General features: G+C 56.0%; 39 protein-coding genes (1 of these 39 running past the window's edge). 31 read left to right on the forward strand and 8 right to left on the reverse strand.

What is annotated here, in order from left to right:
- The coding region (locus tag RBR60_RS01395; protein ID WP_320353873.1) for a phage integrase N-terminal SAM-like domain-containing protein at positions 1-206 on the reverse strand (206 nt) is incomplete at its 3' end.
- A gap of 64 nt (positions 207-270) precedes the next feature.
- Between RBR60_RS01395 and RBR60_RS01400 the strand changes: the two genes are divergently transcribed.
- From RBR60_RS01400 to RBR60_RS01410, 3 genes are all read left to right on the forward strand, one after another.
- Entirely contained in the window at positions 271-495 is a 225-nt protein-coding gene (locus RBR60_RS01400; RefSeq protein WP_320353874.1) for a hypothetical protein, read from the forward strand.
- 23 nt (positions 496-518) lie between these two features.
- On the forward strand, positions 519-1502 hold the full coding sequence (locus RBR60_RS01405; RefSeq protein WP_320353875.1) for a virulence RhuM family protein: 984 nt from the start codon (positions 519-521) through the stop codon (positions 1500-1502).
- A gap of 87 nt (positions 1503-1589) precedes the next feature.
- On the forward strand, positions 1590-2162 hold the full coding sequence (locus RBR60_RS01410) for a GNAT family N-acetyltransferase (RefSeq protein WP_320353876.1): 573 nt from the start codon (positions 1590-1592) through the stop codon (positions 2160-2162).
- A 156-nt stretch (positions 2163-2318) separates the two neighbouring features.
- Here the strand turns inward: RBR60_RS01410 and RBR60_RS01415 are convergent, their stop codons facing one another.
- Positions 2319-8681: a beta-ketoacyl synthase N-terminal-like domain-containing protein gene (locus RBR60_RS01415; protein ID WP_320353877.1), complete on the reverse strand. Its 6363-nt coding sequence runs from the start codon at positions 8679-8681 to the stop codon at positions 2319-2321.
- Between the two features lie 333 nt (positions 8682-9014).
- Between RBR60_RS01415 and RBR60_RS01420 the strand changes: the two genes are divergently transcribed.
- Positions 9015-9443, forward strand: coding sequence for a PD-(D/E)XK nuclease domain-containing protein (locus RBR60_RS01420; RefSeq protein WP_320353878.1), 429 nt, complete (start codon positions 9015-9017; stop codon positions 9441-9443).
- 31 nt (positions 9444-9474) lie between these two features.
- A complete protein-coding gene (locus tag RBR60_RS01425; protein WP_320353879.1) occupies positions 9475-10422 on the forward strand; it encodes a mechanosensitive ion channel family protein in 948 nt (315 codons plus the stop codon).
- Between the two features lie 15 nt (positions 10423-10437).
- Here the strand turns inward: RBR60_RS01425 and RBR60_RS01430 are convergent, their stop codons facing one another.
- The gene (locus tag RBR60_RS01430) at positions 10438-11391 is read right to left on the reverse strand and encodes a calcium/sodium antiporter (RefSeq protein ID WP_320353881.1); all 954 of its coding nucleotides are present in this window, start codon (positions 11389-11391) and stop codon (positions 10438-10440) included.
- Between the two features lie 237 nt (positions 11392-11628).
- Between RBR60_RS01430 and RBR60_RS01435 the strand changes: the two genes are divergently transcribed.
- From RBR60_RS01435 to RBR60_RS01445, 3 genes are all read left to right on the forward strand, one after another.
- Positions 11629-13260 carry a FumA C-terminus/TtdB family hydratase beta subunit gene (locus tag RBR60_RS01435; protein WP_320353882.1) on the forward strand — a complete coding sequence of 544 codons (1632 nt, stop codon included), beginning with the start codon at positions 11629-11631 and terminating at the stop codon, positions 13258-13260.
- An 85-nt stretch (positions 13261-13345) separates the two neighbouring features.
- On the forward strand, positions 13346-14122 hold the full coding sequence (gene djlA / locus RBR60_RS01440) for a co-chaperone DjlA (RefSeq protein WP_320353884.1): 777 nt from the start codon (positions 13346-13348) through the stop codon (positions 14120-14122).
- A 64-nt stretch (positions 14123-14186) separates the two neighbouring features.
- Complete coding sequence (locus RBR60_RS01445; RefSeq protein WP_320353886.1) at positions 14187-15749, forward strand: glycerol-3-phosphate dehydrogenase/oxidase; 1563 nt, start codon at positions 14187-14189, stop codon at positions 15747-15749.
- Here RBR60_RS01445 and RBR60_RS01450 read toward each other — a convergent pair.
- Both RBR60_RS01450 and RBR60_RS01455 read right to left on the reverse strand, forming a co-directional pair.
- Positions 15746-17419 carry a sugar phosphate nucleotidyltransferase gene (locus tag RBR60_RS01450; protein ID WP_320353888.1) on the reverse strand — a complete coding sequence of 558 codons (1674 nt, stop codon included), beginning with the start codon at positions 17417-17419 and terminating at the stop codon, positions 15746-15748. The genes RBR60_RS01445 and RBR60_RS01450 overlap by 4 nt on opposite strands.
- 85 nt (positions 17420-17504) lie before the next feature.
- Positions 17505-20144: a 1-acyl-sn-glycerol-3-phosphate acyltransferase gene (locus tag RBR60_RS01455; protein ID WP_320353890.1), complete on the reverse strand. Its 2640-nt coding sequence runs from the start codon at positions 20142-20144 to the stop codon at positions 17505-17507.
- A gap of 536 nt (positions 20145-20680) precedes the next feature.
- Between RBR60_RS01455 and RBR60_RS01460 the strand changes: the two genes are divergently transcribed.
- From RBR60_RS01460 to RBR60_RS01480, 5 genes are all read left to right on the forward strand, one after another.
- On the forward strand, positions 20681-20944 hold the full coding sequence (locus tag RBR60_RS01460; protein WP_320353891.1) for a hypothetical protein: 264 nt from the start codon (positions 20681-20683) through the stop codon (positions 20942-20944).
- An 88-nt stretch (positions 20945-21032) separates the two neighbouring features.
- Positions 21033-22151 (forward strand): response regulator, encoded by a 1119-nt coding sequence (locus RBR60_RS01465; protein WP_320353893.1) that lies wholly within the window; start codon positions 21033-21035, stop codon positions 22149-22151.
- Positions 22152-22295: 144 nt separating this feature from the next.
- Positions 22296-22763, forward strand: a complete 468-nt coding sequence (locus tag RBR60_RS01470) for a hypothetical protein (protein ID WP_320353895.1) — start codon at positions 22296-22298, stop codon at positions 22761-22763.
- A gap of 128 nt (positions 22764-22891) precedes the next feature.
- Positions 22892-25363, forward strand: coding sequence for a heavy metal translocating P-type ATPase (locus tag RBR60_RS01475; protein WP_320353897.1), 2472 nt, complete (start codon positions 22892-22894; stop codon positions 25361-25363).
- A gap of 60 nt (positions 25364-25423) precedes the next feature.
- Entirely contained in the window at positions 25424-26242 is an 819-nt protein-coding gene (locus RBR60_RS01480) for an N-acyl homoserine lactonase family protein (protein ID WP_320353899.1), read from the forward strand.
- Positions 26243-26244: 2 nt separating this feature from the next.
- Here the strand turns inward: RBR60_RS01480 and RBR60_RS01485 are convergent, their stop codons facing one another.
- Positions 26245-27651: an amidophosphoribosyltransferase gene (locus tag RBR60_RS01485; protein ID WP_320353900.1), complete on the reverse strand. Its 1407-nt coding sequence runs from the start codon at positions 27649-27651 to the stop codon at positions 26245-26247.
- Positions 27652-28074: 423 nt separating this feature from the next.
- On the opposite strand from RBR60_RS01485, the gene ilvD reads away from it, so the two are divergent.
- The 7 genes from ilvD (at position 28075) to RBR60_RS01520 (ending at position 37269) form a co-directional block, all read left to right on the forward strand.
- On the forward strand, positions 28075-29745 hold the full coding sequence (gene ilvD, locus RBR60_RS01490) for a dihydroxy-acid dehydratase (RefSeq protein WP_320353901.1): 1671 nt from the start codon (positions 28075-28077) through the stop codon (positions 29743-29745).
- 123 nt (positions 29746-29868) lie between these two features.
- Positions 29869-31563, forward strand: coding sequence for a biosynthetic-type acetolactate synthase large subunit (ilvB, locus tag RBR60_RS01495; RefSeq protein WP_320353902.1), 1695 nt, complete (start codon positions 29869-29871; stop codon positions 31561-31563).
- Positions 31564-31577: 14 nt separating this feature from the next.
- Positions 31578-32066, forward strand: coding sequence for an acetolactate synthase small subunit (gene ilvN / locus RBR60_RS01500; protein ID WP_320353903.1), 489 nt, complete (start codon positions 31578-31580; stop codon positions 32064-32066).
- A 305-nt stretch (positions 32067-32371) separates the two neighbouring features.
- The gene (cimA, locus tag RBR60_RS01505; protein ID WP_320353904.1) at positions 32372-33958 is read left to right on the forward strand and encodes a citramalate synthase; all 1587 of its coding nucleotides are present in this window, start codon (positions 32372-32374) and stop codon (positions 33956-33958) included.
- A 241-nt stretch (positions 33959-34199) separates the two neighbouring features.
- On the forward strand, positions 34200-35741 hold the full coding sequence (locus tag RBR60_RS01510; RefSeq protein WP_320353905.1) for a 2-isopropylmalate synthase: 1542 nt from the start codon (positions 34200-34202) through the stop codon (positions 35739-35741).
- 120 nt (positions 35742-35861) lie between these two features.
- On the forward strand, positions 35862-36749 hold the full coding sequence (locus RBR60_RS01515; protein ID WP_320353907.1) for a DMT family transporter: 888 nt from the start codon (positions 35862-35864) through the stop codon (positions 36747-36749).
- A gap of 49 nt (positions 36750-36798) precedes the next feature.
- Complete coding sequence (locus RBR60_RS01520; protein ID WP_320353909.1) at positions 36799-37269, forward strand: GNAT family N-acetyltransferase; 471 nt, start codon at positions 36799-36801, stop codon at positions 37267-37269.
- Positions 37270-37356: 87 nt separating this feature from the next.
- On the opposite strand, the gene RBR60_RS01525 is transcribed toward RBR60_RS01520, so the two are convergent.
- Both RBR60_RS01525 and RBR60_RS01530 read right to left on the reverse strand, forming a co-directional pair.
- Entirely contained in the window at positions 37357-44100 is a 6744-nt protein-coding gene (locus tag RBR60_RS01525) for an SDR family oxidoreductase (protein ID WP_320353911.1), read from the reverse strand.
- A gap of 69 nt (positions 44101-44169) precedes the next feature.
- Positions 44170-45816 (reverse strand): PfaD family polyunsaturated fatty acid/polyketide biosynthesis protein, encoded by a 1647-nt coding sequence (locus RBR60_RS01530; protein ID WP_320353912.1) that lies wholly within the window; start codon positions 45814-45816, stop codon positions 44170-44172.
- A 244-nt stretch (positions 45817-46060) separates the two neighbouring features.
- Here RBR60_RS01530 and RBR60_RS01535 point away from each other — a divergent pair, with 244 nt between their 5' ends.
- From RBR60_RS01535 to RBR60_RS01585, 11 genes are all read left to right on the forward strand, one after another.
- The gene (locus RBR60_RS01535) at positions 46061-46747 is read left to right on the forward strand and encodes a TetR/AcrR family transcriptional regulator (protein ID WP_320353915.1); all 687 of its coding nucleotides are present in this window, start codon (positions 46061-46063) and stop codon (positions 46745-46747) included.
- Positions 46725-48971: a molybdopterin-dependent oxidoreductase gene (locus RBR60_RS01540; protein WP_320353917.1), complete on the forward strand. Its 2247-nt coding sequence runs from the start codon at positions 46725-46727 to the stop codon at positions 48969-48971. Before RBR60_RS01535 ends, RBR60_RS01540 begins: the two co-directional genes overlap by 23 nt.
- Complete coding sequence (locus tag RBR60_RS01545) at positions 48968-49468, forward strand: PaaI family thioesterase (protein ID WP_320353919.1); 501 nt, start codon at positions 48968-48970, stop codon at positions 49466-49468. The genes RBR60_RS01540 and RBR60_RS01545 overlap by 4 nt, the downstream gene beginning before the upstream one ends.
- Positions 49469-49735: 267 nt before the next feature.
- Positions 49736-50422 (forward strand): transporter substrate-binding domain-containing protein, encoded by a 687-nt coding sequence (locus RBR60_RS01550; RefSeq protein WP_320354135.1) that lies wholly within the window; start codon positions 49736-49738, stop codon positions 50420-50422.
- Positions 50423-50724: 302 nt separating this feature from the next.
- Positions 50725-50928 (forward strand): hypothetical protein, encoded by a 204-nt coding sequence (locus tag RBR60_RS01555; protein ID WP_320353921.1) that lies wholly within the window; start codon positions 50725-50727, stop codon positions 50926-50928.
- Positions 50929-51893: 965 nt separating this feature from the next.
- Positions 51894-53180, forward strand: coding sequence for an adenosylmethionine--8-amino-7-oxononanoate transaminase (bioA, locus tag RBR60_RS01560; protein WP_320353922.1), 1287 nt, complete (start codon positions 51894-51896; stop codon positions 53178-53180).
- A gap of 142 nt (positions 53181-53322) precedes the next feature.
- Positions 53323-55401 carry a serine hydrolase domain-containing protein gene (locus RBR60_RS01565; RefSeq protein WP_320353923.1) on the forward strand — a complete coding sequence of 693 codons (2079 nt, stop codon included), beginning with the start codon at positions 53323-53325 and terminating at the stop codon, positions 55399-55401.
- A 196-nt stretch (positions 55402-55597) separates the two neighbouring features.
- The gene (gene fabG / locus RBR60_RS01570; protein WP_320353924.1) at positions 55598-56329 is read left to right on the forward strand and encodes a 3-oxoacyl-ACP reductase FabG; all 732 of its coding nucleotides are present in this window, start codon (positions 55598-55600) and stop codon (positions 56327-56329) included.
- Between the two features lie 74 nt (positions 56330-56403).
- Positions 56404-56586: a Trm112 family protein gene (locus tag RBR60_RS01575; protein WP_320353926.1), complete on the forward strand. Its 183-nt coding sequence runs from the start codon at positions 56404-56406 to the stop codon at positions 56584-56586.
- A complete protein-coding gene (locus RBR60_RS01580) occupies positions 56587-57474 on the forward strand; it encodes a YicC/YloC family endoribonuclease (protein ID WP_320353927.1) in 888 nt (295 codons plus the stop codon). It abuts the gene before it with no gap.
- Positions 57475-57494: 20 nt separating this feature from the next.
- Positions 57495-57671, forward strand: the 5' portion of a protein-coding gene (locus tag RBR60_RS01585) for a DUF370 domain-containing protein (RefSeq protein ID WP_320353928.1). It continues 123 nt past the right edge of the window; 177 of the gene's 300 nt are visible here — the first part of the coding sequence; the start codon lies at positions 57495-57497; the stop codon falls past the right edge of the window.

The raw sequence follows: 57671 nt of genomic DNA on the forward strand, positions 1-57671 counted from the left end.
CAGGAATGGGTTTCTACCAGATCCGCAAAATAGTCCTGCAGATTCCCATGACTGAGTCTGTCCGGACAACAGTCAAAATGACTGCTGATCCTGCGGACGGCTCTGGCATAGGCATCAATGGTTTTTTGGGCTTTGCCCTGAAGCTTCAGGGTTTTCAGATGCTGCTGGTAAAGCCTGTCGAATCGCTCCTGTTCCTGCTGGTTCATGGGGCACTCCTTCTCCAATGCGTTGTTGGGCTGCAACTGTGGGTTGCAATAGAAGGAGTGTACCTTGTTTAACTCTTTTCTGCCGCGAAGCGGCTGCGTTCAACAATACAGTGCAGCGGACGCTAACGCGCCGCTGACTTTAACTGTTATGCAGGACAAGGAGTTTGAAACTCTGTCCGATACCCAGAAAAAACAGATAATAACCAAGCTTCATAACCGCTGGAGCGATCCAGATTGTGAAATAGTCAAACGCATGAACAGTTTTCCGAAAAATCGCCTGAAATATTAAAGCCGATCCTGGAGGGATGATACATGGAACAGAATTCAGAAATTATCATTTATACGGCTTCAGACGGTACAACAAAACTCCAGGTGCAATTGGAAGATGAAACAGTCTGGCTGACACAGGATCAAATGGCAATGCTTTTCGGGAAAGCAAAGTCAACAATTAATGAACATATTAAAAACATTTATGCCGAAGGAGAGCTTGCAGAAAACCAGACCCTGAAGAAATTCGGAATTTCCGAATTTCAGCAGAAAACTCCGAATCATTACAATCTCGATGTCATAATTTCAGTGGGTTACAGGGTAAAATCAATACAGGGGACAAAGTTTCGGCAGTGGGCGACAAAGCGGATTCATGAATACATTGTAAAAGGCTTTACAATGGATGATGACCGGTTGAAACAGGAAGGCGCAAGGTCAAGATATTTTGAAGAACTTCTCCAAAGAATTCGGGATATCAGAAGCAGTGAAAGAAATTTTTACCAGAAAGTAACTGATATCTATGCAACCAGCATTGATTACAAAAATGATGCTACTCTGACCAAGGAATTTTTTGCAACCGTTCAAAATAAAATGCACTATGCCGTCCACGGCCAGACAGCAGCAGAAATGATAAGCCAGAGAGTTGACGCAGAAAAACCATTTCTAGGGCTGACCAATTTTCACGGCAAATATATAACCACAAGAGATATTTCAATCGCAAAGAATTATCTGTCAGAAGATGAACTCAAACAGCTCAATCTCATCGTCTCCATGTATCTTGATTTTGCTGAACTCCAGGCAACAAACGGCAGATTAATGAAAATGAACGACTGGATTCAAAAACTTGATGATTTTCTGCGAATCAGTGAGAAAGAACTTTTAACCAATGCCGGAAAAGTCAGCCATAAAAAAGCGGTCGAAAAAGCAAAAATTGAATATGGAAAATATAGAAAAGAAGAGGATAAAAAATATATCTCTGATTTTGACCGTGAGATAAAAAAATTGTTAAAAGATAAGAAAAACACATAACAAAAAAATCCAGCGGACGCAAAAAGCCGCGCCGCTGCTTTGGGCGTTAGGAATTCACAATTATGAGCAAACGTATCCTTGTAATCCTTGGCCACCCTGCAAAGGAAAGTTTCTGCGCCGCACTCGCGGATTCATACGTTGAGGGAGCCAAAACAGCCGGAAATGAGGTTTAACGCTGTGAATACCCGTTCTGTCAGATTGGCAGTCTCAAACGACATTGAAAGCTGGCTGATCCTTGCCAGGGAAGCAGAGCCTCTTTTTGGTCCCATGGCCGAGGTTCCCGAATTCAAAGACGCTTTGGCGGAGGCCATTGCAGGCAAACAGGCGTTTGTGTCTTTACGGGATTCAGACGAATTTCCCAGTCTCATTCTGGGTGGGATCGTTATCTCCAAAGAAGAAAATTCAATTGAATGGCTTGCCGTTTCCGCGTCTGCACGGGGTTTTGGAATCGGTGGGAAACTTCTGGAAACAGCGCTGAACCATCTGAACCCGGCAAGACCAGTTGCTGTACAGACATTTGACTCATCGGTTCCAGAGGGCCTGACGGCCCGTCATCTCTATCAGAAATTTGGTTTCGAAGAGCGTCAGCACATGGGGCCAAACCCGGCGGGTATTGATACCGTTCTCATGACCAAAGCTCCCTGTTCTCAGCCCGGTTAAGCGTACGCTCAAGCTGACGCTGCCGTCACCGTCAGCGATCTCCTATGCAACACGGTATAGGGCTCACGCCGTTTCAGGCACCATCTCTCATACGATATCGTGGCGGATCACCGCATGTCTGTACATCCTGCTGGCGTATGCCATGGTGCAGGCCCCTCATCCCTTCCCCATACCCACCCCAAAATTCTTCACCGTATAGATGCAAAGCCCGTCACAAAAAACAGCCCCGTCACAGAAAAGGCCCTCATCCGGGCTTTTTCCTTTTTCTGTGATGGCAATGACGCAGTGCATGGCCCGGTTGTGGGGCCGGATCTGGCCCCTGTAAGTCCAGGTGTGGGTCTGGGGAAGGAGCTGGAAGGAGAAGGGGGCTTCCCCAAACATCCGGCCTGCTGTCCATCTGAGGGTTGTGAGAAGGGCCTCTAAGCCCAGAGAGCCGGGGCAGACGGGATCATCTTTGAAGTGGGCGTAAAAATACCAGTCTTCCGGAGAAAGATGCATCAGGGCCACGGTTTTTCCAAGGCCCGCAGGCCCGCCTTTTTCCTCAAAGGAGAGGATGCGGTGCACCATGGAAAGGGCTTCTTCTGGATTTTCTTCGGGCCAGGGCAGGGGGCTTGGAAGGTTGAAATCGTGGAGAACTTCCTGAGGCAGTGGGGGCAGTTCGAGACCTTCCGGCGCTTTCATGCCCTTCTGGTCTTTTAATGCCTCTTCCGTGAAAAACCCGAAATGGGTTTCGCAGGAAAGAAGCAGCTCTCCCTCCTGCTTACAGGAGATGTCAAAGAAAAGCAGTTGCAGATCCCCGTTTTTCACAAAGCGGGTGAGCTTTGCACGGGTTTCAAGGAGTTTTCCCGGAAGGGCCGGGGCCTGAAACCGGAGTTTACCCCCGAGGTTCCGGAAATAAAGGCTCCGGTCGCTCTGAAGGGAGGCACCCATCCAGGCGGCCATGAGGCCGCAGGGTTGCAGGGCGGCTTCAAGAAGAAGGCTGTAGGGCAGCAGGTTTCCGGGCTGGCGGAAAGTCCAGTCTGTGCCTTCCCGCATCCAGAGGGCGGTGATATGGGCATTTTCCCTGACTTTTCCCGGCGTGAGATCCGCTTCTGTCACCTCATCCAGCATGAGGTAGGGCGGTCTTGGAAGACGGGCGAGAAAGCGGCCCTGGTCAAAGGGCCGATAGGCCGGGCCAAAGGCCTTTTCCGCACTGCCGTCCGCAAAGGCAAGGAGGCGCTCTTTGTCCCATGTGAGATGCGTGGCCATATTGTTGACCGGATCACTGATTGGATCGCCGGTCTGTCCGGTTTTTTCTTCTTTCCATAAGGCTTCAAGACTTTGCCGAGAGGCTCCCTCCAGCATGAGGCTCATGCCTTCAAAGCGGACAATGCACTTGTCATCGGCATACATGAGGGCGTCTGCCAGCACAAAGGGCTGGGGGGTGAAATCCATGCGGCGGATGTGGATTTCATAGCGCACCACACGGGTCTGGGGGGTGACGGGACCCCGGCATTTGAGGCGGCTTTCGGCTCCGGGAAGGGGCTGCCAGGAAATTCCCTCGCCCTGGGGAATCCAGCCTGCGGCCATGACATAGACCCGCAGGGTCTGCATGCAGCACTCGTACATCAGGGTGCCGGGCATGACCGGATCATCGGAAAAATGGCAGGTGAGAAACCAGTCGTCGGGCCGGATGTCCGCCTCACCCACGGCAAGGCCGCAGCCATAGTGGCCGCCTGAAGGCTCCATGGCGGTCATGCGGTGGACAAGGGCCAGTCTGCCGCCGGGAAGACGGAGCTTTTCCGGAATATTTTTTTCCCGAAAGGCCGGGCCGAAGGCCTTTTCCCCATGGCCTGCGCGCAAGGCCTCAAGGTTTGCCGGTGTGAGGGCGGAAGGAAGGGAGGAAAGGGGAAGGGCTCCTTCCCCGATGCCCGTCCGGGGGTTTTTTTCGGGAAAGCGCTCTTTGGGGATCACCCCGCCGGAGTGGATGATTTCCTCTTCTGTAAAGAATCCCGCACAGCCCTTTTCCATGGTGATGAGCTTTTCCGCTCCGATCCAGCCTGTGAAGCGGAAAAAGAAGATGAAGGTTTCGCCCTGACGGACAAAACGCTGGATTTCGATGTCATAGCGGATGGTTTCACCGGGAAGGGGCAGGTGACGGTGAAAGCTTGCCGTGGCATCCAAAAGACGGTAGGCCCGCTGGCCCTGCACCCGCAGGTCAATGCCCATGTAGGCGCAGAGGAAAAGATCCGCCTGTCCGGCTTCAATGGCAATGGCAAAGGGCGTGCGGCCGCCGTCAAGGTACCAGGCATCTTTTTCAACATGGTGCTCGGTGACGATTTTTCCGGAGCCAAGCTCCCCTTTGGTGGCTTCCACGGAAAGGATGCGATCCACAAGAAGAAGAGGCGGGGCGGGCAGCCGCACCCGCACGGCATAGCTGTCCAGAGGGGCGAAGGCTTCTCCCAGCACTTTGCTGGCGCTGCCCACGGCAAACTCCAGGCAGGCTTCGGCATCAAAGGCAACATCAAAGAGACTGTCCCGGACGCGATCCGGTGGGGTATGGGGGCCTGCATCAAAGGCCTTTGGCTGGGGCTGGGTTTTCGTCACGGGGGGCGAGGGGAAAGGAGATGGGCTTTGTTTTCCATCTGAAAGCCCCATCAAACGGGAAAAGATGACGAGGTTTTTCCCGCAGCCTTCGAGATACAGCCCGTGGAGCCGGGTTTTTTCCGCCTGCATGTGGGAAAAGGCTTCAAGAACGGGATGCGTGATTCTGGGCGTACAGTCTGGGGAATCCTTGGGGGAAGTTCTAATACCCCCCTCTCCCTCTGGGAGAGGGCAGGGGTGAGGGAACCGGGTCTCTTCAAAAATCCGGCCTGACATTTCCGGAGAGGGGGAGGCCTCCATGGCAACAAATCCGGGAAGCCCTTCCAGCCGAAGGGGAAAATTTGCGGCATAGAGCAGGGCCAAGGCCCGTGTGATGCTGAGAAGCTCCCCCTCGTTTTTCCTTGAAAGGCTGAGGGCAAGGTGGGGTTTTTCCCCAAGAATGCTGCGGATCATGCGGGTGCAGGAGTCCGAAGGCCCCATTTCAAGGAAAATACGGACGCCGTCCTCCCAGGCCTTTTCAATGAGCCGGGGGAAGTCAAAGCCGTGGAGATTCTGTTCCAGAATGGCCGCACAGCAGCTTTTTGTATCCGGGGTAAAGCTTTTTCCGGCAGCACAGGAATAGTAGCGGAAATTTTGCGGGTGCACGGGGAAGGTGTGCAGTTCTTCATAGGCCTTCAGGCTCGGTTCCAGGGCCTCGCAGTGAACGGAAATGACACCGGGCAGGAAAAGGGGCGTAAGGTTTAGGTTCTGGCCCAGCCTTTCGATGTCCGGCCTGTGGCCTCCCACCACGCATTCCTTTTTCGTGTTGACAATGAGGCGGCGGAGAAGGGGAAAGGCGGTCAGGGCTTCATCAAGAATTTCCGCCCTTTCCGGAATGAGGGCCGCAGCCCAGGTGAAGGGCTTTTCCGGAGGCAGCCCCCAGGCCTTGCGCAGGGAGGTGCAGGCTCCGGAGAGTTTTCGGGTGAAAAGATCGGAGCCTTCCAGTTTCTGCTGCATGGCTTCGGGCCGTTCCCAGAGTCCTGTGGCGAAAAAGCCCGCTGTTTCCCCTAAGGAATAGCCCAGAATGGCCTGGGGAGAGAGCCCCAGATGTGCGGCCATGCGGGTCATGATGCGTCCATAGCGCACCTGGGCGAAGATGGCCGGGGTGGGGTTTTCCTGATCCGGATCGTTTTCATAGGGGGAGAGGGGAGGAATGGGAAGGTTTCCCGTAAAGCTTTTTTCGTCTGTATCCAGAATTTCCGGCCAGAAAAGGCCCACACTCCGGCCCATACCCTGAAAATGGTTGCCGGAGCCGGGATAGACAAAGGCAAGCTCTCCCTTGGGGGTTTCCGGCAGATAGGCCGCCCCTTCACTGCCCTGAGGCATGAGGGGAATGCCCTTTAAAACGGCCTCTTCAAGCTGGGCGCACCAGGCGGCAAGGCGGGGGCATTCCGTGGCAAAGAGGGCCGCACGGAGGCCGGGGCCTTTGGAGGGCATTTGCCTGAAGGGCAGATCCCGGATGGGGCCTTTAAAATCACGGGCCTTTTGGGCAAGATCCCGGCAGACGCGGATCAGTTCTTCCTTTGAACTGGCCCGGAGGGGAAAAAGCCGGATTCCGGGATCAGGCCGCATTTTTTCCAAAGAAGGCTCCCCTTCTTCCAGGACGAGCTGGGGGCCCTTTTCCATGAAAAGGGTCAGGCTGCGGGGTTTTTGGGGAAGTGTCCGGGGCAGGGGCCGGAGGGGAAGGCTTTCTTCTTCGGGCAGAAGGCCGGTTTGAAGGGAAAAGGTCGTCCGGACAAGGTGGAAGAGCACATCCACGGGGCCTGGGGGCTGGGGGGCTTCCTGAAGGTTTTCGTCAAAGGCCGTGATTTTCCGGCTGTGGCTTTCTTCTGAAGGTGGGGTGTTCCGTTCCGGCCAGAGTTTTTCAAGGAGCTTTTCTCCGGAAATCCGGGCGAGGATGGGCTCTCCTGCGGCAAGGGCATCCTCTTCTTTTCGCAGCACAAGGCAGAGGGCGGCCTGGGGGGAAGAGATCCCAAGGCTTTGTTCCAGAAGACTTTTCAGGGGATGCTTTCCCACGTCCGAGGCGGCCAGAAGAAAGGCTTTCTTTTCTCCTGAAAGCAGGCTGCGGGCACCGTGAAAAAGGGCGAGAAGGGCGGCGTTGCCGTCTCCGGAAAGGGCGATGGACGCTCCGCCGAAGCCAAAGACCTTGGCGATACGGCTTGCGGCCATGCTGGTGAGAGACCCTGTGACATGATCCGCATCGAGGGGCGGGAGGGTGTCGGGGGCGTTATCCGGATCAGAAGACCAGCGCAGGCAGAAGTCCGTGGCGTTTGCATCAAAGGAGACGAGGGTGCAGAGACCTGTTTCCGCCAAGAGCTCCTTTTTCCACGGAAGGGGACGCAGGGCCTCTTCCACGGAGAGGAGGAGGGCCCTGTGGTCGGAAAGCATGGCCCCCATTTCCTTTGGCGGGATGGGAAAACGGCCCGCAGGAATGGAAAAATCCCTGCTTGTTTCAAGGGGTTTTCCGGAGAGAAGATGGTCGAAAAAGGCCCTTGCCCCTTTAAGCTTTCCTGCCCGAAGCCCCAGGGAGACAAGGGCAAGATTGGGGAGCGGTTCTTTTCTGGAGGGGATGAAAGGCCGTGGCTCCGGCCCTTTCTCAAAGGCTTCCACCAGAAGGTGGGCGTTGATGCCCCCGAAGCCAAAGGCGTTCACCCCAAAGGCCCGCGCTCTGTTTTTTTTCTTTTCCCAGGGTGCCGGAGCGGAAAGAATGGAAAAGGGGCTTTTGTGCAGGGGGCTGTCTTTGGGTGCCTGTTCAAAGGTGGGGGTTGCGGGAAGGGTCTGGGTTTCAAGGGAGAGCAGCATACGGCTTAAGCCCGCAGCTCCCGCAGCGGTGAGGAGATGGCCGGTCATGGATTTCACGGAGGCGAGCACCGGCCCTTTTCCTTTATGCCCGGTAAAGAGGGTGGCAAGGCTTTGCAGCTCCACGGGATCCCCCGTGGGGGTGCCTGTGCCATGGCACTCCACGGCATCCAGATGGTCAGGAGTCATGCCCGCCATGGCAAAGGCTGTGCTTATGGCCCGGATCTGGCCTTCGGATCTTGGGGCCAGCACATTGCCGCCGATGTCGTTGGAAAGGCCGACCCCCCGGATCAGGCCCAGAATGGGGTCGTGATCTTTCAGGGCATCTTCCAGACGCTTTAAGGCGAAAAGGCCGCAGCCTTCGCCCACCACAAGGCCGTCGGCTCCCGCGTCAAAGGGACGGCAGCAGCCCGAAGGGGAGAGGGCTTTTAACTGGGTAAAGCCCACCTGAAGAAAGCGGATTTCCGCGCGGGAAAGTCCGCCCGCCAGCATGAGGTCGGCCCGTTTTTCCTGGAGAAGCTCACAGGCCAGACGGATGGCCACAAGGGAGGAGGCGCAGGCTGCGTCCAGGGTGAAGACCGGGCCGTGAAGCCCCAGAGCCTGGGCCGTGAGCAGGGCCGGAGTTCCTGTGACGAGAGCGCCGAGGGCTTTGGTGCGGGAAAGGGGAATTCTCCCCTCTTTTTTCTGGAAAAAGGCCAGGGCCAGATCCGTGACCGTATCCGAGGGCAGCCCCAGAAGTCCTGTGATGAGGCCCGTGCGTCTGGCTGTGGCTTCGGAAACCTTGCAGGCCTTTAAGAGTACGGCGCTGTTGTGGAGAAGAAGACGGCCTGCCGGGTCGGAAAAGAGCTCGGGGTGAAAGCCTTCCGGAAGAAAGGAGGGAAAGGTTTTCGGAAGGGGCGCGATGCCTGCCATGGCGGAAAGGGCCGTGTCCGGGCCTTTTTTTGATGTAAGCTTTTCTCCCATGGGCCAGCGTTTTTCGGGGATTTTCCGGATGGCGATGTGGTTTTCCGAAAGATTTTTTTTAAAAATGGCCGCGTTTTCGGCATCGGGAAAGGTTACGGACTGGGCGATGATGGCGATGGGAGCAAAAGAAGGCATGGTGTCAGGGTCTCTGGCGTTAGAAAATTGGCGGGAAAGAGTCAGGGGGCTTTTTTTATGGCATGTGTATAGCCCGAATCCTTTTTTTTGGCAACAAGGGCCAGGAGGCTTCAGGAGGGGCCAGCCCAGTCTTGCATTTTCTTTTCCTGGGGCTATGATGCATGGATCAAATAAAGTGGAAAATCCCGGGATTCGTAGTGAAAAATTGAAATTCAGGAACGGTTTTCAGGAAAAATCTGTCAGAAGTGAGTTTTACAGGGCTGAAGCGGAAAGACCAGGGGCTTGAATGGAGTGAGGGTGAAAGCTTTTCAGACGGCGGGTAAGGATTGAGGTTTGGGATTTTCTTTGATGTATGTGGCCCAGATTCCGGCCCAGGCCTTTGACAAGGCCAATGAGAATTTTTTTCGAACCACCTTTTTTGAGCTCTGCGCCCGCCACCTTTCCTTTGTTCTCTCCTTTGCCATTGAGGTGAACCGTCCTTCGGGCAGAAGCGATTTTGAGGCCATCGGCCGTACGGGCTCCCCCTTTGAGGGCAGGGCCTATGTGCTGGAGTTTAAACACTTAAGCCGTAAAAAAGCCGCAGAACTGAATGTCATGGAAATGCCCCATCCCAGGGCCGAAGAGCTGGATCAGGTGGGCCGTTATGCAAGGGATCTTAAAAATCAGTGGCCGGAGCTGACCATCTTTTCCCATGTGGTCTATACGGTGGCCGGGGCAGGATTTCGTTTTTTCCCCCTTTCAGATGCGGACGCGCATCCTTGAAAAAGCATTGGACTGGGTAAGGAGGTTTTTTGTGAAGTGGAATTTTGTTGTGGACAATACCTTCCTGGTGAAAGCCGTCACAAGCCTTGTACTGGTGACGGCCATCCTTTTTCTGCGCTATGCGGCCACCCGCAGTATCCTTGCCCAGGAGGATCTGGATGGCACCCTAAGGCGACGCTGGATAGTGAGTATCCGGAACACGGCTATTTTTCTGGTGATTTTTCTTCTGATCGTGATCTGGATCGAACAGCTTCAGGCCATTGGCGCAGGCCTTGTGCTGGTGGCGGCTGCGGTGGTGGTGGCCACCAAGGAATTTCTTCTTAACATCATGGGGTATTTTTATCGGAGCGCTTGTCACTCCTTTGTCATCGGCGATCGCATCGAGGTCAACGGCATCCATGGGGATGTGCTGGATCAGAATCTCATGGGCATTCTTGTCATGGAGGTGGGGTCCGGCATCCGGACCCATCAGTATACGGGGGTGAACATCTTTATTCCCAACGCCGTGTTTCTGTCTGCGGCGGTGCGCAATGAAACCCATGGGGGGGAAGAATACGTCTTTCACATCATTACGGTGACGGTGAAAGCCGGAGAAAACTGGCCCAAAGCCGAAGCCCTGCTGCTGGAGGCGGCCAATCTTGTGTGCGCCCCTTTTCTCAACGATGCCCGTATCCGCATGCACAACATATCAAGGAAGCATGCCCTGGATGCTCCTGCTGTGGAGCCCAGGGTGAATCTTCAGATGCCCGATCATGAAAAAATTACTTTTCAGCTTCGGGTGCCTGTGCCTGCCAAAAGACGAGGGCGCATTGAGGCGGAGATTCTGAGGCGTTACCTCACAGCCATGTATGCGCCGGCAGAGGAAGAAGAAAGGGAGGGAGACATTCCCCAGGGGTTGGCGGGTATGCTGGGAAGTTCCTTTCCCGTATGTGGGGAAAGCCAGACAATGGCTGGATGCTCTGGAACGGCGAAGGCTTAGAATGTTTTTGTTTACTCAGACCAAAGCGCTTCGGAGAAGCCAGGCCGTATACCCCCCATAGACGAGAAGGAGCATGCCGCCTTCCAGTCTGGAAATGTTGCCGGGCCTGCGGAAACCGTAACCAAGGAGAAAGAGGGAGGCGGTGAGGCCTGTCATGAGCCCCATGTCCCGCAAGAGAATTTCGGAGCCTGCGGTGATGGGGCGCACAAGGCCTGCGACCCCCACCACCACAAGGGTGTTGAAGAGGTTAGAGCCGAGGATGTTGCCAAGAGCAATGGCGTCTTCTCCCCTGCGGGCTGCGGCAAGGCTTGAGGCCAGTTCGGGCAGGGAGGTGCCCAGAGCGACGATGGTAAGCCCGATGATGAGGTCGGAAATACCAAAGGCATGGGCAATGGACACGGCCCCCCAGACCAGCATCTGAGAGCTGATGATCAGGAACCCCAGCCCCAGGCTCAGGCGGAAGAGGGCTTGGGGGATGCGGATATTCGTGGCGGGCAGGACCTTTTCTTCCCCTTGCCCGGTTTTTTTTCCCATGGAAAGGACCATGAGGAAGATGAAAACCGCAAGGAGCACGCCCGCTTCCCAACGGGAGACAGAAGCATCAAAAAGCTGAAATACCGCAAGAAGGGTTACGAGCATGAGTACGGGAAGGGCTCTGCGCAGCACTTCTGCTGTAACGGGAATGGGACGGATCAGGGCCGTGAGGCCCAGGATGAGGGCGATATTGGCGATGTTGGAGCCATAGGCGTTTCCAAGGGCAAGCCCGCCCTTGTTTTCAAAGGAAGCCAGGGCGGAGACCAGCATTTCCGGTGCGGAAGTTCCGAAGCCCACAATGATCATGCCGATGAGAAGGGGCGACATGCCAAGCCGCCTTGCCAGGCTGGCGGCTCCGTCCACGAAAAGATCCGCGCTGAAAACCAGGATGCCAAGCCCTGCGATCAGGGCTGCCCATGCCCACAGAATGTCCATGATACGCCTTTTTGAAAAATGGAAAGCCCCTTGATGGCAAGCCTGTCTTCTCCTTACGCTTACGGAGCCCTGCGGCCTTCAGGCCGTCGGCTTCAGGAGATGAAAGTGCTGCCTATTTAGTCTATTCCTTTGACTTTTTCCAGAAGATTCGCGAAACCATGGGCCAGCCCGTGAAGGGCCATACAGCATCCTCAGCTGTCTTTTTAAATTTTTTATTTTAAAACAATGGAAAGCATGATGGAACCTTTTACATATCAGGATGTCCTGGCCCTGGAAGAAGGGGAGGTGGCCTGGCGATCCCTTGGAAATGCTTTCGTTCACCCCCTTGCCGGGGAGTTGAAGGATTTTTTCAGGGTGGATGCCGAAGGCCTGAGGCATTTGACGGAAGAGGCCTTCCGGGATGCGGCCTTTTTGCTGCGTACCCGGCATCTGGAGCAGCTTGCCGCCATTCTCAAGGATGGGGAGGCTTCGGCCAACGACCGTTTTGTGGCCTTGGAGCTTCTGAAAAATGCCGTCATCAGCGCGGACAGAATCTTTCCCATGTGCCAGGATACGGGCACGGCCCTTGTCATGGCCAAAAAGGGAGAAAGGGTGCTGACCGGTGCAGACGATGCCCGCTGGATCGCAGAGGGTGTCGCCAGGGCCTATACGGAGGAGAATCTCCGATATTCCCAGATGGCTCCCCTTTCCATGTATGAGGAAGTGAATACGGGAAACAACCTGCCCGCCCAGATTGACATTGCCGCAGTACCCGGAGACATTTATAAGTTTCTTTTTGTGGCCAAGGGCGGCGGATCGGCGAATAAGTGCTTCTTATACAACAAAACCCAGCAGATCCTTTCTCCTGAGGTGCTGCTTCCCTTTCTGCGGGAAAGCCTGAAGGAGATCGGCACCTCGGCCTGTCCGCCCTACCATCTGGCCGTTGTGGTCGGAGGGCTCAGTGCAGAACATACCCTGAAAACCCTGAAACTTGCTTCCACGGGCTGCCTTGATACCCTGCCCCGGAGCGGCAATGCCCTGGGCCGGGGGTTTCGGGACTTTTCCCTTGAGGCCGAGCTTTTTGCCATGAGCCGGGAGCTGGGTCTCGGAGCCCAGTTCGGGGGATGCTGCTTCTGCCATGACGTGCGGGTGGTGCGACTTCCCCGGCACGGAGCCTCCTGCTTTGTGGGCGTGGGGGTGAGCTGTTCCGCCCATCGCAATATTATCGGTAAAATCAGCCGCGAAGGCCTTTTTCTGGAAAAGCTGGATGAAGACCCCGCCCGTTTTCTGCCGGAGCCGGAGTTTAATGCGGAAGAAGCCGTATCCATTGACCTGAACCGTCCCATGGAAACCATCCGCAGCACCCTCTCCGGCCTCCGGGTGGCCACACGGGTCATGCTGAACGGCCCCATTGTGGTGGCAAGGGACATTGCCCACAGCAGGCTGAAGGCCATGCTGGAGAGGGGCGAAAAACTGCCGGAGTATTTTTTAGAGCACATGGTGTATTATGCGGGCCCTGCCAAAACGCCTGCGGGCCATGCCTCCGGTTCCTTCGGACCCACCACCGCAGGCCGCATGGACCCCTATGTACCGGCCTTTCAGGAGAAGGGAGCTTCCCTTGTCATGCTGGCCAAGGGCAACCGTTCTTTTCTGGTCCGGGATTCCTGCAGAAAATACGGGGGCTTTTATCTTGGCTCCATCGGTGGCCCTGCGGCAAGGCTTGGACGGGACTGTATCCGGGATGTGCGGGTGCTGGATTTTGCGGATCTGGGCATGGAGGCGGTGTACCGTATTGAAGTGAAGGATTTTCCAGCCTTCATCATTATGGATGACAAGGGCAATGATTTTTATGAGCTTTTTCTCGGCCCAGGGGCATCGGGAAAGGGCTGAGACAGGGCTTGTTTTTTTTTGCTGGCGCGGATTTTAAAAACGCTGCTTTCCAAATATGACCTTTCAGACAAGAACAGGGATCACTATGGGCTGGTTGGGAAAACTGGTGGGAGGCACCCTGGGATTTGCCATAGGCGGGCCTTTGGGAGCCATTCTGGGGGCCGCCTTCGGCCATGGTTTTGATAAGAGGGATGAGGCGTATCTTTCCGGCAGGGGCGGACGACCTGGGGGATACCGCAGGATTGAAACCCAGGATGACGCCCGGCACATGACCTTTTTTGTGGCGGCCTTTTCCATGCTGGCCAAGCTTACCAAGGTGGATGGCCGGATCTCGGAAGCAGAGATCCGTACCATAGAAGAAATCATGGAAAAGGATCTGCGGCTGAATACGGAATCGAGGAAAATCGCCATTCAGATTTTCAGAACCGCTGTCCAGTCTCCGGAAACCTTTGAGTCCTTTGCCATCCAGTTTGCCGATGCCTTCCGCCATCAGCGTCAGATTCTGGAACTCATGGCAGACATTCTCTTCCGGGTGGCGGCCAGTGATGGCGGAGTCAGCAGTGACGAGGAAAGGCTGATCCGCAGTGCCGTGCGTATTTTCGGGCTTTCTGCGGGTTTTTACGAGCAGATCCGTTCCCGTTATATGAAAAAGGACAAAAACGAGTATGAGGTGCTGGGTCTTGATCCTTCGGCAACGGACGAGGAAGTCAAGAAGCAGTACCGTAAGCTGGTGCGGGAGTATCACCCGGACACCATTGCCTCCAAAGGTCTGCCTGAGGAATTCACGGAACTTGCGGAAGAAAAGTTCCGCACCATACAGGAAGCCTATGAGAGCATCAAGAAAAGCCGGGGCATGACCTGATTTTCTTTAAAGGGTGGGCGGCGATTTTCAAGGCGTGAAAAAAACACACGACCGGAGGGTTTTCATGGACAGGGAGCAGGGCTTCCTCCTTCTTGGGGACAGAAGAAAGATCTGGGATTTTATTGTGATCGGTGGCGGAGCCACGGGCCTTGGGGTGGGGGTGGATGCCGCCAGCCGGGGCTATTCCGTTCTGCTTCTGGAGGCAGGGGATTTTGCCGAAGGCACTTCCGGACGTTCCACCAAGCTCATCCACGGCGGGGTGCGCTATCTCCAGCAGGGAAACGTGGCCCTTGTGGTGGAGGCCCTGCATGAAAGGGGCCTTCTTCTGCGGAATGCGCCCCACCTTGTGCATAACTTAGAGTTTCTGGTTCCGGACTATCGCTGGTGGGAGCGGCCCTTTTACGGAGTGGGCCTGAAGCTTTATGACATGCTCGCCGGAAAGCATGGTTTTGGTAAATCCCGCATACTCTCCAGAAAAGAAACCCTTGCCCGCATCCCGACCCTGGAGCCTGAGGGCCTGAAGGGCGGGGTCATGTACCATGACGGGCAGTTTGATGACGCAAGGCTTGCCATCACCCTGGCCCACACCTTGAGCGATGCCGGAGGCCTTGCCATGAACCATGTGGCTGTGAAGGGGCTTTTGAAAAATGGCGGAGGTCAGGTCTGCGGTGTCCGGGCAGAGGATCAGCTGACAGGGAGAAGTTTTGAAATCGAGGGCCGTGTGGTGATCAACGCCACAGGCCCCTTTGTGGACAGTATCCGCAGCATGGATGATCCGGATACCCCTTTTCTGATTGCCCCCAGCCAAGGCATTCACATTGTGCTGGATAAATCCTTTGCGCCCTTAAAAACCGCCCTCATGGTGCCCCATACCGATGATGGCCGGGTGATCTTCATGGTTCCCTGGTGCGACAGGGTGCTGGTGGGCACCACGGACACGGCTTTGGCGGCGGTGGACCGCAATCCTAAGCCCTTTCAGGAAGAAGTGGATTTTCTTCTGACCCATGCAGGCCGGTATCTGGCCAAAGATCCCGCAAGGGAGGATATCTTAAGTGCTTTTGCCGGTATCCGACCCCTGGTGGCGGCAGCGGACAAAAAGAACACCTCAGCCCTTTCAAGGGATTATCACCTCGCTATGGCCCCTTCCGGGCTGGTCACCATTGCGGGCGGCAAATGGACCACCTACAGAAAAATGGCCGAAGACACGGTGGATCGGGCCATCCCCCTGACGGGTCTTCCTTTCAGACGCTGTGTTACAGCAAGGCTGCGTCTGCATGGCTATATGGAAGGTGCGAATCCGGAAGATCCCTTTCATGTTTACGGAACCGATGGAAAGGCCGTGGAGGCCTTAGGGGAAGGGCGACCGGAGCTGCTTTTGCCCCTGCACCCGAAGCTTCCCTACCGGGGTGTGGATGTGCTCTGGGCTGTGCGCCATGAAATGGCCCGTACCCTGGAGGATGTTTTAAGCCGCAGAATGCGGGCCCTGGTGCTGGATGCCAGGGCGGCGCTGGAGATGGCAGGCAGGGTGCTGGATCTCATGGCCGAAGAACTGGGAAGGGATGGGGCCTGGAAGATCCGGGAACGGACGTTTTTTGGAAAGCGGGTTGAAGAAAGCCTCGCAGTTTAACCGGATAGGTTCCTGAGGGCTTTTTGGGCCATGCGGGCAGCCTCCTCTATGGGGCTTAAGACCTTGTCTTCAAAGGCTTTCTGCTGAAGGAGAGTGGAAAGGGCCTTTGGGATGAATTCTTTAAAAAAAACCTTTCCCTTTTCACGGGAGAGGAAGGAAAAAGCCCCGAGAATCTGAAGGTTCCGGCAGAGGGCGGCATAGGTGTAGCCCTTCCGGAAGCTTTCCGGGCAGACCCCTTCCCCGGCCATGAGGGTTTTTGTTTTTTCAAAAAGGGTTTCCCGCATGTCTGAAGGCAGGTCTGCATAGGGGTCGAGGAGGAGGGCCGCAAGGTCATACTGAAGGGGACCTGCCATGGCACCCTGAAAGTCAATGATGCGGGGGAAGCCTTCATGGATCATGATGTTGCGGCTTTGAAGATCCCTGTGCATGAGACCCAAGCAGCCGTTTTCAAGGGTTTTTTCCGCAAGGTGTAAAAAGGCCCGGGAAAGACCCGCTGGCAGGCTGTCAAGGCCAAGATCGTTTCTGAGAAAGGCCCTTTCAAAGTATCCGCATTCCCTCTCAAGGATGAGTTTTCTGTCATAGAGGGGAAAGGTGAAGGCCATTTCGGGGATAAAACCCGAAGCGGCCTTTTTCATGGCCGGAAAGAGGGCGATGATTTTTTCATAATAGGGCAGGCAGGCCTTTGGCCCGCTTTGGAGGATGAGATCGTGGAGGCGTGTATCCCCGAGGTCTTCCATGGCCACAAGGCCCGCAAAAAGATCCTGACCCGGAATGGCCGGAACCGGAATGCCGGATGCGGCAAGGTGTTTTCCCAGGGCAAGGCAGGCGGTGGCTTCCGAAGGGGTGGTAAGTCCCTGAATGCCGTGATCCGCCACAATGAGGCTGGAACCGTCGGCCCATCCGATGCGCCACCACCTGCGATCTGAACCGTCGCCGCAGAGGCGCTCTTTGTGCAGGACAGGGCTTTTTTTGTGCAGGGAGGTGAGAAGTGTTTCCAGGGCCGCATCGGTAAAGGTTTCCGGTGTGCCCAGATCCGACCAGCGGGAAGCAGGAGCAAGACAGAAGCCAAAGGGCGCTTTCTCGGCAAGGATCATGGCCCTGTAGGCTTCGATGGAAGAAAAGATCCGGCCTTTGGGGAAAAAGGCCAGGGCTTCTGGGGACAAAATCTGAATGCCGGTAAAGGCAAGACGTCTGCTGTCCTGGGGGACGGGATCGTCCCGGAATCCTGCAATCTCTTCTTTCTGAAGGGCCACATGGTTTAAGTCTTTGGAAGGCAGAAGGGCCAGGGTGGCCAGGGCCTTTTTTTCCCGGTGAAAGGCCCAAAGGGGGGGAAGGTCCAGATCCATGCGGATATCCGCATTCATCACCAGCATGGGATCCTCCTTAAAAAAATCCTTCATGTTGGCGATGGCCCCCCCCGTATCGAGAAGCCTTTCCTCCCTGCGGCAGAAGACGGGGACAGGCCAGCTCTGTCTGCGGATATGGTCTTCTACCAGGGGTGCCAGATGGTGGGTGTTGAGGAGGATGGCTTCAATGCCCTGAGCCGCAAGCTGATGGATGAGGCGATCCAGGATGGGAAGGCCCCCTACGGGAAAGAGGGGTTTGGGCAGAATTTCCGTATGGGGTTTTAAACGGGTGCCCAGACCTGCGGCAAGGAGAATGGCGCGCATGGAATCTCTTTAAGGGAAAAAAGGTGAAACCGGTCTTCGGATGAAAGCCGGTTTCCCCTTAAGGGGTTTTTGAGGTGGCAAAAGATCAGGTCACGATCAGGTTAATGTAGTGCTGGATGCGGTCTGCGTGCCCTGCAATGGCTTCCTTGTCTTCTGAGCCTTCCAGTCCCACCCGCAGGAAGTAGGCAAGTCCGTTTTTGTAATTGACGCCGGAAAGGGACTCGATTCGGTTGATCTCTCCCCTTTTGCTCATGCGCTGGCCCATGGACTGGATTTTTTTCAGGCGGTTTTTGGGCTCCACCGTACCCGCAGGGTAACGCATGAAGAAATTGAGTACCACCCAGTAGGACTCCAGGTAGGTCAGGAGAAAAGCGGAAAAGAGTTTCAGTTTCCGAAGACCCGCAGCGGTGACATTGTAGGTGTCCGGGAGGGTGGGGTGGGGAACAAGGATGGCATCATCAATGAAGGCCTTGAGGTTCTTCCGCACCAGGGTTTCCGCGCTGCGGTGGGGATCTTTGAAAAATTCATCGCTGAAAAAATCTGTCAGCTCCGCATAGGTGAGATGCAGGTCTGCGGAGGTGAACTGCAGGGCGTCCTGCTCCAGAATGGCAAGGGAGGTATAGGCTGCGGGTATGAAAAAGGCGATGACATTGTTTTTGTAGTAATCAAGGATGGGGCGTTTGCCTTCGTTTAAGACAATGCGCAGTTCCTCGGCCCCTTCCTGGCTGCCTGCATCCACAAAGCCCCTCTGCACAAAGGCATCGGCCACCTGCCTGAGGGCATAGTCCGGGTTGATCTGCAGGGTGTCGGCCATGCGCACGCCCATGCGGTTGAGATAGGAAAGATAGGCTTCCATGACCTCGGCCAGACGGGAGTAGGGAATGGTGGGCTGAAAGATATTAAGCAGGGCTCCGGCCACAACACCGTAGGGTGTGGCCACGCTGACCTGGTTGATGGCGTGGATGCAACGGAAAGCCAGTTCGGTGCAGACTTCCTGGTGGGTTTCCCTGTCCATGTCCGCAGCCTGGATGTTTTTTTCATCAAAGTAGCGGTTTAAAGAAATGGGTTTGTCAAAATTGACGTAAACTTTGCCATAACGTACTTTAAGGGACTTTCTGGCCTTGACCAGCTGGCCCATGCTTTCGGGTTTTTTCTCACCCCCGCTCAGTTCGTGCAGGTAGGATTTTTCTTCAAGAACCCTGTCATATCCGATGGAAATGGGGACGATGGAGAGATCCGGAGAAACCCCTTTGCCATAGGCGTTGAGGGTCTGGGAAAGAAGTCCCATCTTGGGGGAGAGGAGTTTGCCCGTGCGGCTGCGTCCGCCTTCGATGAAAAATTCGATATTAAAGCCTTCGCTGAGGATTTTTTCCACATAAGAAGAAAAAATACGGGCATAGAGGCGGTCTCCCTTAAAGGTCCGTCTGAGGAAAAAGGCTCCGCCTCCCCTGAAAATAACGCCCAGGGGCCAGAAACTTAAGTTTTTTCCCGCAGCCACATGGGGGCAGGGCATTTTGTTGTGGTGAAAGAGATAGGAGAGGATGAGATAATCCAGATGGCTCTTGTGGCAGGGAACCAGGATGAGGGGGCCCTTTTTGGCCGCCTGTTTAACCCGGTTGAGGCCTTCCTGATCCACGGAAATGCCTTCAAAGATATTTTTCAGCATCCAGGTGAGTACCATATCGTAAAGACGTATCCAGCCCATGGAGTAGTTGGCTGCAATCTCATCCAGGTAGTCCTTGGCCTTTTTCCGGACAGAGTGAAGACTTTTACCGCTTTCTGCGACTTCTTCTTCCAGAATTCTCTGAACCTTTTCACTGGTGAGAATGGATTCAATGAGCTCCGCCCGTTTTTTCAGCACTGGGCCTGTGATACTCTGACGATGCAGGGTGAAGATTTTCTGAAGCTCCCTGCGGACCTGAAGCGCCTGGTTTTCCGTGGAAAGGAACTGGTGTTCAGGCTTCAGGAGAAAGTCTTGCAGGGAAAAGGGCTCTGAAAATTCCACAAAGACCTTGCGGGTGTTTTTGCGGATCAGGGTAAAAAACCGGCGGATTTTGCCAGGCTCTTCGGCAGAGCCGAAGAGAATATCCATAAAGGATGGCGTGTCCCTGTGGGGATCAATGCCGTAAAAAAGAATCTGAGGAAGGATATGGATGGGTCTTTCGCAGGTCTTTTGCATCTCAATGAGATAGGCGATGGGGTCGGTGCGGGACTGGAGAAAACGACGTTCAAAACCTTTTTTGCTGGAAAGGGAGAAAAAGCCCGTATGTCCTTCCAACAACCTGTTCTGGTAAAAACCATTGGCGTAGGGGTCGGGAAGACGAAAGTGGCGGAGAAAATAAAGGATGTGGGCAAAAAAAATCCGCAGCGTGCGGCGCAGGGGTTGAAAGGCAAAGACCCGGTAATCAAGGCCGATGCGGGGGGCTGGCATCCCCAGTTTCTGATACCGGAAAAAGGAGAAGAGAAACTCAAGGTTGCTGCGTCTTGGGGTAACGTAGAGAAGAATGGCGTCTTCGGGTAGACCCTGGGTCATTTTTTTCAATTCAGGGCCTGTGTCAATATTGCGGAAGAAAAACCGGAAAAGGAGGGCGGAGAACCAGCCGGGTTTTTTGTTGAGAACGGAAGCATAGCCTTCTTGGTGGTGGGCAGTGTATGCATCCGCCCATTTGCGGAAGGAAAAACGCTGAGGTTTTTCGGAAATTTCGGGAGTGGGGGTCTCTGGCATGGGGAATCCTTATATGTGCAGGTTCCAGGGGGTTTTGAAAAGGTTTTTTCAGGGTGGGGTGTGGCGGATCCGCCGGGCCGTAAACCTTCTCCGGCCAAGACCTAGCAGAGAACGAAAGGGCTGGCAACTGCAAAGGCTTGCCCAAATCGGCCTTTTTTCGAGTTTTCAGATTCCGGCTTGCGCAGGCGTTCGGGTTTCCGGACTCCCGGTATTGCCGGAAAAGAGGCTTGAAGATGCCGGAAGCTTGGCTTCTGTTTTTTTCATTGCGGGAAAGGCCCGCTTGTGGCAATGTCCAGAAGCCTGAAAGATTATTTTCAGGCTTGTTTTGCCATATGGGCTATGATATTTTCCTCGGAATTTGTCAGTATAGGGAAAAGGGCGGGTGTTTTTGAAAAGCAACCCCTAAAGAGGACGAAGGCATATGGGAGTCCCGGAAAGCGCGCGGGCAATTTTTGTTTTTTTTAAAGCTGAAAATTGTTAAGGCTTTTCAGGAAATCGATGTGGCTCGTCAGGAATGATACTTATTTAAAGGAGGCATGTTTACAATGAAAACGTTAGTGGGTGGTGCAGTTGCCGCTGTTCTGGGCGTGATTGGTCTTGCCGTGTGGTTTGGCGCATTCCTTCAGCTGATTGCCGGCGCTCTTCCGATCATGCTGCTGATTGGTGGTGGCCTTGCCCTCTACCTTGGCTTTGACGAGCTCAAGGACAGCTGGAAAAACGAAGAGGGTGTGGAAGTTAAAAGCAATCAGGACCGTATTGCAGAACTGGAAAAAGAGCTGGAAGCCCTTAAAAAATCCTGATTCCATATCCGCACCGGTAATTCTGAAAGGGGCTGCGCCTGGCGTTTAGCCCCTTTTTTCATGGGTGATTTCCCGGGAGATTTTCAATATGGCGCGTCCTCTGGAAATTCTTGTGGTGGATGACAGTGCACTCATCCGCAAACTGCTCCGGGAAGAGCTGCAGGCTGCAGGGTATCGGGTCAGTGAGGCGGCCAATGGTTTTGAAGCCCTGGCCAGAGCTGCGGAGCCCCCTCCTCCGGATCTCATTACCCTCGATATTGATATGCCCGGTCTTGGGGGGTTTGAAACTTTCCGTAAGCTTCAGGAAGAACATTATCGCCGTTTTTTTACCCATGTGGAAGATGCAAGAATTCCCATTGTTTTTGTTACAGCCAATGACTGTATTGCCACTCGTCAGAAGGGTTTTGCCCTGGGTGCTGCGGATTTCATCACCAAGCCCTTTGCCAGGGGGGCCTTGAAAGCTGCGGTGGAAGCCATACTGAAACCCCCGAGGCCCATGACCGGCATGACGGCCCTTGTGGTGGATGACAGTGACACGGCACGCCACATTGTAACCGATAACCTCAGGCGGGAAGGTCTGCATGTGTTTGAGGCCGAAGACGGGCAGGCGGCCTGTGAGATTCTTGGCACGACAGACTGGGCCATGGATATCGTGGTGACGGACCTGGTTATGCCGCGTATGGATGGTATTGCGCTCTGCCGGGAAGTACGGTGCAGACCCAGCCTGGAAGACACGCCGATTATTTTTCTCACAGCCCTTGCGGATCAGAAGGAGCTTCTGAAAATTTTTGCCGCAGGCGGATCCGATTATCTTGTCAAACCTTTTTTCAAGGAAGAATTTCTGGCCCGGGTGAATGTGCATCTGGAGCGTACCCTTCTTACCCGCAAGCTGCGCGGGACTATCCGTGATCTGCAGCTTGCAGAGGCGGAGAAGGAAGAACGTCAGAAGCGGGAGGGGGCTTTGGGGATGGCTGCGACCATCTGCCATGAGTTGAACCAGCCGCTTCAGAAAATCAGCGGATATGCCGAGCTTTTGCAGATGTCCGGGGCTGGAGAAAGGGCCAGCACACTGCGGTATGCAAAAGAAATCATGCATGCGGTTTCTGAGATGGGAGCCCTTACCCGGAAGCTAATGCGTCTGACCCAGTACAGAACCCGGAACTACCCAGGCGGAGAAACCCTTGTATCCCTGGACCCCCAGGACTGACCATGCCCGCCCTGGGCAGATGTGTTTTTGGCAGATTGTTTTTTTCAGGCAAAAAGCCTCATTTATCTTCCGGAAAATCCACGCGCCGCCTCCACCGAAACGACAAACGGGATTGTCTGGTGACCCAGGAATTTGGAGGACAGGGTGCTCAGGATTGACGTCCATCGCCTGCTTTCCCGGAATACCTTCACCTATCGTCTGGATGTGGAAAATGGACCTGAACACTGGACCGGACGCGCCCAGATGGTGTGTCGACCCGTTTTCACCTACCAGCATGCCAAACATTTTCCCACGGACGCCATTTATGAGACCTGCCTTCACTGCGGTTTGAACACCAGCGAATGGATAGGACACCTGCGGATTTTCTATCCCAATGGAGATGCGCCCTCTCTGGAGCGTATGCGCATGGGCGTGGGGAGCGCGGTGCTCTGTACGGTGTGCGCGGATCTTGCCGCAGCCGGAGGGCTGCTCTTGTATGCCCTGCCCACAACGCCGAGTATGCTGGCCTTTCTCAAAAAGAAACGCTTTGTTTCTTTTGCAGCGTTTCCGGACCAGTTTTTTCTTCCCCTTGCCCATATGAGTCCTGAAATGCTTGGGAAACCGTCTCTGTGATGGAAAAATCCTTTCCGGAAGGCACAAAGGGAATGGTTTTTTCCTTGCCTTGGGGGATTTTCAGGCTTAGGTTTCTTTGGTCTGCAAAAAAGTCTTTGTTCTTTATACCAGGCCAGACCGGAGGTTCTATGGAGCAGCAATATCGTTTTCCCGTTACGGGCATGCATTGTGTCAATTGCGCCAAGGGCGTTGAGAAGGCCGTATCCGCTCTGGCAGGTGTGGAGTCGGCCAGTGTGAATTTTGCCTCGGAAACCCTCCATGTCCGCCTTGATCCGGAAAAGGTTTCCCCAGCCCTTGTGGCGGCTGCGGTGGCAAAGGCCGGATTCCAGGTTCCGGAAAGCCGGGTTCGTATTGCCATTACAGGGATGCACTGCGTCAACTGTGCCAGAGGGGTGGAAAAGGCCCTTTTTGCCGCAGAGGGTGTGGTGGCTGCGGAAGTGAATTTTGCCGCAGAAGAGGCCGAGGTCCGGTACCTTGCCGGGCAGACGGATATGCAGCGTCTTGCGGATGTGGTGCGTAAGGCGGGTTTTACTCCCATCCTCGGAGATGGAGAGGGGCTTTTGGCGGAAGATGAGGAAAAAAAGGCGCGGGAGCAGGAAATCCGAGATCAGAAGAAGAAGTTTTTTGTGGGGGCTCTTTTTACCCTGCCCCTTTTCATCCTTTCCATGGGACGGGATTTTCAGGTTTTCGGTCCCTGGAGTCAGTCTCCTTTCATGGAATATCTTTTCTGGTTTCTGGCAACCCCTGTGCTTTTTTATACAGGACTTGATTATTTCAAAGGCGCTTATCAGAGCCTGAAAAACAAAAGCGCCAATATGGATGTGCTGGTGAGCCTCGGGGCCTCTGTGGCCTATTTTTATTCCGTGTGTGTGCTGTTTTTTCCCGGCATCGGAAACCATGTGTATTTTGAAACCGCTGCGGTGATCATCACCCTCATCAAGCTTGGCAAGCTTCTTGAGGCCAGAACACGGGGAAAAAGCGGGGAGGCCATTCGCAGACTCATGGATCTCTCTCCCAAGATGGCCATCCGGCTGGAGGGTGACCGCGAAGTGGAGATCCCCGTATCGGACATCCGCAAAGGCGATACCCTGGTGCTGCGTCCGGGAAGCCTTGTGCCCGTGGACGGCGTTGTCCTTGAAGGTCGCAGTGCGGTGAATGAGTCCATGCTGACAGGAGAATCCCTGCCCCTTGATAAAAAACCCGGAGACAGCCTCACCGGCGGTACCCTGAACCATGAAGGCCGTCTTGTGTTCCGGGCAGAACGGGTGGGGTCGGAGACGGTGCTGGCGGGCATCATCCGTCTGGTGCGGGAAGCCCAGGGCAGCCGCACCCGCGTTCAGGCCCTGGCGGATCGGGTGGCAGCGGTTTTTGTGCCTGTGGTGGTGGCGGTGGCGGTGCTGACCTTTGCCGTATGGTGGCTGGTTTCAGGGGATGGCGTGGAAGCCATGGTGCGGCTGGTGGCCGTTCTGGTGATCGCTTGCCCCTGTGCTTTGGGCCTTGCCACACCCACGGCGGTGATGGCGGGGACGGGTCGGGCTGCGGAAAGCGGTGTTCTGTTTAAAAACGGCATGGCCCTGGAGGACGCAGCCGTCGTGGATACGGTGGTGTTTGACAAGACCGGCACCCTGACCCTGGGGCATCCGGAGCTAACGGATATCCATGTACTGGCCCCGGAGTTTTCCGAGGAAAGTCTGCTGGGCTTTGCCACTGCTGTGGAAAAGGGATCGGAGCATCCTGTGGGACGGGCCCTGGTTTCCGCAGGAGAAAAGAAGGGGGTTTGGATTCCTCCGGTTCAGGATTTTGTCAGTGTGGGAGGGGCCGGGGTCCAGGCCCAGGTGAATGGGCTGGATGTGAGGCTGGGACGGCCGGACTGGCTGGAAGCAGAAGGGATTTCCCTGGTATCCGCCAAAGAGGCCATGGCAGGATTGAGAAAAGAGGGGAAAACCGTGCTGGCCCTCGGTGTGGCAGGAAAGCCTGCAGCACTTTTTGCGGTTTCCGATGCACCAAGACCCGAGGCTGCCAGCGTGGTGTCAGCGCTGAAGTCCATGGGGATGCGCACCGTACTCATGACAGGGGATACGGCTCAGAGTGCGGCCATGGTGGCAAAGGCCTGCGGCATTGATGCGGTTCTTTCTGAAGTGCGGCCGGATGGAAAATCAAAGGCCATCGAAAAGCTGAAGGGAGAAGGGCGGAAGGTGGCCATGGTGGGCGACGGTGTCAACGATGCTCCGGCCCTGGCTACGGCGGATCTGGGGGTGGCCATGGGTACGGGAACGGATGTGGCCATGGAGACGGGGGATGTGGTGCTGGCAGGAGGCAGGCTCTCCCAGGTGCCCTTTGTGTTTGTCATGGGCCGAAAAAGCCTCCGGGTGATCCGCCAGAATCTGTTCTGGGCTTTCTGTTACAATGTGCTGCTCATTCCCGTGGCCGCAGGGGTTCTCGCATCCTTTGCCATGCTGCCCATGATGCTCAAACATCTGGACCCCATGGCCGCAGCCCTGGCCATGGCCTTAAGCAGTCTTACGGTGGTGAACAATTCCCTGCGGCTTTATCGTTTCCGGCCGGAAAAAGGCCGCAGAGAAGATGGCTTCAGTTCCTGATTACAGGATGAGGGCCGGATAAGGGCCGGATGATATCCGTATTCATCAAGGAGAGGTTTTATGTCTGTCTGGCAGGTGCATGTCTTGGCCAATGGCCGTTTTTCCGTACGTTTTCGCACTCCCGAGGGGCGGGATCTCCTGGCTCCCATGGAAAACATTCCAAGCAGCATTTTTCTGCTCAGATCCGGGGATCGTTTCCTTCTGGTGGATACGGGCTTTGATCCTCTGGATGTGGGGGGCCTGGGTTCTTCGGCCTCCCAGAAGAGGGAGGAAAGGCTGGAGGAGGCCCTGGAGGCCGCAGGCCTTGCACCTCGGGAGATCGGGGATGTGGTCATGACCCATCTGCACTGGGACCATACCGCAGGCATGGGGCTTTTTCCCCATGCCCGTTTTCATGTGCAGGCGGACGCCTTCCGGGCCTTCAATGCCCTGAATCCCAATGAGGAAACCTACTACCGCCCCGATCACTGGCTTTCACTTCTGGATCAGATGGTGCTGGTGGAAGGGGATGTGGAAATTCTGCCTGGCATAAAAGTGCGGCGCACAGGGGGCCATTGTCCGGGGCATCAGGTGGTGCTGGTGGAAACGGGAAAGGGGGTTCTCGCCCTGGCCGGGGATCTTCCCTATGACTATTCCGGACTCTGGTCCGCCCTGCCTGAGGATTTCTGGGAGGCATACCGCAAGGGCGCAGGGAAAGGATTCTGGTGGACGGAGGCCGCATGGGAAAAACTTGCGGGTTTTATGGAGGCAAGGGGGCTTCTGGGTGCACCATCCTCTGAAAGAGAGCTGAACTTTTCAAAGTTGCGGCGCTCCTGCACAGAGGTGCTGCTTACCCATGATCCCGGCCTTTATGCGGGAAGTCTGCGACAACCCGCATAGATTTAAAAGCCGTAGCTTGTGCCATCCCAGCAGTGGGTGCAGAGTTTTTCCCTGGGAAGGCCGATGGCAGCCACAAGATCTTCAAGGGTCTGGAATTTCAGGGAGGAGAGGTTGAGTCTCTTCTGAATCCAGGCCACCATGGCAGCATATCTGGGATCGCTGGCATCGGCATAGCGGTCAAGGTGCAGGGCTTCCTCTCCTTCCAGGGCCAGAATGGCCTTGCGGGTGATGAGTTCAAGGGAGGATCGGGATGTGGAGAAATTCAGAAATTCACAGGGATGGATGAGGGGAGGGCAGGCCACCCGCATGTGCACGGCCTTTGCACCGTAGGTGTAGAGGATGCGGGTGTTGTCCGAAAGCTGGGTGCCCCGGACAATGGAGTCGTCAAGGAGCACCATGGATTTCCCCTCAATGAGGCTGCGGTTGGGGATGAGCTTCATTCTGGCCACAAGATCCCGTGTTTTCTGGTTCTGGGGCATGAAGCTTCTCGGCCAGGTGGGGGTGTATTTCACAATGGGCCGCTGATAGGGAATATGGCGGGCATTGGCGTAGCCCACGGCGTGTCCGATACCCGAATCCGGAACACCTGCGGCAAAGTCTGCATCCACCTGATCTTTTATACCCATGGCCGCTCCGCAGTTGTAGCGGCAGGTTTCCACATTGATGCCTTCATAGCTTGAGGAGGGATAGCCATAATAGACCCAGAGAAAGGAGCAGATCTGCATGGCATCCTTTGGCGCGATGCGGGTTTCCCAGCCTGAAGGGGTTACGAAGACCGCTTCTCCGGGCCCAAGATCCTTCACCGTTTCATAGCCGAGGTTGACAAAGGCGCTGGATTCCGAAGAAAGGACAAAGCTCCCTTCCTTTTCTCCGAGAATGAGGGGGGTGCGGCCGAGAAGATCCCGGCATCCGTAGAGTCCCTTTTCCGTCATGAGGATGAAGGTGCAGGAACCCTTGATTTTTTCCTGGGCGGCGCGGATACCTCTTTCAAAGGAATCTTCACTGCTGATAAGCATGGCCACCACTTCCGTGGGATTGACTCTGCCTGCGGAAGACTCGCTGAAGGCATAGCGGTTTGCATGGGCTTTTTCGGTGAGGGCTTCGATATTGGCAAGTTTGCCCACCGTTACCAGGGCAAAGCGGCCAAGGTGGGAGGAAAAGACCATGGGCTGGGCATCCGTGTCACTGATGACCCCAATGCCGAGGTTGCCGGAAAAAAGGCCCAGGTCCGGTTCAAACTGGGTGCGGAAATAGCTGGACTCCAGGTTGTGGATTTTACGGGTAAAGCCCGAAGGCCCGGCCACGGCCATGCCGCCCCGCCGGGTGCCGAGGTGGGAGAGATAATCCGTACCGTAGAAAAGATCGCCCACACAATCCGTTTTCCGGGCCACGCCAAACACGCCCCCCATGATGCTCCCTTCCTTAGAAAATTTTAAAGAAGAACAACAAAAAACCTGGATGCTGGGATCTGAATCCGGCTTTTTGTCTTATGAGTATGGATGCAAACGGGGGCGTTATAGAATTCCTTGGACCACAAGTACAGGAAAAAAAGCATGAAGGCTGTGGATTTTCCATGAAAAAGGGTGTTGACAGAAAGGGGGTTACACTGTTAAAGGATTTTTTCAAAACAAAGATAAGGAATCTTTCCATTATGCATAGTTTTGTACTTATCAACCTCATTCTCGTGCTCATTGTTCTCGTGGTGGTGGCGCCACCGCGTGAGAGCCAGGGTTGGTAATGGCAGCATAGATGCCAAACGGAAGAAGCAGAACCGTTATCAGCCTTGGAGCTGGTAACGGTTTTTTATTTTTTGAACGACAAAAGGAGCGACCATGCGCAGCCGTCAGGTGAAAGAAGGTATCGAAAGAGCCCCCCACAGATCCCTTTTCAAGGCCATGGGCTATACGGATGAGGAAATCCGGCGGCCCATCATTGGCATTGCCAATGCGGCCAATGACATCATTCCGGGACATGTCCATCTGGATAAGATCGTTGAGGCGGTAAAGGCCGGAATCTACATGGCGGGCGGTCTTCCCGTGACCTTCGGGGTCATCGGCGTGTGCGACGGCATTGCCATGAACCATACGGGGATGCACTACTCCCTGGGCAGTCGGGAGCTGGTTGCAGACACCATTGAGGTGATGGCCACGGCCCACGCCTTTGATGGTATCGTCATGGTGCCCAACTGTGACAAGATTGTTCCCGGTATGCTCATGGCGGCAGCCAGGCTGGACATTCCCACGGTCTTCATCAGCGGTGGGCCCATGCTGGCGGGAAAGCATCCGGAAAAGCCGGGTCAGAAGGTGGATCTCATTTCCGTGTTTGAGGCGGTGGGTGCGGTGAAGCGGGGCATTATGGATGAGCGGGAGCTGGGGCTTATTGAAGATGCGGCCTGTCCCACCTGCGGTTCCTGTTCCGGCATGTTCACGGCCAACTCCATGAACTGCCTCACGGAAGTCATCGGCATGGGGCTTCCGGGCAACGGCACTGTGCCTGCGGTGATGGCGGAACGCCAGCGCATGGCCAAATATGCGGGCATGAAGGTGATGGCCCTTTTTGAAGCGGGCATCACACCCCGGAGCATCATGACAGCCAAGGCCTTTGAGAATGCCCTGGCTGTGGATATGGCTTTGGGATGTTCCACCAACACCGTCCTTCATCTTCCCGCCATTGCGGCGGAGGCCGGTGTGTCCATGGATCTCAACACCATTAACGAGGTGAGTGCCAAAACTCCCCACCTCTGTTCTTTAAGCCCCGGCGGCAAGGATCACATTGAGGATCTGGACCGGGCGGGCGGGATCTCTGCGGTAATGAAGGTGCTGATGGATGCAGGCCGCATCCATGGGGACTGCATGACGGTCACGGGAAAAACCGTTGCCGAGAACATTGCCGCCGCCCGCGTAAAGGATGCGGAAGTCATCCGGCCCCTGGACCGGCCTTACCATGTGCAGGGCGGTCTTGCGGTTCTCTTCGGCAACCTCGCTCCGGAGGGCTGTGTGGTGAAGCAGTCTGCCGTGAGAGAAGAAATGATGGTGCATGAAGGCCCGGCAAGGGTCTTCAACTCCGAGGAAACAGCATCTGCTGCCATCATGGCAGGGGAGATCCGAAAAGGGGACGTGGTGGTGATCCGCTACGAAGGACCCAAGGGCGGGCCTGGGATGCGGGAGATGCTGACCCCCACCTCCACCATCGCAGGCATGGGGCTGGATGCGGATGTGGCCCTGATCACAGACGGCCGTTTTTCCGGGGGTACACGGGGAGCCGCCATCGGTCATGTGTCACCCGAGGCCAGCAGCGGCGGACCCATCGCCTTTGTGGAAGAAGGGGATCTCATTGCCATCAACATCCCTGAAAAAAGCATCACCCTCAAGGTGGACGCGGCGGTTCTTGAAAAGCGTAAGGCCCTGTGGGCGCCGCCAGCGCCCAAAATCACAAAGGGGTACATGGCCCGTTACAGCCAGCGGGTAACATCCGCCAGCCGGGGGGCTGTACTGGAAGGATAGGTTCTCATTGCTATGCAGACGGCGGCCCTTTCTGTACGGAGGGATTGGTCTCTTTCAAGTCCCCGGAGGGAAGGGGAGGAGGGCCGCCGGACGACATCTGACCCACAAGACAAGGAAGATTCCATGGAATTGACAGGCGCACAGATTCTCTGGCAGTCGCTCAAGGATGAGGGCGTGGACACGGTGTTCGGTTATCCCGGCGGTGCTGTCATCGATTTTTATGATGCCCTGGTGCAGTATGATATCCGTCATATTCTGGTCCGTCATGAGCAGGGTGCCGTCCATGCGGCGGACGGGTACGCACGGGCTTCGGGCAGGGTGGGGGTGTGCATGGTGACCTCAGGCCCCGGAGCCACGAACACGGTAACGGGCATTGCCACCGCCTATCTGGATTCCATTCCCATGGTGGTGATCACGGGCCAGGTGCCCACCAAGCTCATCGGCAACGATGCCTTCCAGGAAGTGGACATCGTGGGCATCACCCGGCCCTGCACCAAGCACAACTATCTGGTGAAGGACATCACCAAGCTGGAACGCATCATCAAGGAAGCCTTTTACATTGCCCGTTCCGGTCGTCCGGGACCTGTACTCATCGACATTCCCAAGGACGTGACCAACAGCCGTACGGTGTATAAGGCCATTAAGGATATCCAGATGGAGTCCTACAACCCCACCTACCAGCCCAACAACAAGCAGCTGAGCAAGGTGGTGAGCCTCATCAAGGAAGCCAAAAGGCCCCTGATTTTTACTGGCGGTGGTGTGGTGCTTTCCAAGGGTTCCGATGCTCTGACCCGCCTTGCCAAACGCACCAATATTCCGGTGACGGCTTCCCTCATGGGCCTTGGCAGCTATCCCGGAACGGACGAGAAGCTCTGGCTGGGCATGCTGGGGATGCATGGCACCTTCCGGGCCAACATGGCCACTTCCAACTGTGATCTCATGCTGGCCATTGGTGTGCGTTTTGACGACCGGGTTACGGGCAAGACCGATGAGTTCGCCACCAAGGCCACCATCGTTCATGTGGACATCGACCCCACCTCCATCCATAAGAATGTCATTGTGGATGTCCCCGTGGTGGGCGACTGCCGTCTGACCCTGGAAGCCCTGAATGAGCTTCTTGATGCGGAAGATCCTGCCCAGATCGGGCCGGAGCGCTCCGAATGGCTGGGACAGATCCAGAAATGGAAGGACACCAATCCCCTCCGGTACAAGCAGGACGGCTGTGATACCATCAAGCCCCAGTATGTGGTGGAAAAACTCTTTGAAGTGACCAAGGGCAATGCCATCATCAGCACGGAGGTAGGGCAGAATCAGATGTGGGCGGCCCAGTACTATCATTTTGATAAACCCAACCAGTGGTTGACCTCAGGCGGCCTTGGTACCATGGGCTACGGTTTTCCTGCGGCCATCGGCGCACAGATGGCCTGTCCGGACAGGTTGGTGGTGGACGTGGCGGGCGACGGCTCCATCCAGATGAACATTCAGGAAATGGCAACCGCAGTGCAGAACGGACTTCCCGTGAAGATCGTGATCCTGAACAACCAGTACCTTGGCATGGTGCGTCAGTGGCAGGAGCTTTTCTACAAGAAGAACTACTCCCAGACGGACATGACCCATGCCCCGGATTTTGTGAAGCTGGCTGAAGCCTACGGGGCAAAAGGCTTCAGAACCGCAAAGCCCGAAGAGGTGGAGGCCGTGCTGAAAAAGGGCATTGAAACCCCCGGTCCTGTCATCATGGAATTTGTGGTCTGCCGTGAGGAATGCGTGTATCCCATGGTGCCTGCGGGAGCACCCATCACCAACATGCTGCTGGTCTGATACGGAGGAGCGAAATGAACGGAGACAAAAGCATTCTTTCCATTCTGGTGGATAACGAACCCGGCGTGCTTTCCCGCATTACGGGACTGTTTTCCGGCAGGGGCTACAACATTGAATCCCTTTCCGTGGCGGAAACCATGGATCCGGCCATCTCCCGCATCACCATGATCACCCGGGGGGATAAGCCCATTGTGGAGCAGATCAAAAAGCAGCTGAATAAACTCATCAACGTGATCAAGGTGCTGGATCTCACGGATCAGCGGCATGTACTGCGGGAGCTGGCCCTTATCAAGGTCTATGCCAAGGCGGAAAACCGGGCCGAGATCCTGCGCATTGTGGATATTTTCCGCTGCAAGATCGTGGATTCCGGGCCGGAGCATTACACCCTGGAAGTGGCTGCGGATGAGGATAAGCTTTCGGCCCTTCTCAATCTCCTTCAGCCCATGGGGATCAAGGAAATTGCCCGTACGGGAAGTATTGCCCTTCTGCGGGAGCTTCAGTAAAGACAGCTGTTTGTTCAGATGGAAAACCCCTTTCTCTCCCCGGATCCTGGGGAGAGGAAGGGGAAGTTTGCGGATGCGGCTAAAGTGAAAAAAATGTATCCGAATCCTTTTTTTCGGCTCTTCTGATAACCCGGATTCCCGGATTGCCCATGGTTCTCTGGAACGGTGGGCAATGCAGGTATCCGGCCTTGACGATACCTGAGTTCTTTCAGGCAGAGGCTCCGGTTTTCTTTCAACTGGGAACCGCACAAAGCAAAAAAATTCCGTTTTAAGCGGGATCTATCAAAAAAATAAAGGTGGTTTTCATGACATCCATGCTCTTGTACGACACCACCCTCCGGGATGGGGCCCAGGGCGAGCACATCAATTTTTCCGCTGACGATAAAATGAAGATCGCCCGCCGTCTGGATGAGATGGGCTTTCATTATATAGAGGGCGGATGGCCGGGAGCCAATCCCAAGGATACGGCCTTTTTTGAAGCGGCCAGATCCGTATGCTTTAAAAACGCCAAACTTGCTGCCTTTGGCTCCACCTGCAAGCCGGGGGTGAAGCCCGAAGATGATCCCATTCTCCAGGCCCTGGCGGAGAGCGGTGCGCCGGTCATCACCCTTTTCGGAAAAACCTGGGATCTCCATGTGATCCGCATTATGCAGAACACCCTGGAGGAAAACCTGCGCATGATCCGGGAATCCGTGGCCTGGTTTGTCTCTCTTGGAAAAGAAGTGATCTATGATGCCGAGCATTTTTTTGACGGCTACAAGGACAACCGGGACTATGCCCTGAAAACCCTGGCTGCGGCCTGGGAAGGAGGCGCTTCCGTGCTGGTTCCCTGCGACACCAACGGCGGCACTCTGCCCCATGAGATTGAGGCGATTTTTAAGGATATGCAGGCCTGGCTGAAGGAGCGTTTTCCCGAGGACTCCCGGCCTTTGCGCTTCGGCATCCATGCCCACAACGATGCCAGTATGGCGGTGGCCAACTCCATTACGGCTGTGCGCTGCGGGGCTGTCATGGTGCAGGGAACCATCAACGGGTATGGCGAGCGCTGTGGCAATGCGGACATGACTTCCATCATGCCCATACTCCAGTTTAAGATGAACATTCCCTGCCTTACAACGGAGCGCATGGCCCAGCTGAAAAGTCTTTCCCGCTTTGTCAGTGAGACGGCCAACGTGCCGCCTCTGAACAGCCGTCCCTTTGTGGGAAAAAGCGCCTTTGCCCACAAGGGAGGTGCCCATGTGTCCGCCGTGCTCAAGGAGCCCAGAGGGTATGAGCATATGCTGCCGGAGCTGGTGGGCAACGAGCGGCGGGTGATCATGAGCGATTATTCGGGCAAGAGCAATGTCACCTACAAGGCCCAGGAAATGGGCATTGACATGGGTGGCGTGGATTCACGGGAAGTGGTTTCCGAGATCAAGCGACTGGAGCAGGAGGGCTTTCAGTTTGAGGCTGCGGAGGGTTCCTTCAGGCTTCTGGTGGAGCGCATGGCCGGGCGTTTCAAGCCCCGTTTTCAGCTGAAAAATTTCCGGGTCACCGTGGAAAAGGACAAGGATCGTCCTTGCCGTTCCCATGCCCTGGTGCACATCGATACGCCCTATGGGGAGGAGATGAGTGCGGCTTCCGGAGATGGTCCTGTGTCCGCCCTGGACAATGCCCTGAGAAAGGCTCTTGAATGCTTTTACCCGAGGGATATGGCCCACATGCAGCTGGTGGATTACAAGGTTCGGGTGCTGGACGGGGCAGGGGGCACAGCCTCCAAGGTACGGGTTCTCATTGAATCGAGGGATCCTGCCACCATCTGGAGCACCATCGGCGTTTCCGAAGACATCATCGAAGCCAGCTGGCAGGCCCTGGCGGACAGTTTCCACTGCAAGCTGGGTTCCGCAGACTAGGAAGATCCGGTCAGCGGAGACTTTGTATTTTAAGACATTTTTTGAAAGGATACAGGCCCTTGAGCCCATGGAGCGTACACGCCGCAGGACAGCAGTTCCCCCTTGTCCTGCGGCCCATGCTTGACGCATCGGGAAACGAGCTTCTGCCATTCTGGAATTTTGAGGATTCTGTCTGACGTTTTCTGACCATTGTCTGGAAAGAGGGCAGTCATAAAAAGACCTGTCCTGAAAGGATATTCCGATGAACAAGCGTGTCATCATTTTTGATACCACCCTGCGTGATGGGGAGCAGTCGCCCGGCGCCAGTATGAATACCCAGGAAAAGATCCGCATTGCCAAGCGCCTGGAAGAGCTGGGGGTGGATGTGATTGAGGCGGGTTTTCCCGCAGCCAGTGAAGGTGATTTTGATGCCGTGCGCCGCATTGCCGCCTCCGTGGAGCGGGTGCAGGTGGCGGCCCTGTGCCGGGCCTCCAAGGCAGACATTGACAAGGCCTGGAATGCCATCAAAGAGGCGAAACACCCCCGCATCCACACCTTTCTCGCCACCTCCGATCTGCACATGAAGTACAAGCTTCAGATGGATCCGGACACCGTGGTGGCCAAAGCCGCCGAAGCGGTGCGTTATGCCAAAACCTTCACGGACAATGTGGAGTTTTCCGCAGAAGACGGCTCCCGTTCGGATAAGGATTTTCTCTGCCGGGTTTTTGCCGCCGTGATTGAGGCCGGAGCCACCACCCTGAACCTGCCGGACACGGTGGGTTATGCGGTGCCCGAGGAATACGCGGCCCTGATCCGCTATGTGCTGGCCAACACGCCGGGCATTGAAAATGTGGTGCTGTCCGTGCACTGTCACAACGATCTTGGCCTTGCCACGGCCAACACCCTGGCCGCCCTTATGGCCGGAGCTCGTCAGGCGGAGGTGACCATCAACGGCATCGGCGAGCGTGCGGGCAACACGGCCCTGGAAGAAGTGGTCATGGCCCTCAATACCCGTAAGAACGTCTTTGATCTGGAAACGGGCATCGACACCACCAAGATCTACCCTGTCAGCCGTACGGTGCGGGAGATCACGGGCATGATCGTTCAGCCCAACAAGGCCATTGTGGGGGCCAATGCCTTTGCCCACGAGTCCGGCATTCACCAGGACGGAGTCCTGAAAAACCCCATGACCTATGAGATCATGCAGCCTGAAACCGTGGGCCTTTCCAAGAACAATCTGGTTCTCGGAAAACATTCGGGCAGGGCTGCCATCCGGGCCCGTCTGGAGGCCATGGGCTACAGTCTGGAGCCCGATGAAATCAACGTGATCTTCACTCAGTTCAAAGAGCTGGCGGACAAGAAAAAGAACATTCAGGATGAGGATCTGGAAGCTCTGGTTACGGAAAGGGTTCTGCGGGCCAACGATGTCTTTGAAATGGGAGATATTCAGATTTCCTGCGGCAACACCTTTCATCCCATGGCCGGGGTGACTATCCGGCAGCATGGGGTAATGAAGGGCCCCATATTCACCAGCGGGAATGGTCCCATTGATGCGGTCTTCAATGCCATCATGCAGTTGACGGGCATGTGCCCTGAGCTTCTCCGCTTCACCGTATCCGCCATCACCGGTGGTACGGATGCCCAGGGTGAAGTGACCGTGCGTATTAAAGATGGCGAGAATGTGGCCCTGGGAAGGGGCGCGGATCTTGATATTGTCACGGCCAGCGCGAGAGCCTTCATCAATGGCCTGAACCGCCTTGTCTCCATGCAGCAGAAGCCGGAACGCAGCAGGGAAACCATCTGATGTTTTGCCCCCCCTTTCCATGCAAGCGGAGAGGGGAGGATTCCCTGAAGAAACGATACCATGAAAAGCCGATGACCCTTTAGGGGCCTCGGCTTTCGGGTTTTATGAAAAGAAACCTCGATGCAGATACAAAAATTCCGTAGGTTTTTCCGATCTCCCGGCGGGGCTGTGGTGGCAGGAGCCCTCTTTCTCACCCTGGCGGGTTTTTTCCTTGCGCTGATGGGAGCCCTCGTCAAGGCGGTTTCTGCGGAGCTTTCCAATGCCATGGTGGTGTTCTTGCGGAATTTTGCCACCTGCCTTTTTGTTTTTCCCCAGCTGTTTCTGGGACCTGGCCTGAAAAAGGGCTTGAAAACGGATCATTTTTTTCTGCATTTCCTGCGTTGTGTCAGCGGGCTTGCCGCCATGTATGCCTATTTTTATGCCTTGCGTGTATTGCCTCTGGGGGAGGCCGTCCTTCTCTCCTACACAAGTCCCCTTTTAACGCCCATTGTGGCGCGGATCTGGCTGAAAGAACCCCTGGGTGGGCTGCATGTGACGGGCGGGATTCTGGGGTTTTTGGGTATTCTCTTCATCCTGAGGCCCGGCTTCCATGAGATCCATCCTGCGGCCCTGGTGGCGCTGGTTTCTGCGGCTTTTGCAGCCATTGCCATGGCCACGGTGAGAAAAATGGGGACAACGGAGCCGCCTTTCCGGGTGGTGGCCTGGTTTTCCATTCTGGCCACCTTTTTTTCAGCACCTGCGGCTCTACCCGTATGGGAGACGCCGAGCCTGGGCCTTGCAGGACTTTTTTTCTGCCTTGGCGCCCTGGGGTTTGTGGCTCAGCTCTGTCTGACCTGTGGGTATGGAATGGCCCCTTCGGCGCGTATCGGGCCTTTTACCTATACCACGGTTTTTTTTGCAAGTATCCTGGGGGTCTTGCTGTGGGGAGAATTGCTTCATCCCTTAACCCTGCTGGGTGGTGGGCTGATCGTTGTGGGAGGGATGGTGGCGGGAAGAGCCAGGGGATGAAGTTTTGGGATGGGCTTCCATGTATTTACGGGAGGTAAGAAAGCAGATCATGCTGACATTATCCAGGGCGCAGAGCGTCGAAGAGTATACCCAGGCCCGGGAGATTATTCTGGCCTATCAGGAGTGGCTGGGAATGGATTTGTGTTTTCAGGGCTTTTATGCGGAGCTGGAAGCCCTGGAGACCATGTATGGTCCGCCCTCAGGGGCCCTGATTCTGGCAAGGCAGGAAAATCTTGTGGTGGGTTGCGTGGGGCTCCGGGATCTCGGGGAAGGGATCTGTGAGATGAAACGAATGTTTGTGTTGCCAACGCATCAGGAGAAGGGGCTTGGAACCCGGTTATTCGAAGCCTTCATGGAAACGGCCAGGGAGCTCGGGTACAGATCCGTACGCCTGGATACGGTCCGTAGGTTGAAAGCCGCTCTGCACCTTTATCAAAAGGCGGGTTTCAGAGAAATCGAGGCCTACCGCTACAATCCGGATCCTGAGGTTCTGTACATGCAGCTGGATATAATAAACTGAGGATATGGGGGCTTTTGGGGAGATGGGGGAGCCTTCCTCCGGATTCCAGGGCTTTTCCGGGGGAATCTCTATTTTTCGGGGTGGGGGTCAGGCGCTTAAAGCACAGGGGGTGGGCATCACCCCGCCGGGCTTGAACATTTCTGACATGCTGCCTGTGGCGGTCATGGTGAGGCCGGTAATTTCCATCCAGAGTCTTTCTTCGCCATCCCAGAAATGTACGTTTCCTGTGAGGGTGTGGCTGTCCAGGGTCTCCAGGGTATAGCGGAGGGATTCAAGGGATGGCGGCGTGTCCGTCTGCACAAAGGCTGCGGGCAGACGAAGCCCCTGAATCCGGGTGGGCAGATAGCATTTTCCCGTGTGCTCAAAACCAAAGACACAGGCAAGCTGCATGGCACTGTCAAGGAGAAGGGAGAGGGGATCGGGATGGGCTTTGAGGGTTTTTGCACAAAGCCTTGCCTCCATGCCCCTTTCCCCTGAAAATGCCAGCCGGTCGAGTACCTGATACCGTCTGCCGTGGAAAAGGATTTCCCGGTAAACGGTATCGCTGTTTCTGGGATAAGGTCTTTTTCCCGGAAGCAGGGTCGGAGGGGAAGGGCGGATGCCATCTCTTTCCAGCCTGCCCTGTATCCTTGGAACAGGAGGACTTTTTTCCAGGGAAATGAGGGTGAGAAGAGTGTCCTTTTTCTGAAGGCCGAGGGGAAGGATATCCCTTTCTTCCAGCACACAGCCCTTTAAAAGACGCAGATCCCTTAAAAGATAAAAGGGCTGAGGGAGGCTTTCTCCGGAGCCCTCTTCCTGACGGAGCATTTCACACACAAGGGAGGCAAAGGGAACCACGGCCCTGCCGCCAAGGCTGTGGTCTCTGAATTCAGGATGGGTCTGGAGGGAAAAGACTGCCTCCCTTTTTCTCCCTTTGTCCCGGCTGCCTGCACTGGGCGGGGTTTTCCCACTCTTTTTTTCGCCCTCTTTTTTTCCGGGTTCTTTTTTTTCCGGATCTTTTTTTTCCGGATCTTTTTCCCTGACCCTGCCTGCGGCGATGAGTACTTCGGGGACATCGCCTGAGATCATTTCCTCGCAGAAGGCCTCACAGCCCTCTTCAAGGGGAATGAGGGGGATGCCCTGACGCTGGAAATGCCGGGCCAGGGAAGGGCTCACCATGCCACCCTCCCAGGGGCCCCAGCAGATGGCAAGGCTGCGGCAGTTTTTGCGTTTGAGATCCTCACGCCGGGCCAGGGCATTGAGAAAGGCGTTGGCCAGGGCATAGTCGGCCTGTCCGGGATTTCCTTCGAGACTGGCTACGGAGGAAAAGAAGATCATGGCCTTGAGGGGCTTTGCCTCCAGGGCTTCGGCCATGCGTTTTGCAGACAGAGCCTTCACGCCGAAGACCCGCTCAAAATCTCCTTCCCGTTTATCGACCATGGCCTTGTCCGCCAGCACACCGGCTCCGTGGATCCAGTAGGCGGGGGTGTCCCCTTCACGCTTAAGTTTTTCCATGAGCCCGTTCAGGGCTTCGGCATTTTCAAGGTCGCAGGAAAGATAGCGGGCCTCGCATCCGAGATTTTTCAGCTTCTGAAGGGTTTCCCGGATGGCCCGGCCGTTCATGAGGCTGCGGAAGGCCTGATCCAGCTCTTTGGGGCTTGGGGTTTTTCCGTTGAACAGATGGCGGAGCAGGGCCTTTTTCACCTCTTCTTCCGAGCGGATACCGGAAAGCCAGAGGGGTTCGGGCCTGGGCTCCGGAGATCTGCCCGTAAGGAGGATGCGGCAGGGATACCGGCGGGCCAGGGCTTCCACACAGCCTGCGGTAACCCCGTAGGCCCCGCCTGTGACCAGGAGAAGATCGTCCCTTTCAGGGGGAGTAAAATGGGCGGTCTTTTCCCCGGCACCCAGGGCCTGAAGCCGGGGCGTGCGGATTTTTCCCTTGGGCCCGCATCCCAGGAGGAGGGGGCCTTTTCCAAAGAGAAGTCCCGGGAGAAGGGCCTTTGGGTCTTTCACCTCCAGGGCCACATCCAGAAGGCGCAGGGAAATTTCCGGCCATTCCTTTTCAAGGGTGCGCAGAAGGCCGCCGAGACTCTGGGTTTCCAGGGAAGCGCTGAAGGGATTCTTCTGGCCGAGCTGTCCGTCGCTGCGGGTGAACAGGGTGAGGGAGCAGGGCGTTTTTGCTGCCAGGGCCTTTTTTCCCCAGGCGGAAAGAAGGCTGAAGAGTTCTTTCAGGGCCTGATCTCCCTTGTGACGGTCCCAGGGAATGAGGAGATGGGCGTGGAAGGGAGGCTCCGTGGCATTTGGGTGAAAAAAGAGGGGCGGGTTGCCGGAGAAGGTGTTTTTAAGAAGGGTGAGATCCGCTTCATCTCCGAAGTTTTCAAGAATGGCAAGGGATGGGGGAAGGGCTGTCCGGGAAAGCTCCGTTTCCTGAAGGGGCATCTCTTCCCAGACCATGCGGCTTCGCAACAGGCTTACCGGTGTTTCCGGGCCGGGAACTTCTTCAGGCAGGTTTCCGGGGATTTCCTTTTCAGGGGATGGCATGGAAGTACTTCCCTGCGGCATTTCCGCTGGACGCGGGCCTTCAAGAAGAGCTGCGATGCGGCGCACGGTTCTGCATTCCTGAAGGGTTTCCTGGGGAACTGTTCCGAGAACGGGATAATGACCTTCCAGCTCCGAGAGGATTTCCACCCGCTTGATGGAGTCAATGCCAAGGTCGGCCTCGAGATCCATGTCTTCCTGGATCATGTCTTCGGGGTAGCCCGTCTGGCTGGCGATGACGGCCCGGACCCTTTCCATGGGTCGGGGTTCCTGGCTTTTGTCCTGAACCGGGGGACTCTGGGCCGGGGGAAGATGCCTTGTCTGCATGTCCTGCGGGGTGACCAGACGGGCGATGGCTGCGATGGTGCGGGCCGTGACGAGACTTTCCTGGGGCAGGGTGGCCAGTACGGGATAATGGCCTTCCAGCTCGGAGAGGATTTCCACCCGCTTGATGGAGTCGATGCCAAGGTCGGCTTCCAGATCCATGTCCTGCTGAATCATTTCTTCGGGATACCCCGTCTGGCGGGAGACGACCCCTGTGATGGCGGCCATGGCCGCAGCCGGGGTGATGAGGGTGGCAAGATCCTGGGAAGGCGGGGCGGCTGTGTTTTTTTCTGCGTCGGGATCGGAAAGAAGGGTGAGGAAGGCGGCCAGGGTGCGGGCTTCGGCCAGCACATCCGGCGTGAGGGTGGCGAGTTTTGGAAAATGGGCTTCCAGCTCCGAGAGAATTTCCACCCGCTTGATGGAGTCAATGCCAAGATCGGCTTCGAGATCCATATCTTTCTGGATCATGTCTTCGGGATACCCCGTCTGACGGGATACGGTGGCAACAAGAAGGGTGAGGATGGCATCCTGCTGTCCGGCTTGTTCGGGCTGAGGTGCTGTGGCCTGAAGGAAAGTCCCATGGGCGGAGGCTTTTTCCACGGATTTTTCTTCCGGAAGGTTTTTTTTCTCTGAAAAGGCCGTCTGGAGCGCTGCCGGAGCCAGGGCCGGACTTTCGGGAGGGGAGGCCCAGGGGGGCTGGATGGACGCTGGATTCCTGTCGGGTTCTCCGGCACCAAGAACCGCTCCGCCCATGGTGGCAAGGAGACGTTCCAGGGTGCGGCCTGCCTCGGATTGCAGGGAGAGAAACTGCTCGTGGGCCCGGGTGGTCTGTTCCTGAAGGCTTCGCAGGGTGTGAAGGCCTTCCATCAGCAGGGTCTTGTCCATGGGGGCTCCTTGGGGCCAGGGTTCCGTGTGTGTGGATTTTGAAGAAAAACGCTGTTCCGCATAAGAAGCTGCAAGGGGCATCCGGGGCTGGCCGCATAGCCCCCCCCCTGGGGGGCCGCTGGAAGAGGCGGGAGATGGGGAAGAAAAAGCCTTTTCTTCCTGGCCCATTTTCGGAAGGGCCTGGGGATTTTCCCGTGGGGAAGCCGGTACTCCGGGTTTTTGGGCCGCGGGGGATTTTTCCTGTCCTTCCGGGCCTTTTGGGGCTGGAGCTGCGGCTTTTTTCATGGATTTTCCGTTTTTGCCGCCGGGTTTGAGATTGGCACCGGAGAGCCAGACCGTCATTTTGCGTCCGGGATTGGGGGGAGGATCGGGAAGGCCTGCCCAGTCCACCCCATAGCCCAGGGCCGACAGGTAGCAGAGGAGGTTAAGGAGATCCCGGTCTCCCTCGTTTTTGCCGGAAGAGGCATCCATGGCCATGCAGTGAACGGTTTCCGATTCGAGAATGGCGGAGGCAAGGCCGGTGAGCACGTTTTTGGGGCCCACTTCCACAAAGGTGCGGATGCCGCTTTCAAAAAGCTCCCGCACGTTGCGGATGAAGCGGACGGGGGAAAGGAGCTGGGAGGCAAGGATTTTCCGGATGTCCGCCTTCCCTTCGGGATAGAAGGTTCCTGTGGCGTTGGCCATGACGGGAAGGACGGGGCTTTTGGGGCTTAAGGCTTCCAGGGCCGCCTCAAAGGGTTTTGCCGCATCTTCCACCAGAGGACTGTGAAAGGCTGCGGCAACGGGAAGGCGGATTCCCCTTATCTTGTGGCCCTTCAGCACCTTGGCCGCATGATCCAGGGCAGCGCTTCCGCCGGAAAGCACGCACTGGGAGGGGCTGTTCTCATTGGCCAGCACCACATCCAGATTTTCCTTTTCAATGAGGCTGCGCAGGGTTTCCACATCGCCCTTCACCGCCATCATGCCGCCCCGGTCTCTGGGATCTTCCGGATCTCCTGCCATGTATCGGCCCCGGAGAACGGAGAGGCGGAGGCAGTCTTTTTCGGAAAAGACTTCCGAGAGGGTCAGGGCGGGAAGTTCGCCGTAGCTGTGGCCGCAGGCCGCATCGGGCCGGATGCCGAAGCGTTTAAGGATCTTTGCCATGCCAAGGCTCACGCTGCCGATGGCGGGCTGAGCAAGATCCGTGCTGCGCAGGGCCTCCTCCTGCTCTTTTGCTTCTCCTTCCAGGGGGAGGATGACGCGGGAAAGAAGGCCATTTTTTCTGTGATCCGCCCCCTTTTCCCTTAAGGCCCCATCCCCGAGCTCAAGGCTTTCCCGCATTTCCGGGAAAAGACAGGCCAGGGTGCGGCCCATGCCCGGATACTGGCTGCCCTGTCCGGGAAAGAGAAAGGCGAGCTTTCCGGGGCTCTCCCCCTTACCGAAAAAGACGGCACCATGAACGCCTTCTTTTTCATCCTGAAGAAGGGTTTTGGCCTGGGAGAGGAGAGCCTCAGGATTGACTTCCGGATCCAGAATGAGAAGAAGCCGCAGCTTGTGGCCTGCTGAAAATTCCTTTCTTGAGAGGGCGCAGATTTCCTGAAGCAGCCGGGGTTCCCTGGCATCAAGATGCTCAAGCTTTGAAAGGCCCGCAAGGAGAGCTTCCTTTTGGTCGCCTGAGACACAGAAGACCTCATGGTGAAAATCCCAGGCCAGGGTTTTGTTTTCTTCCCCGTATTCTTCCAGAACGGCATGGTAATCCGCCCCGCCAAAGCCAAAGGCGCTGACGGCGGCCCTTCGGGGGCGGCCGGGTTCCGTGATCCAGGGAAGGGCCTTTTCCAGCATGCGGAAACCGGAGTTTTCCATGTCGAGATCCGGGTCTGCGGGAAGATGCTTGAGGCTTGCCGGCAGAATTTTATGGTAAAGGCAGAGCACCACCTTGATGAACCCCGCCGTACCTGCGGCTGCCTTGGTGTGGCCGATGTTGGCCTTGACGGAAGACAGCACACAGGGCCGTCCTTCCCGCCCACTCCCGTACACCGCCTGCAGGGCTTTGAACTCCACGGCATCGCCCACACGGGTGCCCGTGCCATGGGCTTCCACCAGATCAATGCTTTCAGGCGCAAAACCTGCTTCTGCACAGGCCTTGCGTAAGGCCCGCATCTGCCCTTCGGCACCTGGCGCGTAGATGCTCTGGCTTTTGCCGTCGCTGGCCGTTCCCATGCCCTTGATGACGGCATAGATGCGATCCTCATCTCTTTTTGCATCCTGAAGGCGTTTCAGCACCACCATGCCCACCCCTTCACCGAGAACGGTGCCGTCGGCCTTTTCGGAAAAGGGCCTGGCATCCCCGGAGTGGGAGAGTACCCCGGTCTGGGCAAAGCACATGTGCATGAAGATGTCATTCAGGGTATCCACGCCGCCGGTGATGACCATGTCCGCCTTACCGGTCTGAAGCTCCAGGGTGGCCATGTGCACGGCGGCAAGGGAGCTGCCGCAGGCGGCATCCACCACGCAGTTGCTGCCCCCGAGATCCAGACGGTTGGCAATGCGGCCTGCGATGACGTTACCGAGCAGCCCCGGAAAGGCGTTTTCCTGCCAGGCCGTATGGCCTTCGGCCATGCGTTCCAGAATGGCGGTCTTCTGCTCTTCCGTCAGCCCTTCCCCTTCCAGGGCCTCCTTCCAGATGGGGTGGCTGAGCCGGGAGGCCAGCGGCACCACCAGTTCCTGGGTGCCGGTCGCGCCGAGGATCACGCTGACCCGGGAGCGGTCGAACTCCCGGCCCTGGGGATAGCCTGCGTCGTCCAGGGCGCATCGGGCTGTGACAAGGCCGAGAAGCTGGGAGGTGTCCGTCACTTCAAGGAGGTTCGGCGGAATGCCGAAGGCCGCAGGATCAAAGGGATAGGGCGCAAGATACCCCCCGCGGGTGCAGTAGGTCATGTCCGGAGCGCCGGGGGAGGGCGCGAAATAGGCATCCTTTGGCCAGTGGCTGGGCGGTACCTCACCGATGGCATCAAGGTTGCGGAAAAGAAGCCTGAAAAAGGCTTTTTTGTCCGGGGATGCGGGAAAGAGACAGGCCATGCCGACAACGGCGAGATCACAGGGTTTTGGCGTAAGGGATGCGGTCATGGACGTTCCTGGTAAATGAGGTCCTGTTGAAGGGTTCCGGGTGATCAGGATGCGGATGTAAAAGAATCATCATGGGGCCAGCATGGGTTCAAGCACTTCAGGGCGCATGGGCAAAATTTCGGCCAGATGGGCGGGAAGGGCCGGATACTGGGTTTTCAGCATAAAAAAACGGGTGCGGATGGCGGCTCCGGCAAGGAGGTTGAACGCCACGGTACGGATGCGCCGCTCTTCGGGTCGGGCCAGGAAGCTCCCTTGAGTCCAGGCGTTGAAGGCTCCCATGGCAGGGCCGCACCAGATCTGGTAATCCACCTTGCGGTCACTGAGTCCCTGAATGGCCCAGAGGGAGGCCTGACCCAGGTAGGAGCGGAAAAGAAGGGCCATGCGGTGACGGGGATCCGCCTGGGCGCGGGAGAGCTGGGAGGGGTCGCGCTCCTGGAAAAAGGACTGGGTGGAAGCCCATTCCGCAGCCAGACTTTTTTTGAAGATCTTGGTTTCAAGGAACTCGATGGCATCCGGCGGCAGGGCTTCGATGGAAGGGTATTCCCGGTAAAGGCTGTAGAGCTTCTGGGCACGCAGGGCGAACATGGTTTCCCGTTTTAAGACCTGCACCCTTCCGCCCATCTCGAACATGTCCGCCGCTGCCGTCATGGTGACATCCGCCTGTTCGCAGCGGGCCAGCATGTCCCGCACCACATCCGAGGTGCCGGATTCCACACAGGCCTGATGTACGGAGCCCACCAGCACATAATCCGCCCCAAGGGCAAAGGCCGCTGCTGTGGAAGCCGGTGTGGCAATGCCGCCCCCAAGGCCTACGCAGGGTCTGTGAGGGAAGTTACCCTTCTGCACCATGCGATCCCGCAGGGCCTGGATGGCGGGAAGCAGGGCCAGGGCCGGGCGGTTGTCCGTATGGCCACCGGAGTCGGCTTCTGCTGTGATGTCGTCTGCCATGGGAAGGCTTGCGCCGAGGAGGGCTTCCTCTTCGCTGAGTCTCCCTTCGGCCACAAGCTGGCGCAGGAGTTTTTCCGGAGCAGGCTGGAGGAATTTCTCCGCGATCTCCACTCTGGACACCTTGGCAAGGATGCGGTTTTTGGGGGTAGCAAGGCCCCTTTCATCCCTGTGAACACCCTTTATCCTGTACCAGACCAGGGCGGGGGTCATGCGCATGAAGGCTGCGGCACAGACAGAAGAGATGCCGTGGCTGAGATAGAGCTCCGCAAGGGCCATTTCCCCTTCGGGGGAGCCGGGCTGGTGCAGAAAATTAAAACCAAAGGGAAAGGGTTTTTCCAAAGCCTTTTTTTTCAGAAAGAGAATGGCCTCTTCAATGCGTTTCAGGGTGCAGCCGCCTGCGCCGAAAAAGCCCATGCCTCCTGCCCGTCCTGCTTCCATGACCATGGCTTCCGAAGTGATGCCATTGGCCATGGCCCCTGCGATGTAGGGATATTTTAAGCCATGACGGGCGATAAATTCCGGGTTGCCAAGCTTTTCCGGAGAAAGGGGAGGGGCTGCGGCAAGAAGGGGAAGATCGCCGGGCTGCTGCCGGAACTCACCGAGAAGGGCTGTTCCGGAGGTGCGGGCCTCAGGGCCTGAGGCTCCAGCCACCAGATAAAAGGGCTGACGCAGGTCAAAAAGGGCGCTTTGCAGATCCGAAGGCTCTGGGCTGTCAGGCGCTCCGGGCCGCCAGAGGCCCAGAGGGGGGAATGAAAAAGGGCTTGTCATGGGTATCCAGTAAGGGGCCTTTCAATACGGCCTGGCTGATGGGTTGCAGAAAAGTCGGGTCAGAAACATCGGGATGTAAGCTTTATAGGATGTACCGAAAGGCGGGGCAGGTGTCAAGGAGGGGGAAAGAGGCTGTTGGAACACTGTTCATTGGACGGATGTTTTTTTCTTTGTTCCTGTTGATTTTTTTGGGAGGTCCAGGAAAATAATAGACCGTTCGGTACATTTCTGCTAAGGGATTTCCATGGAAAAAGAAAGCCTGAAAAAGGAAGACCTGAAGAAAGCGGCCATGACCAAGGGAGAAAGCACCCGTATCCACATTCTGGCCACCACCCTGAGGCTGATCAACACCCAAGGGTACCATGCCACCACCCTTCGGGACATCACCGAGGCCACAGGGGTGCAGAAGGGAAATCTTTATTTTCATTTTCCGGGAAAGGAAGCCCTGGTGGCGGCCCTGGTGGACTGGGCCTGGCAGGAGTACCGCGCCTACCTCATAAAGAAGGCGGGTAAGGGGGCCTATGGCCAGCGCCTGCATCGCCTTCTGGACGGAGTCCTGCATTTTCATCGGGAAAACGGCCTTGCGGGGGGCTGTTTATTTGGAAACCTTGCCATGGAAACGGCGGATACCGTGCCCCGTGTTGCAGAGGCCGTATCCCGTGTGCTGGATGAAAGCCTTCGTGGCCTGGGGCTCTGGATTGAGAGGGCCATGGAAGACGGCTCTCTTGCCCCTGTGGATGCTTCCCGTACCCTTGCCCTGCGCATCCTCACCAGCCTTGAGGGTGCCATACTGCTGGCCCGGCTGAAGCGGGACATCTCCATCCTTGAAACCTCTGTGCAGGGCCTGAAGGTGGCGCTCTGTCCTCCGGCCCCGGCCAGCGTCCTTTTACCCCTAAGGAGAAAAAGCAATGGAAACCCGGATACATTATAAGGTCTGTCCCTTTTGTGAGGCGGGATGCGGCCTGGAGCTGACCCTTTCGGGTGAAAAGGTGGTGCAGGTGCGCGGCGATAAGGCCCATGTGCTGAGCCGGGGCTTCTGCTGCCCCAAGGGTATCGCCTTGAAAGAATTTCACGAAGATCCGGATCGTCTCAGAATGCCGGTGATCCGGGAAAGAGGGGGCTTCCGGACCGTGGACTGGGACACGGCCTTCCGGAAGGTGGAAGAAGGCCTGGGGCGGGTGCGGGCGGCCCATGGCAAAAACAGTGTGGCGCTTTATCTTGGCAACCCCAATACCCACACCATGGCCGGAGCCCTTTTCATGGCGCCCCTGATCCGGGCTTTACAAACCCGGAACATTTATACGGCCAGCAGCGTGGATCAGATTCCCAAACAGACGGCCTGCGGTTTTCTCTATGGAAGCCCTGTGGCCATTCCTGTTCCGGACATTGACCGGACAAAGCTTTTTGTGATTTTCGGCGGCAATCCCCTCGTGTCGGGCGGCAGTCTCATGACGGCTCCGGACATGCGACGCCGCATCCGGGAACTTCAGGAGCGGGGAGGCACCTGCATTGTGATTGATCCCATGCGTACCCGCACGGCGGAAGTTTCGGACATCCATCTGCCCATTCTGCCGGGAACGGATGTCTATCTTCTTCTGGGTCTGATCCGGCATCTTTTTGAAAAAAACGCGATCCGCACGGAAGCCTTTGGCGAGAGACTCCGGAATCTGGAGGCGCTGAAAAAAGCGGTCAGTCCCTTTACCCTGGAGCGGGCCGCAAGGGTCTGCGCGATGAAGCCGGAAGCGGTTCAGGATCTGGCAGACCGCATTGCCTTCACAAGACCCTCTGCCCTCTATGGCCGCATGGGCACATCGGTGACGGCCCATGGCACCCTCGCTTCCTGGGCCATTGAGGTGCTGAACCTTCTTACCGGCAACCTTGATGCTCCGGGAGGCACGGGCTTTCCCCTGGCCGCCCACATGCAGGCGAAAGCCGCGTCGAGAAAGGGTTTTGTCACGGGGCGCTGGCACTCACGGGTTTCCGGAGCGCCCGAGGTCATGGGGGAGCTGCCCGCCTCCGTCCTTGCCGAGGAAATGGAAACTCCGGGGGAAGGCCAGATCCGTATGCTCATCACCGTGGCGGGCAATCCCGTCATCGCACTGCCGGAAAGCGGGCGGGTGGATGCCGCCATCTCAGAGCTGGATTTCCATGTGGCGGTGGATTATTACATCAACGACACAAGCCGCCATGCGGACGTGATTCTGCCTCCCACCTCTCCCCTTTCCCAGGGCCACTATGATTTTGTTTTCCATGGCTTTTCCGTGCGTAACACGGCAGTGTACAGTGCTCCGGTCTTTCCCGTTCCGGAAGGGGAAAAAGCCAAGTGGGAGATTCTGGCACAGCTCGCCCTTCTTGCGGAAGGAAAGGGAGGGGATACGTCGCCGGAACTTGTGGAAGGAAGGATTCTGGAGGGGCTTGCGGATAAGGTGGTGGCCGCTCTGGGAGAAAAGTCCGGCGTGACGGCCGGGATGCTGATTCAGGGCCTTACCCCGCCGCCGGGGCCGGAGCGGATTCTGGATTTTCTTTTAAAAATCGGTCCCTATGGGGATGCCTTTGGCATGAAGCCCCAGGGGCTTTCCTTTGAAAAGCTGGCCGCACTTCCCCATGGGCTGGATCTTGGGCCTCTCAAGTCCCGGCTCAAAGACGTGCTGGCCACACCGGACGGGTGCATGGATCTTCTGCCGGAGATTCTGGCGGAAGACATCCGCCGTCTGGACAGGGCAGAAGAGAGGATGCATCGTGCGGACCGGCCCTTTCTCCTCATCGGGCGGCGTCAGCTCCGCACCAACAACTCCTGGATGCACAATCTCCCATCGCTTCTGAAGGGAAGCCGCTGCACCCTCATGGTGCATCCCGAGGATGCCAGGAATTTAAATCTGAAGGAAGGCGGGATGGCAGAGGTTTCTTCCGACGCGGGAAGTCTTGAAGTGCCCGTCACCCTGTCGGAACGCATTATTCCGGGTCTTGTGAGTCTGCCCCACGGCTGGGGGCACCAGTATCCCGGTGCAAGGCTTTCGGTAGCCGAAACCCATCCCGGCGTGAACACAAACCGCCTTACTCCCCGTGCCATGGACCCGGTTTCGGGCAATGCCGTACTGAACGGCATCCCCGTTTCCATCCAGCCGGTATCTGACGAAAAAGGAGAACACGCATGACCCCCAATCCCCCCATCGGGGTATGGAAGCCCGTTGCGGGTGTAGACCCCCACTGCTTTGCCTGCGGAAAGGACAACCCCCATGGTCTCCGCATGACCTTTGAAACCGACGGAGAGCGCTTCCGTTCCCGCCTCACCGTCCCCCGCCATCTGCGGGGCTGGGACAGTCTTGTCCACGGCGGGGTGCTGGCCACCATTCTGGATGAGGCCATGTCCTGGGCCGCCATTCATCTGCACAGACGTTTTATTCTGACAAAATCCATGGAAGTGCGCTTCCGAAAGCCGGTGCGCATTGAAACGGAACTTACGGTGTACAGCCAGGTGCTGGAGCGGCGCAGTGAGCGTCAGGTGACCATGCAGGCCGATATCCTGGATGCAGAAGGGGACATCTGTGCCACGTCAACGGGGGCTTTTGTGCTGTTTACAGCGGAGCAGTTTGGGGAGCTTGATCTTATGGAAAGAAAACAGCTCTCGGAGATGGCGGACTGGCTGGAGTAGGAAGATCAGGATTTTTATCGGAATTTTAGGTTGTCGTTCTTTCAGAAATGATCCAATATATATTCTTGTATCCTCATCTTAATCAATCTTTGAGAAATGTTATAACCCGAAAAAATGGAAGTGTAATAAATGAAAATCAAATGGTTACAAAAGATGTTCTCAGCTTTTGTGCTTGTTTCCCTGTTTTTTTTCCTGGCGTGTTCGGAAAAAAGTGAGGCCCCTTCCACGATTGAACGTATCCGAAACTCCGGGGTTCTGCGTGTCGGAATGGAGCCGGGTTACATGCCTTTCCAGATGATGGACAAGCAGGGGACACTCATGGGATTTGATGTGGATCTTGCTCACCTTCTTGCGGAACGCATGGGTGTCCGTGCGGAATTCATACGTCCAGAGAAGGGTTTTTCGACAATTCTTAACGATCTTGAAAGAAAACGTTTTGATCTGATTCTCAGCGGAATGACCATTACCCCGGAGCGTAATCTCAGAGTGATGTTTTCAGACCCCTACATCATCGTCGGGCAGGCGATTCTGGCTAATATCAAACACAAGCAACAGATCCGTCATGCTGAGGATTTCAACAATACCACCTACCTTATTGCATATATGAAAGACACAACAGGTGCTGCGGCCGTTGATAAAATTTTTCCGAGGGCCCGGCGTATCGCTGTAGCGACCCAGGAAGAAGGTGTCCGCATGGTTCGTGAGGCCCGCATTGACGCTTTTGTTTATGATCTCCCTGCTTTTGCCACGCTCATGGCCAAAGAGGGTGAGGATGCCTTTCTTTTCCTGGATCAGCCTCTCACCTTTGAGCCCCTTGGCATGGCACTACACTTTGATGATTTTCAGCTTCAGAACATCGTGAACAATTTCATCCGTCAGATTCAGGCTGACGGTACCTATGACACCCTTTACGACCGATGGTTTCTCCAGAAAGGGTGGTTCCAGAGAATGTAGGCATACCCTTCTCTCTTTTTTCCCCGGCAGCATTGTGGCACAGGAAATATGACTGTTTGGGAAAGGATAACAACCCGCAGCGGGAGTGCCTCCGTACAGGAGGGTTCTGTTCTGGAGGGACAACAGGCATGATGCGTTTATCCATATTCCAAAAACAATGTTACCGAAGTGCAAAAGGCCACAGTGCCCATTCCTGTAAAACAATTCTCTGTGTCCTGGGTTTCTGTGTGCTGCTGCTTGCCAGCTCTGGAAGGGGTTGGGCAGAGGAAGGAGGGCAGGGCAGGAATCCCGAAGAATTTGAAGTGAAAGAAGGTATGTCCCTTGAGGAAGTCCGCAGGCACCTCGGAATGCCTCGCAACATCACACGTGCGGAATGGCGGTATCCGGATCGTATCCTTTTGATTGAAAACCAGCAGGTTGCCTGCATCATCCGCCCATCCTGCACCGGAAAATGGGCCAACTGTCATGGGTATCGCACCCGTTCCCCGGAATGTCTTCTACCCTGAACACCTTATGATTCAGGTGTTACGGACAGCCATCTGCTCATTTTGCCGGAGACGGAGTCTATTGTCTTCTGGGGCCGATCCGTTATCCTTTTTGAAAAAAAACGCGATCTGTAGGGAGTCCTTTGATGACAGGCTTCGGAATCTGGAAGGTCTGAAAGGAGCGGCGAGTCCCTCTGATCTGGAGGGGGCCGCAGAGGTCTGCGACATGAATCTGGAAGCGGTGCAGGATCTGCCGTACCACACTGTCTTCACCAAACCCTGTGTTGCATGGGCACATCGATCGCGGTCCATGGCACCCTGGCCTCTTGAGCCATTGAGATGCTGAATCTTCTCATCGGAAACTTCGATACTCAAAGGAGTATGAGGCCGCATCCAGAAAGGGCTTTGTCTCGGGGCGCTGGCACTCACGGGTTTCTGGTTCGCTGAGGTTATGGGTGAGCTGCCCGCGTCCTTATTTGTCGAGAAAATGGAAACACGGGGGAAGGGCAGGTCTGCATTGTTCATGGCGGAGCAGTTTGGGGAGCTTGATCTTATGGAAAAAAAACAGCTCTCCGAGATGGCGGACTGGCTGGAGTAGGAGGTCAGAGCTTTTCATTCGAATTTTAAAAGGCCCCCCGGCTTTCCTTGGCGGAAGTTCGGGGGGTTTTGGCGTAAGGTTGCATGGCCTTTTTTTGATTTACCGTGCGTACATGGTACAGGCCCTGTGCGAAAGCGCTCTTGTTTTTAAAATTTTGTGGGGCTGCCTTATCTGAAAGCTTTTGAATTTGTGGTTTCCACTGAAGAATGTAAGGATCATGGGCCGCAGTACTATCTGTTTTTTGACTCTTTCTCGCCAAAATCATTGGGTTTAGGATATGGTGATCTTATCGTTTTAAAATTCCGGTTTTTTTGGAAAATTTTGGTTTTGAAATCGCCGTTTCCATAACGGATACGGTAAATTACATATGGAACAATAAGGATCCCTCATGACTTCTTCGGCTTTCTGGATGCCCTTCACCCCCATTGAAGCGGCAAAAAATCCTCTGCGTGTGGCTTCGGGCCAGGGTAGCTGGCTTGTCCTTGAAGATGGCAGCAGGCTTCTTGATGGCATTTCCAGTTGGTGGGTGAACCTGCATGGTCACGGAAGAAGGGAAATCGCCGAAGCCATTTACCAACAGGCTTTAACCCTTGAGCAGGTGATTCCCGCAGGACTCACCCACGGGCCCGCCGAGGCCCTGGCCGAAGGGGTCGTGTCCCACCTGCCAGAAGCCCTCTGCCGGATGTTCTATTCCGATGACGGTTCTACTGCCGTGGAGGTGGCCCTCAAAATGGCGGTGCAGTACTGGTGGAATCAGGGAGAAACCCGGCGTACCCGTTTTCTTGCCTTTGAAGGGGCGTATCACGGGGATACCCTTGGGGCCATGAGTGTGGGCGACCGGACAAGCGGATTTTCCGATCCTTTCCGGCCCCTGATGTTTGAAGTTGCCTACCTTCCCTTTCCCTCCACCTGGGAGGGGGATGAAGGGGTGGAAGTCAAAGAGGCGGCAGCCCTTAAGGCCCTGGACATGGCCCTTGCCGAAGGTGCGGACACCCTGGCGGGACTCATTGTGGAACCGCTCATCCAGGGTGCAGGAGGGATGCGCTTTTGCAGACCGGAGTTTCTTCAGGAGATTCAGGCCCGCATGAAGGCCGCAGAGCTTCTTGTGATCTATGATGAGGTCATGACGGGTTTTGGTCGTACAGGGGAATGGTTTGCCTGCGTGAAGGCGAAAACCTCTCCGGATATGGTCTGCCTTTCCAAGGGAATCACAGGGGGCTTTCTGCCTTTGGGGGCGACGGTGGCCACGAAGGCGGTGCAGGATGCCTTTCTGGGAGACCATCCTTCCCGTACCTTCTGGCATGGCCATTCCTACACGGCCAATCCTCTGGGCTGCGCTGCGGGGCTTGCCTCCCTGAAGCTCATGGAAGAGGAGCCCTTCCGGAAGATTGAAGCCTGGCACAGGGAATTGGGAGAAGGGGTAAGAAAACATCCCCGTCTGAGCCGTTTCCGGGTGATGGGCACCATTGCTGCCATGGAACTGCTTTCCGATGGAAGCGGCGGATATTTTGATGCTTCCGGCCCTCTGCTGCGTAAGGCCTTTCTTGATGCGGGCGTGCTGCTGCGGCCTCTGGGCAATGTGATCTATATTCTGCCGCCTTACTGCATTACAGAAGAAGAGCTGGCCCGGATTTATGAAACCATCATATCCGTTGTGGATGCTCTTTCGTCGTGAAGAAGGAAGGCGGCTTTTTCCGATTGCCTGAATATTGCCTCTATCATATGTTTGCACGATATAAAAAATCCGCAGGAAGAAGGTTTGGGAAGTGACCGTCTCCCTTTCCTTTAAGACAATCCCAGAAAAGGAGGCTGTGCCCATGCTGCGATTTTTCGTGACCTGCTTTTTTTTGTCTTTTTTTCTTCTTTTTGGCGCATGCAGCAGCGATTCAGGCAGTCATTCAGATCATTCCGCGGCAATAGCCGAAGGCCGGGCTCTGATACGTGAGATCATGGAAGAAACCGGAGCCATGTCCATATCCGTGGCCCTTGTGGATGGTGAAAGGGTAATCTGGTCTGAAGCCTTTGGCGTTGCGAATCGGGAAACAGCCCAGAGTGCTGCCAGGGATACACTTTACAGTGCTTGTTCCATCAGCAAGGTGCTTGCCACAGTGGCTGTCATGATACTGGTGGATCAGGGGCGTATTTCTCTGGACGATCCGCTCATAAGGCATCTTCCGGATTTTTCCATGCCCCTTGATGAAAGATACAAGGGTATTACGGTCAGGATGCTTTTGAATCACTCCTCCGGTTTACCCGGATATGAGCCGGGGGAAGTTTCGCTATCCCCTATTCCTGACTATGCCGCACGAATGCTCGGGGGTCTGAAGTCTCTGCGCCTCATCCATGAGCCGGGAAGCATCAATACATACAACAACAACGGATTTACCATGGTGGAAAACTTGATCATGGCGGTGACGGGGATGACTTATCCGGAATTTGTTCGCAAGGAAATCCTGGAGCCCCTGGGTATGCAGGCCAGCCAGTTTCAGGATAGCCCCCTCCCCGATGCCGCTTATGCCAGGGCCTATGATGGAGAAAAACCCTTGCATCTCTATACGTTTAACGTCTACGCCTCCGGAGGCCTTTATACGACACCTGAGGAGCTGGCTCGCCTGGCGATGATGGCACTGAGGAAGGGGACTTTCGGTTCCCACCGTCTGCTTTCTGCGCACTCCCTTTCTGCCATGGCTCAGGATCAGAGAGAGGCCACGTTTAATCCTGTGCCTTACGAGGATTTTCGTTTTGGTTTGGGGTGGGATACGGTGGCCCAGCCAGGAATGGCCAAGCTGGGTGTGATGGCCTGGCAAAAGGGGGGAGATTTTGATGGGATGTATAGCACCAATATGCTGGTGCTTCCGGAAGACAATCTTGCTGTTGTGGTTTTTGGGGCTTCAGGATCACGGTCCACGCAGTTTACTCTCAGTCATGCGGTAAAGATTTCGAACAGAATACTGCTGCGCGCCCTTGTGGAGCGTGGGAGACTTGAGCGTATGCCCGAACCGCTTTCTGGGGAATCCCTTCCCGTTCAGGCGGTGCCAGAGGAGGAAAGGAAGGTTTTTGCAGGATTCTATGCGTCATCCCATGGGGTTTTGCGTCTGAGCTACGAGGCGGATGATTCCATTACCCTGGAAGTCTTTGGAGCGGATTGGGCTCCGATTTATCAGAATCTCAGGCTCCGCAGCGACGGCTGGTATGCGGCAGATGGGGAACCTGTCGCAGCTCTGCGTACCCTTACAGTCGGTGAAAACCGCTATATTGCCTTGCGGGAAAGGGGGGCCTCCGACCATTACAGTTATACCACTCTGGTCGGTCAGGGGCTTGATGCGGAATCCTCCATATCCTCAGCCTGGGCAGCGCGATTGGGAGCGATCTGGCTGCCCGTGAACCAGGCTCTCTATGTTCATTTTCCGGTAAAAACAGAAAGTCCCGGGTTCCGTCTGAGAACCATTACCGGATTAAACGGCTATCTCTATGGCAACAAGATTCTGAGGGATATGCGGCCTGCCTCTCCTGGCAGGCTTGACGGTATGTTTTTGACGGTTCCCGATTCAGTACGTGAAATGCAGGATGTTGCATTGGAAGACTGGCGGGGAGAAGAGTGGCTGCGCGTTGGCAGTTATCTCTACCGTCCTCTGTCCGGAGTACCGCTGCTTTCCAAGGGGGAGACCGCTGTGACCATCGGCAAGGAAGCGTTTGCCGAATGGTTTCGTCTGCCGTCTTCTGGCATGCTTTCTGTCACTGGAGCTAAGTTCTGGATACGTTACGACGACAGCGTGACGGAGGTGGCTTCCGGTAGTCAGAACATAAGCATCAATCTTTCTGAATCGGGTGCAGCTTATCTGCTACTTTACGGTGAGGAAGGTGAAACCATTCTTTTTAACCTTACGGAAGGCTGATCTGGGTTTTTGTTCATGCTAAAAGCCTTCACCAGATAAATGGAGCCTGGGAATGGAGGGATGGTTCGAAAAAACAGGAGTAAACCGCAACAGTGAAAAAAACGCGGTGCCGGAGAGTTTGGGATGGTAGAGAACCTTGCGGGTTTCAGGGCTTTGGGGTAAAAAGGCTCTTTAACGCGGGATGAGGAGAAAAAATATGGAAAAAAATGCAGCAGTCGCTTTGGTTACGGGAGCAGGGAAGGGCATAGGCCGGGCCATTGCCGAAGATTTGGGCAGAAGGGGTTTTTTTGTTTTTCTCGCTTACCGGTCAAGCCGGGCCGGAGCGGAGGAAGCCCTGACCGCCATCCGGGAGGCGGGCGGAGACGGAGATCCTGTAGCGCTGGATGTAACGGATGCTGCCGCCTGTGAGACCACCCTGGAGGGACTGATCAAGGAAAAAGGTCGTCTTGATGTGCTGGTGAACAATGCGGGGATGCGAAAAGACGGGCTCATGGTGCGCATGAAAAACGAGGCCTGGGAAGAGGTGATGCGCACCAACCTCGACAGCTTTTTTTACCTCACCCGGCCTGTGGTGCGGCAGATGCTGCGCCAGCGGTATGGCCGCATCATTTCCATTGGTTCCACATCCGGGCAGGCCGGCGTGGCGGGTCAGGTGAATTATTCGGCTTCCAAGGCGGGACTCATGGGGGCGAGCCGGGCTTTGGCCCGTGAGGTGGCCACCCGCAACATCACGGTGAACGTGGTGGCTCCGGGGTTCATTGTGACGGACATGACAGAGGATCTCAATCTGGAGGCCCTTGCAAAGGAGATTCCCGCAGGCCGTCCCGGAAGGGTTGAGGAAGTGGCGGCCCTTGTGGGCTTTCTCGCCTCTCCCGAAGCTTCCTATGTGACCGGGCAGGTGATCGGCGTGAACGGCGGGCTGTACTGATGCCACAGGGCGTACATACAATATGATTTTTTCCGTTTTCAGACGGGAGTGTTTTGGGAAAGGGATGAGAAAAGATGGGATTGAACCCTGAACTGCTGGAAGTGCTGGCCTGTCCCCGCTGTCGTGGTGGGGTGGAGGAGGATGAGGCCAAAGGGGGCCTGATCTGTCGGGCCTGCGCTGTGATGTATGAAATCCGGGAGGGCATTCCTGTGATGCTGCCCGATGCGGCTCTTCCCCTTTCCGAAAGCGGGGCCTGAATGATCCGGAGCATGACAGCCTATGCCAGAGCCTCCTTTTCCGAAGGAGAGCTGACGGCGGATGTGGAAATCCGGACCTACAACAGTCGGAATCTCGATCCCATGATCCGGGTGCCTTCGGGTTTGAGCGGCCTTGAGGAGCGCATCAAGTCCATGCTCACCGCAAGGTTGAGTCGGGGACGGGTGGAAGTGCGCCTCCAGATCCATGATACCGAGGAGACCATGAATACCTTTGAGGTGGACATGGGGCGGGCCCTTTCCTGCAAGGCGGCTTTGGAAAGCCTGAAAACTACCTTGAGCCTGGAAGGTGCGGTGACCCTTGAGCTTCTCATGCAAGCGGGTTCCGGTATTCTGAAAACCGCAGAGCGATCTTTGGATCTGGAGCGCTTCTGGCCTGTGGTGGAAAGGGTGATGCAAGAGGGATTGGACGCCATTGATACCATGCGCGCCACGGAAGGTCGGTATCTGGCGGAAGATTTTCGGCAGCGGCTGCAATGGATTGAAGGAGAGGTGACAGCCATTGAACAGGTTTCCGGTGATCTCATTCCCCTGTACCGCAACCGCCTGATGGAGCGGATGGGTCAGCTCATGCAGGATGCGGGCCTTGAGCCGGATTCGGGAAGGCTTCTGCAGGAGGCGGCCATCCTTGCGGATCGCAGTGACATTTCCGAAGAGGTGGTGCGTGCGAGAAGCCACATCGCCCATTTCCGGGAAATCATGGACGGTCCCGAACCCGGAGGCCGTAAGCTGAATTTTCTCTTGCAGGAGTTCAATCGGGAATTTAATACCATGGGCTCCAAGGCCGGAGACAGCAGCATCGCCCACCGCGTGGTGGCAATGAAGGCAGAGCTGGAAAAGCTTCGGGAGCAGGTACAAAATATTGAGTAGGGCTTGAAGAAAGGCGAATTATGGCGGGCTCAGGAAGGGGCAGCAGGCAGAAGTCGGATCAGAATCTTTTGAGTATCGGTTTTGGCAGCAGTGTGGTGGCGGATCGGGTGGTGGCCATTGTGTCCCCCAATTCCGCGCCCATGAAACGTTTAAAGGACGAGGCCAAGGAAGACAAAAGGCTGGTGGACGCCACCCAT

The sequence above is a fragment of the Desulfobotulus sp. genome (genome assembly GCF_034006065.1).
In the GTDB taxonomy this organism is placed as follows: domain Bacteria; phylum Desulfobacterota; class Desulfobacteria; order Desulfobacterales; family ASO4-4; genus Desulfobotulus.

What these genes read in the sequence shown, in the direction of transcription:
- RBR60_RS01405 (WP_320353875.1), top strand. Translation starts at nt 519, where the DNA reads ATGGAACAGAATTCAGAAATTATCATTTATACGGCTTCAGACGGTACA.
- RBR60_RS01415 (WP_320353877.1), bottom strand. Translation starts at nt 8,681, where the DNA reads ATGCCTTCTTTTGCTCCCATCGCCATCATCGCCCAGTCCGTAACCTTT.
- RBR60_RS01430 (WP_320353881.1), bottom strand. Translation starts at nt 11,391, where the DNA reads ATGGACATTCTGTGGGCATGGGCAGCCCTGATCGCAGGGCTTGGCATC.
- RBR60_RS01435 (WP_320353882.1), top strand. Translation starts at nt 11,629, where the DNA reads ATGGAACCTTTTACATATCAGGATGTCCTGGCCCTGGAAGAAGGGGAG.
- djlA (WP_320353884.1), top strand. Translation starts at nt 13,346, where the DNA reads ATGGGCTGGTTGGGAAAACTGGTGGGAGGCACCCTGGGATTTGCCATA.
- RBR60_RS01445 (WP_320353886.1), top strand. Translation starts at nt 14,187, where the DNA reads ATGGACAGGGAGCAGGGCTTCCTCCTTCTTGGGGACAGAAGAAAGATC.
- RBR60_RS01450 (WP_320353888.1), bottom strand. Translation starts at nt 17,419, where the DNA reads ATGCGCGCCATTCTCCTTGCCGCAGGTCTGGGCACCCGTTTAAAACCC.
- RBR60_RS01455 (WP_320353890.1), bottom strand. Translation starts at nt 20,144, where the DNA reads ATGCCAGAGACCCCCACTCCCGAAATTTCCGAAAAACCTCAGCGTTTT.
- RBR60_RS01460 (WP_320353891.1), top strand. Translation starts at nt 20,681, where the DNA reads ATGTTTACAATGAAAACGTTAGTGGGTGGTGCAGTTGCCGCTGTTCTG.
- RBR60_RS01465 (WP_320353893.1), top strand. Translation starts at nt 21,033, where the DNA reads ATGGCGCGTCCTCTGGAAATTCTTGTGGTGGATGACAGTGCACTCATC.
- RBR60_RS01475 (WP_320353897.1), top strand. Translation starts at nt 22,892, where the DNA reads ATGGAGCAGCAATATCGTTTTCCCGTTACGGGCATGCATTGTGTCAAT.
- RBR60_RS01480 (WP_320353899.1), top strand. Translation starts at nt 25,424, where the DNA reads ATGTCTGTCTGGCAGGTGCATGTCTTGGCCAATGGCCGTTTTTCCGTA.
- RBR60_RS01485 (WP_320353900.1), bottom strand. Translation starts at nt 27,651, where the DNA reads ATGGGGGGCGTGTTTGGCGTGGCCCGGAAAACGGATTGTGTGGGCGAT.
- ilvD (WP_320353901.1), top strand. Translation starts at nt 28,075, where the DNA reads ATGCGCAGCCGTCAGGTGAAAGAAGGTATCGAAAGAGCCCCCCACAGA.
- ilvB (WP_320353902.1), top strand. Translation starts at nt 29,869, where the DNA reads ATGGAATTGACAGGCGCACAGATTCTCTGGCAGTCGCTCAAGGATGAG.
- ilvN (WP_320353903.1), top strand. Translation starts at nt 31,578, where the DNA reads ATGAACGGAGACAAAAGCATTCTTTCCATTCTGGTGGATAACGAACCC.
- cimA (WP_320353904.1), top strand. Translation starts at nt 32,372, where the DNA reads ATGACATCCATGCTCTTGTACGACACCACCCTCCGGGATGGGGCCCAG.
- RBR60_RS01510 (WP_320353905.1), top strand. Translation starts at nt 34,200, where the DNA reads ATGAACAAGCGTGTCATCATTTTTGATACCACCCTGCGTGATGGGGAG.
- RBR60_RS01515 (WP_320353907.1), top strand. Translation starts at nt 35,862, where the DNA reads ATGCAGATACAAAAATTCCGTAGGTTTTTCCGATCTCCCGGCGGGGCT.
- RBR60_RS01520 (WP_320353909.1), top strand. Translation starts at nt 36,799, where the DNA reads ATGCTGACATTATCCAGGGCGCAGAGCGTCGAAGAGTATACCCAGGCC.
- RBR60_RS01525 (WP_320353911.1), bottom strand. Translation starts at nt 44,100, where the DNA reads ATGACCGCATCCCTTACGCCAAAACCCTGTGATCTCGCCGTTGTCGGC.
- RBR60_RS01530 (WP_320353912.1), bottom strand. Translation starts at nt 45,816, where the DNA reads ATGACAAGCCCTTTTTCATTCCCCCCTCTGGGCCTCTGGCGGCCCGGA.
- RBR60_RS01535 (WP_320353915.1), top strand. Translation starts at nt 46,061, where the DNA reads ATGGAAAAAGAAAGCCTGAAAAAGGAAGACCTGAAGAAAGCGGCCATG.
- RBR60_RS01540 (WP_320353917.1), top strand. Translation starts at nt 46,725, where the DNA reads ATGGAAACCCGGATACATTATAAGGTCTGTCCCTTTTGTGAGGCGGGA.
- RBR60_RS01545 (WP_320353919.1), top strand. Translation starts at nt 48,968, where the DNA reads ATGACCCCCAATCCCCCCATCGGGGTATGGAAGCCCGTTGCGGGTGTA.
- RBR60_RS01550 (WP_320354135.1), top strand. Translation starts at nt 49,736, where the DNA reads ATGGAGCCGGGTTACATGCCTTTCCAGATGATGGACAAGCAGGGGACA.
- bioA (WP_320353922.1), top strand. Translation starts at nt 51,894, where the DNA reads ATGACTTCTTCGGCTTTCTGGATGCCCTTCACCCCCATTGAAGCGGCA.
- RBR60_RS01565 (WP_320353923.1), top strand. Translation starts at nt 53,323, where the DNA reads ATGCTGCGATTTTTCGTGACCTGCTTTTTTTTGTCTTTTTTTCTTCTT.
- fabG (WP_320353924.1), top strand. Translation starts at nt 55,598, where the DNA reads ATGGAAAAAAATGCAGCAGTCGCTTTGGTTACGGGAGCAGGGAAGGGC.
- RBR60_RS01575 (WP_320353926.1), top strand. Translation starts at nt 56,404, where the DNA reads ATGGGATTGAACCCTGAACTGCTGGAAGTGCTGGCCTGTCCCCGCTGT.
- RBR60_RS01580 (WP_320353927.1), top strand. Translation starts at nt 56,587, where the DNA reads ATGATCCGGAGCATGACAGCCTATGCCAGAGCCTCCTTTTCCGAAGGA.